48 protein-coding genes and 1 pseudogene (2 of these 49 cut by a window edge) are annotated in these 57,671 nt (G+C 32.9%); 29 read left to right on the forward strand and 20 right to left on the reverse strand.

All coding sequences use genetic code 11. The features are described from left to right. A protein-coding gene (locus ABD715_RS08910; RefSeq protein WP_344787821.1) for a DUF1553 domain-containing protein crosses the window boundary here: on the reverse strand, nucleotides 1-2,504 show its 5' portion. It extends 781 nt beyond the left edge of the window; the window shows 2,504 of its 3,285 coding nt (coding positions 1-2,504); it begins with the start codon at nucleotides 2,502-2,504; the stop codon falls past the left edge of the window. A gap of 132 nt (nucleotides 2,505-2,636) precedes the next feature. Here ABD715_RS08910 and ABD715_RS08915 point away from each other — a divergent pair, with 132 nt between their 5' ends. Continuing rightward, nucleotides 2,637-3,806 carry a hypothetical protein gene (locus tag ABD715_RS08915; RefSeq protein WP_344787822.1) on the forward strand — a complete coding sequence of 390 codons (1,170 nt, stop codon included), beginning with the start codon at nucleotides 2,637-2,639 and terminating at the stop codon, nucleotides 3,804-3,806. 89 nt (nucleotides 3,807-3,895) lie between these two features. Further along, entirely contained in the window at nucleotides 3,896-4,348 is a 453-nt protein-coding gene (locus ABD715_RS08920) for a DUF1569 domain-containing protein (RefSeq protein WP_344787823.1), read from the forward strand. 8 nt (nucleotides 4,349-4,356) lie between these two features. Here ABD715_RS08920 and ABD715_RS08925 read toward each other — a convergent pair whose 3' ends face one another. The 3 genes from ABD715_RS08925 to ABD715_RS08935 form a co-directional block, all read right to left on the reverse strand. Next, nucleotides 4,357-4,509 (reverse strand): hypothetical protein, encoded by a 153-nt coding sequence (locus ABD715_RS08925; RefSeq protein ID WP_344787824.1) that lies wholly within the window; start codon nucleotides 4,507-4,509, stop codon nucleotides 4,357-4,359. A 169-nt stretch (nucleotides 4,510-4,678) separates the two neighbouring features. Then, complete coding sequence (locus ABD715_RS08930) at nucleotides 4,679-5,395, reverse strand: lysoplasmalogenase family protein (protein WP_344787825.1); 717 nt, start codon at nucleotides 5,393-5,395, stop codon at nucleotides 4,679-4,681. Between the two features lie 85 nt (nucleotides 5,396-5,480). Continuing rightward, nucleotides 5,481-6,380 (reverse strand): helix-turn-helix transcriptional regulator, encoded by a 900-nt coding sequence (locus ABD715_RS08935; protein WP_344787826.1) that lies wholly within the window; start codon nucleotides 6,378-6,380, stop codon nucleotides 5,481-5,483. A 189-nt stretch (nucleotides 6,381-6,569) separates the two neighbouring features. Here ABD715_RS08935 and hemA point away from each other — a divergent pair, with 189 nt between their 5' ends. From hemA to ABD715_RS08975, 8 genes and pseudogenes are all read left to right on the forward strand, one after another. Next, on the forward strand, nucleotides 6,570-7,832 hold the full coding sequence (gene hemA, locus ABD715_RS08940; protein ID WP_344787827.1) for a glutamyl-tRNA reductase: 1,263 nt from the start codon (nucleotides 6,570-6,572) through the stop codon (nucleotides 7,830-7,832). Beyond that, nucleotides 7,825-9,402, forward strand: a complete 1,578-nt coding sequence (hemC, locus tag ABD715_RS08945; protein ID WP_344787828.1) for a hydroxymethylbilane synthase — start codon at nucleotides 7,825-7,827, stop codon at nucleotides 9,400-9,402. The genes hemA and hemC overlap by 8 nt, the downstream gene beginning before the upstream one ends. Nucleotides 9,403-9,512: 110 nt before the next feature. Further along, nucleotides 9,513-10,541 carry a uroporphyrinogen decarboxylase gene (gene hemE, locus ABD715_RS08950; RefSeq protein ID WP_344787829.1) on the forward strand — a complete coding sequence of 343 codons (1,029 nt, stop codon included), beginning with the start codon at nucleotides 9,513-9,515 and terminating at the stop codon, nucleotides 10,539-10,541. A 171-nt stretch (nucleotides 10,542-10,712) separates the two neighbouring features. Beyond that, nucleotides 10,713-11,471: an EI24 domain-containing protein gene (locus tag ABD715_RS08955; RefSeq protein ID WP_344787830.1), complete on the forward strand. Its 759-nt coding sequence runs from the start codon at nucleotides 10,713-10,715 to the stop codon at nucleotides 11,469-11,471. After that, on the forward strand, nucleotides 11,461-12,003 hold the full coding sequence (locus tag ABD715_RS08960) for a GNAT family N-acetyltransferase (RefSeq protein WP_344787831.1): 543 nt from the start codon (nucleotides 11,461-11,463) through the stop codon (nucleotides 12,001-12,003). The genes ABD715_RS08955 and ABD715_RS08960 overlap by 11 nt, the downstream gene beginning before the upstream one ends. Before the next feature lie 76 nt (nucleotides 12,004-12,079). Continuing rightward, nucleotides 12,080-12,430 (forward strand): annotated as a pseudogene (locus tag ABD715_RS08965) (transposase); the annotation flags it as partial. A 324-nt stretch (nucleotides 12,431-12,754) separates the two neighbouring features. Then, the gene (hemF, locus tag ABD715_RS08970; RefSeq protein WP_344787902.1) at nucleotides 12,755-13,660 is read left to right on the forward strand and encodes an oxygen-dependent coproporphyrinogen oxidase; all 906 of its coding nucleotides are present in this window, start codon (nucleotides 12,755-12,757) and stop codon (nucleotides 13,658-13,660) included. A gap of 70 nt (nucleotides 13,661-13,730) precedes the next feature. Continuing rightward, nucleotides 13,731-14,117: a YchJ family protein gene (locus tag ABD715_RS08975; protein ID WP_344787833.1), complete on the forward strand. Its 387-nt coding sequence runs from the start codon at nucleotides 13,731-13,733 to the stop codon at nucleotides 14,115-14,117. A gap of 136 nt (nucleotides 14,118-14,253) precedes the next feature. Here the strand turns inward: ABD715_RS08975 and ABD715_RS08980 are convergent, their stop codons facing one another. Next, complete coding sequence (locus ABD715_RS08980; protein WP_344787834.1) at nucleotides 14,254-16,890, reverse strand: DEAD/DEAH box helicase family protein; 2,637 nt, start codon at nucleotides 16,888-16,890, stop codon at nucleotides 14,254-14,256. A gap of 214 nt (nucleotides 16,891-17,104) precedes the next feature. On the opposite strand from ABD715_RS08980, the gene hemB reads away from it, so the two are divergent. The 7 genes from hemB to ABD715_RS09015 are packed head-to-tail and all read left to right on the forward strand — an operon-like array spanning nucleotide 17,105 to nucleotide 23,832. Beyond that, entirely contained in the window at nucleotides 17,105-18,094 is a 990-nt protein-coding gene (gene hemB, locus ABD715_RS08985; RefSeq protein WP_344787903.1) for a porphobilinogen synthase, read from the forward strand. A gap of 26 nt (nucleotides 18,095-18,120) precedes the next feature. Beyond that, nucleotides 18,121-19,242, forward strand: coding sequence for a CNNM domain-containing protein (locus ABD715_RS08990; RefSeq protein ID WP_344787835.1), 1,122 nt, complete (start codon nucleotides 18,121-18,123; stop codon nucleotides 19,240-19,242). Between the two features lie 4 nt (nucleotides 19,243-19,246). After that, nucleotides 19,247-19,720 (forward strand): methylated-DNA--[protein]-cysteine S-methyltransferase, encoded by a 474-nt coding sequence (locus ABD715_RS08995; RefSeq protein WP_344787836.1) that lies wholly within the window; start codon nucleotides 19,247-19,249, stop codon nucleotides 19,718-19,720. 4 nt (nucleotides 19,721-19,724) lie between these two features. Next, nucleotides 19,725-20,243, forward strand: a complete 519-nt coding sequence (locus ABD715_RS09000; RefSeq protein ID WP_344787837.1) for a DUF4442 domain-containing protein — start codon at nucleotides 19,725-19,727, stop codon at nucleotides 20,241-20,243. 47 nt (nucleotides 20,244-20,290) lie between these two features. Then, nucleotides 20,291-21,442 carry a serine hydrolase domain-containing protein gene (locus ABD715_RS09005; RefSeq protein ID WP_344787838.1) on the forward strand — a complete coding sequence of 384 codons (1,152 nt, stop codon included), beginning with the start codon at nucleotides 20,291-20,293 and terminating at the stop codon, nucleotides 21,440-21,442. Next, nucleotides 21,439-22,152 carry a 3'-5' exonuclease gene (locus ABD715_RS09010; protein ID WP_344787839.1) on the forward strand — a complete coding sequence of 238 codons (714 nt, stop codon included), beginning with the start codon at nucleotides 21,439-21,441 and terminating at the stop codon, nucleotides 22,150-22,152. The genes ABD715_RS09005 and ABD715_RS09010 overlap by 4 nt, the downstream gene beginning before the upstream one ends. Continuing rightward, a complete protein-coding gene (locus ABD715_RS09015; protein WP_344787841.1) occupies nucleotides 22,153-23,832 on the forward strand; it encodes an ABC transporter ATP-binding protein in 1,680 nt (559 codons plus the stop codon). Nucleotides 23,833-24,120: 288 nt separating this feature from the next. On the opposite strand, the gene ABD715_RS09020 is transcribed toward ABD715_RS09015, so the two are convergent. The 6 genes from ABD715_RS09020 to trhO all read right to left on the reverse strand — a co-directional run bounded on the left by ABD715_RS09020 (nucleotide 24,121) and on the right by trhO (nucleotide 31,208). Then, a complete protein-coding gene (locus tag ABD715_RS09020; RefSeq protein ID WP_344787842.1) occupies nucleotides 24,121-24,774 on the reverse strand; it encodes a 3-oxoacid CoA-transferase subunit B in 654 nt (217 codons plus the stop codon). Between the two features lie 49 nt (nucleotides 24,775-24,823). Continuing rightward, the gene (locus ABD715_RS09025; protein WP_344787843.1) at nucleotides 24,824-25,525 is read right to left on the reverse strand and encodes a CoA transferase subunit A; all 702 of its coding nucleotides are present in this window, start codon (nucleotides 25,523-25,525) and stop codon (nucleotides 24,824-24,826) included. Nucleotides 25,526-25,647: 122 nt separating this feature from the next. Continuing rightward, nucleotides 25,648-27,999 carry a penicillin-binding protein 1A gene (locus tag ABD715_RS09030; protein WP_344787845.1) on the reverse strand — a complete coding sequence of 784 codons (2,352 nt, stop codon included), beginning with the start codon at nucleotides 27,997-27,999 and terminating at the stop codon, nucleotides 25,648-25,650. Nucleotides 28,000-28,063: 64 nt separating this feature from the next. After that, a complete protein-coding gene (locus ABD715_RS09035; protein ID WP_344787846.1) occupies nucleotides 28,064-28,558 on the reverse strand; it encodes a gliding motility lipoprotein GldH in 495 nt (164 codons plus the stop codon). Next, nucleotides 28,542-29,933 carry a PSP1 domain-containing protein gene (locus ABD715_RS09040; protein ID WP_344787847.1) on the reverse strand — a complete coding sequence of 464 codons (1,392 nt, stop codon included), beginning with the start codon at nucleotides 29,931-29,933 and terminating at the stop codon, nucleotides 28,542-28,544. The genes ABD715_RS09035 and ABD715_RS09040 overlap by 17 nt, the downstream gene beginning before the upstream one ends. 201 nt (nucleotides 29,934-30,134) lie before the next feature. Further along, nucleotides 30,135-31,208, reverse strand: a complete 1,074-nt coding sequence (gene trhO / locus ABD715_RS09045; protein WP_344787848.1) for an oxygen-dependent tRNA uridine(34) hydroxylase TrhO — start codon at nucleotides 31,206-31,208, stop codon at nucleotides 30,135-30,137. Between the two features lie 332 nt (nucleotides 31,209-31,540). On the opposite strand from trhO, the gene recA reads away from it, so the two are divergent. The 4 genes from recA to ABD715_RS09065 all read left to right on the forward strand — a co-directional run bounded on the left by recA (nucleotide 31,541) and on the right by ABD715_RS09065 (nucleotide 35,226). Further along, nucleotides 31,541-32,548: a recombinase RecA gene (recA, locus tag ABD715_RS09050; protein ID WP_344787849.1), complete on the forward strand. Its 1,008-nt coding sequence runs from the start codon at nucleotides 31,541-31,543 to the stop codon at nucleotides 32,546-32,548. Nucleotides 32,549-32,666: 118 nt separating this feature from the next. Beyond that, on the forward strand, nucleotides 32,667-33,086 hold the full coding sequence (locus tag ABD715_RS09055) for a hypothetical protein (protein ID WP_344787850.1): 420 nt from the start codon (nucleotides 32,667-32,669) through the stop codon (nucleotides 33,084-33,086). A 32-nt stretch (nucleotides 33,087-33,118) separates the two neighbouring features. Next, a complete protein-coding gene (locus ABD715_RS09060; RefSeq protein ID WP_344787851.1) occupies nucleotides 33,119-33,664 on the forward strand; it encodes an RNA polymerase sigma factor in 546 nt (181 codons plus the stop codon). Beyond that, the gene (locus ABD715_RS09065) at nucleotides 33,664-35,226 is read left to right on the forward strand and encodes a hypothetical protein (RefSeq protein ID WP_344787853.1); all 1,563 of its coding nucleotides are present in this window, start codon (nucleotides 33,664-33,666) and stop codon (nucleotides 35,224-35,226) included. Before ABD715_RS09060 ends, ABD715_RS09065 begins: the two co-directional genes overlap by 1 nt. A gap of 83 nt (nucleotides 35,227-35,309) precedes the next feature. On the opposite strand, the gene ABD715_RS09070 is transcribed toward ABD715_RS09065, so the two are convergent. Then, nucleotides 35,310-36,047, reverse strand: coding sequence for a lysophospholipid acyltransferase family protein (locus ABD715_RS09070; RefSeq protein ID WP_344787855.1), 738 nt, complete (start codon nucleotides 36,045-36,047; stop codon nucleotides 35,310-35,312). 114 nt (nucleotides 36,048-36,161) lie between these two features. On the opposite strand from ABD715_RS09070, the gene trpS reads away from it, so the two are divergent. Next, on the forward strand, nucleotides 36,162-37,130 hold the full coding sequence (gene trpS, locus ABD715_RS09075) for a tryptophan--tRNA ligase (RefSeq protein WP_344787857.1): 969 nt from the start codon (nucleotides 36,162-36,164) through the stop codon (nucleotides 37,128-37,130). Here trpS and dprA read toward each other — a convergent pair. Then, the gene (gene dprA, locus ABD715_RS09080) at nucleotides 37,127-38,230 is read right to left on the reverse strand and encodes a DNA-processing protein DprA (protein WP_344787858.1); all 1,104 of its coding nucleotides are present in this window, start codon (nucleotides 38,228-38,230) and stop codon (nucleotides 37,127-37,129) included. The genes trpS and dprA overlap by 4 nt on opposite strands. 104 nt (nucleotides 38,231-38,334) lie before the next feature. Here dprA and ABD715_RS09085 point away from each other — a divergent pair, with 104 nt between their 5' ends. Next, a complete protein-coding gene (locus ABD715_RS09085; RefSeq protein ID WP_344787859.1) occupies nucleotides 38,335-39,276 on the forward strand; it encodes an HU domain-containing protein in 942 nt (313 codons plus the stop codon). A 73-nt stretch (nucleotides 39,277-39,349) separates the two neighbouring features. Next, nucleotides 39,350-39,859 (forward strand): acyl-CoA thioesterase, encoded by a 510-nt coding sequence (locus ABD715_RS09090; protein WP_344787904.1) that lies wholly within the window; start codon nucleotides 39,350-39,352, stop codon nucleotides 39,857-39,859. Between the two features lie 51 nt (nucleotides 39,860-39,910). On the opposite strand, the gene ABD715_RS09095 is transcribed toward ABD715_RS09090, so the two are convergent. The 7 genes from ABD715_RS09095 to ABD715_RS09125 form a co-directional block, all read right to left on the reverse strand. Next, entirely contained in the window at nucleotides 39,911-41,146 is a 1,236-nt protein-coding gene (locus tag ABD715_RS09095; protein ID WP_344787861.1) for a murein hydrolase activator EnvC family protein, read from the reverse strand. After that, nucleotides 41,146-41,925 (reverse strand): lipoprotein insertase outer membrane protein LolB1, encoded by a 780-nt coding sequence (gene lolB1 / locus ABD715_RS09100; RefSeq protein WP_344787862.1) that lies wholly within the window; start codon nucleotides 41,923-41,925, stop codon nucleotides 41,146-41,148. The genes ABD715_RS09095 and lolB1 overlap by 1 nt, the downstream gene beginning before the upstream one ends. Nucleotides 41,926-41,941: 16 nt before the next feature. Beyond that, the gene (locus tag ABD715_RS09105; protein WP_344787863.1) at nucleotides 41,942-43,303 is read right to left on the reverse strand and encodes a tetratricopeptide repeat protein; all 1,362 of its coding nucleotides are present in this window, start codon (nucleotides 43,301-43,303) and stop codon (nucleotides 41,942-41,944) included. Between the two features lie 93 nt (nucleotides 43,304-43,396). Continuing rightward, on the reverse strand, nucleotides 43,397-44,416 hold the full coding sequence (locus ABD715_RS09110; protein ID WP_344787864.1) for a sugar phosphate nucleotidyltransferase: 1,020 nt from the start codon (nucleotides 44,414-44,416) through the stop codon (nucleotides 43,397-43,399). Nucleotides 44,417-44,462: 46 nt separating this feature from the next. Beyond that, nucleotides 44,463-44,897 (reverse strand): dUTP diphosphatase, encoded by a 435-nt coding sequence (gene dut, locus ABD715_RS09115; protein WP_344787865.1) that lies wholly within the window; start codon nucleotides 44,895-44,897, stop codon nucleotides 44,463-44,465. 1 nt (nucleotide 44,898) lies between these two features. Further along, nucleotides 44,899-46,356 carry an oligosaccharide flippase family protein gene (locus ABD715_RS09120; protein ID WP_344787866.1) on the reverse strand — a complete coding sequence of 486 codons (1,458 nt, stop codon included), beginning with the start codon at nucleotides 46,354-46,356 and terminating at the stop codon, nucleotides 44,899-44,901. A 106-nt stretch (nucleotides 46,357-46,462) separates the two neighbouring features. Next, on the reverse strand, nucleotides 46,463-47,770 hold the full coding sequence (locus tag ABD715_RS09125) for a sugar MFS transporter (protein WP_344787867.1): 1,308 nt from the start codon (nucleotides 47,768-47,770) through the stop codon (nucleotides 46,463-46,465). A 457-nt stretch (nucleotides 47,771-48,227) separates the two neighbouring features. Between ABD715_RS09125 and ABD715_RS09130 the strand changes: the two genes are divergently transcribed. From ABD715_RS09130 to ABD715_RS09150, 5 genes are all read left to right on the forward strand, one after another. After that, nucleotides 48,228-48,833 (forward strand): RNA polymerase sigma-70 factor, encoded by a 606-nt coding sequence (locus tag ABD715_RS09130; protein ID WP_344787868.1) that lies wholly within the window; start codon nucleotides 48,228-48,230, stop codon nucleotides 48,831-48,833. 43 nt (nucleotides 48,834-48,876) lie between these two features. Next, nucleotides 48,877-50,019 (forward strand): FecR family protein, encoded by a 1,143-nt coding sequence (locus tag ABD715_RS09135; protein WP_344787869.1) that lies wholly within the window; start codon nucleotides 48,877-48,879, stop codon nucleotides 50,017-50,019. A gap of 216 nt (nucleotides 50,020-50,235) precedes the next feature. Continuing rightward, nucleotides 50,236-53,595: a TonB-dependent receptor gene (locus ABD715_RS09140; RefSeq protein WP_344787870.1), complete on the forward strand. Its 3,360-nt coding sequence runs from the start codon at nucleotides 50,236-50,238 to the stop codon at nucleotides 53,593-53,595. A gap of 27 nt (nucleotides 53,596-53,622) precedes the next feature. Further along, nucleotides 53,623-55,473, forward strand: a complete 1,851-nt coding sequence (locus tag ABD715_RS09145) for a RagB/SusD family nutrient uptake outer membrane protein (protein ID WP_344787872.1) — start codon at nucleotides 53,623-53,625, stop codon at nucleotides 55,471-55,473. A 16-nt stretch (nucleotides 55,474-55,489) separates the two neighbouring features. Continuing rightward, a protein-coding gene (locus ABD715_RS09150; RefSeq protein ID WP_344787873.1) for a SusC/RagA family TonB-linked outer membrane protein crosses the window boundary here: on the forward strand, nucleotides 55,490-57,671 show its 5' portion. The gene runs 608 nt beyond the window's last position; 2,182 of the gene's 2,790 nt are visible here — the first part of the coding sequence; the start codon lies at nucleotides 55,490-55,492; its stop codon lies beyond the right edge, outside the window.

The following is a 57,671-nucleotide window of genomic DNA, read 5'->3' on the forward strand; positions in this document are numbered from 1 at the left end:
CAATCTAATAATTCGGGATGTGATGGCAAGCTTCCTTGATTACCAAAATCTTCAGAAGAAGCAACAATTCCTTTTCCAAAATGCATTTGCCAAATACGATTTACAAACACCCGAGCAGTTAATGGGTTATCTTTATCGAATAACCATTGGGTTAACCCTAATCTATTTTTAGGTAAATTATTGTTAAAAGGTAAAACAGCTTCGGGCACACCTGGTTCTACTTGTTCACCATGAGCATCATAAGCTCCTCTATCAAGAACATAAGTTGGCCTAGGTGTTGGCAAATCTCCAAGCACCATAATTTCTGGAATACTGTCTAAATGCCCCGTAAGTATTTTTCTTGTTTTTTGAAGATTTTGATTTATTTGACGAGCAGATAAATTTAATTTATCATGATAATACTCTGCTAGCAATTCTTCATTTTTTCCTGAAATAGATTTTTTAAGAACATCTTTTAATCGCTTTGGATTTTGATGATACAATACTTCAAGACCAGTAAGTTTTTTATTGTATACTTTAATTTCGTCCACACCACTTTTAACTACAGATGGTATTTGAAAAAAGTTTCCAAAACTTAAACCTTGAAATCCATATGTATGTACATTAGGCTTAAATAATATAGATTTATAAAGATTATCTATGTTTGTTTCTAATGGTATTTTTAATCCGTTGGTATAAATATTAATACCACTTGCTTTACCAGAACCATTATACGATATTGTAATATTAGTCCATTCTTTTTCTGGAATGGGTTGGGTAGACACAACCTCAATAGCATTTGTTGGCCATGAAAATGCCATAACAAACTTTAAGCGATTACCTTCTAAATACATAGAATACCCTTTTAGTCCAAGACGAATATTTTCGGAATGATGAAAAACTACAGCGTTATCATAAACCTTATCTGGAAATAATGATAAGGAAATTGAAAAAGCATCTGTATGGTCAAACCATCCTGTTTTCTGTTCTAACTTAATAGAAGTATAATCGTCTAAAAAAGCAGCATTATGTATTGCTCCCTCTTTAATTATCGGATTTTTTAAAGTGGCTTGTTTTTTACTTGATACTTTACTTGGGCTATAAAAAACTCCTTTCCCTACATTCTTAAAATCATCAAAAGGATAATAATCTACTAAGCCTTTTTTAGCTTCTAATGCCACATCATTATATATGGCATTAGCTCTAGATTTCCATAAATTAAAATTTTCTTTTTCGTTGGCTTTAACCTTTATCAGTTTCTTTTCTTGGTTACCAAGACGTTCTTGTAAATAAGCTATAAGTTTTCCTTGTTCATCATCGGTTAAAAGTAGCGAAGGTCCTGGAGTTTGATCTGGCCCATAAATAGCTGTTCCAATTTCGTTTGTACTGTTAAAAAAGCCTGAAAGTTGATAATGCTCTTTTTGGCTAATAGGGTCGTATTTATGATCGTGACATCGGGCACACTCTACACTTAAACCCAAAAAAGCTTTTCCTACTGTTGCGGTTCTATCTGCAACATATTCGGCTCTATATTCTTCATAAACAATGCCTGCTTCAGAGTTTTTTTTGTGCAATCTATTAAACGCAGTAGCCAGAATACTTTCTTTATCAGCATTTGGCAGTAAATCGCCAGCAAGTTGCTTAGTTGCAAATTCATTATAAGGCATATTTTGATTAAAAGCATGTATAACCCAATCTCGCCAAGGACTAAAATCGCGATGTTTATCATCTAAATAACCATCGCTATCTGCATAGCGAGCCACATCTAACCAATTTGCAGCCATACGCTCGCCATAATCGGGAGACTCTAAAAACTTATCGACTAAATTTTCATAGGCAAGTTTAGAAGTATCTTTTACAAAATGCTCAATATCATTTAACGTTGGAGGCAATCCCGTTAAACTAAAACTTAAACGCCTTATTAAGGTTTCTTTTGTTGCGCGTTTAGAAGGCGATAATTCTTTTTGCTCTAATGTATTTGCAACAAAGTAATCGATGTTATTATTGACCCAAGATTCATTTTTAATTTCTGGAACCGCACTCTTTTTTGGCTTAATAAAAGACCAATGTGGTTTGTATTCTGCACCTTGTTCTATCCACTTGACTATGGTAGCCATTTCTTTTTTTGTTAATGGCACATTAAATTCTGGAGGAGGCATTATAACTTCTGGGTCTTCAGAAAAAATACGATGTATAACCTCACTTTTTCCTGTTTTTTTAGAAACTATGGCTTGTTTTCCACTTTTTAAAACCTCGTATGCATTTTCAGGAATGTCTAATCTTAATCCTGCTTTTTGATTATTCGTATCTGGGCCATGACAAGCAAAACATTTATCTGATAAAATAGGTTTTACATGGTAGTTAAAATCTACATAATCAGGAAGTTTATCATAAGCATTTTCTACCGCTTCAGGCATGTTTTTATTACATCCAAAAAACATGATAATGGATGAAAAAACCGCTAAATAAAACTTTAATTTTTCCATTCTAAATAATATTCTTATGTCTTTTCCTGTGTTTAACATAGGATTAATTTATTTGTATTAGATTTACCAACATTTTCAAATATATAGTTTTGACTAACACGAATTTGGGTTTAAAACAGTTTCGTTAACTGTTAATAATTAATCTTTATCTTTGTGTTTTTAGGCATTTACATGAATAAAGAGCACTATTTAAGCATAGTTGATGGTATTATAGCGAGTAAGTCGTTTGGTCGATCGGATACATATGCTAACATGTTAAAATATCTTGTTACCTGCTCCTTAGAAGCTAATATTCCAAAAGAAACAACTATAGCTAGCGAAATTTTTGGAAAAGAAAGATTCGATCCTTCCCAAAGCACTTTAATAAGAGTTTACATTTATAACCTAAGAAAAAAACTCAAGAAGTATTATGAAAATGAAGGAATTAATGATGAGGTTTTTCTTGAAATTCCTAAGGGGAGTTACGAAGTAAAATTCACAAAGAAAGTAAAAGAAAAAAAAGCTATCGGTCTTAAAAAATGGCACATTCTACTGCTTTTATCGTTTGTTATAATTCCCACTATTTTTATTAATTATAAACCCAATAAAATTTCTAATACCGCTTTATGGACAAACATTTTAAAAAACGATAAATCTACCATGTTAGTTTTGGGCGATTTATTTATTTATAATGAAAAAGACTCTATAAAGGGTGGATTAAAAACTATTAGAGAACCAGAAATTAATTCGATTGAAGAATTTGAAACTCTGGTTTTACCAAAACATAATAAGCCTACAGATGTAGAACCTTTAACGTATGCTTTTCTTATAAGAAATAGCGTTACTTGGGTTAAAGATTTAAGCAAAGTGTTTTTTCAAGTAGATAAAGACTTTATTATAAGAACCATGTCTAGGTTTAACCCCAAAGAACTATCTGATAATAATCTTATTGTTGTTGGCATGTTAAAAACCTTAGGTATTTTTAAAGATTATTTAGGTAATGAAGGGTTTACTTTAAATAAAAGCGAGCTAAAATATACAGACGAAAAAACCAATCAAACTTATAAATACACGCCCAAAGGTAATGCAGACGAGTACCACACCGATTATGCTGTAATTTTAAAGGTAAAAGGACCTAACAACAACAATATTATTCTTTTTGGTGGCATTTGGGATACCGGAGCTTCTCAAAGTTTAAAGCATTTTACAGATTTAAAACTAGCAAAAGATTTAGAAAACACCATGTTAGAAAAATTTGGAAAAATACCTGAAAATTACAAAATACTGTTTGAGGTTAGCGGTGTAGATAGAATGGAACTAAATTCGAAAATTCTTCATTTAGAAGAAATTACCAAGCATTAAAAACATTTATTTAACATCTAAAAACCAATCTATTACAAATAAAATAAATAACTTGTAAAAGTTTGTAAACTCTGCTTATTTCTATAAAAATGAAAAACATCTTCGACAAAAAAGAAACAACTAAAATTATTGATAGAATTAATAATTTAGAGACCACTTCGAAACCGCAATGGGGAAAAATGAGTGTAGACCAAATGCTGGCACACTGCAATGTTACTTACGAAATGGCTTTAGACAACATACACACTAAGCCTAACGGTTTTAAAACCGCCATTTTAAAACTACTTATAAAACCTATTGTTGTTAGCGAAAAGCCATACAAGAAAAACAGTAAAACTGCTCCTGAGTTTTTAATTACTAGTTCTAAAAATTTTGAAACAGAGAAAGAAAGGCTAATTAACTATTTAAATAAAACCCAAAGTCTAGGAGCTAATTATTTTGAAGGCAAGGAGTCGCTTTCTTTCGGAAAACTAAGCAAACAAGAATGGAATAACATGTTTTATAAACATTTAGACCATCACTTAAATCAGTTTGGGGTTTAATTTAGCTTCTATTTTTCTATTTTTTGCTGATGATATAACTTAGGACGTGCTTCGTTATAATCGCAATCTTGAAAAATTCCGCAAGATGTTGTAGATCGTGCTAAAGACTTACTTGTATCGTTTTTAGATAATGCTGCTATTTCTGGGGTTAAGTATTTCATTTTCTTAATATTTTAATAGATTAATGGGTAGTACAAAATTACACATTCAACCATCTATTTCTATATAATTAGTGTTAAGAATCTGTTATAACTTACAACACATTAACCGTAATATGCAGTTAGCCCTATTACTATTTTACATTCTATTTACCCTAACTGCTTTAAAACATCACAAAAAACGAGCATCTATTACATCTTCATTTTTGAGTTTTACAGCCTCTGTAACCCCAATAACAATTAAATATTGAGACAAACCATAAAGCAACATTAAAGCACTATTTTCATAAAAAAAATTTGGACTATTAAATGTATCTATAGCTGTAATTGCGTCAGAAAAGAAAGCAATAATAACACCAACAAAAACAAAAATAAAACTCTTTCTATCTACATTTCCTTGCCTTAAAAAAGCAAAAATTAAAACCATTAATTCTACAAAGCAATAAATTAGTACAGGTATATAAAACGTATTTAAATTTGGCAATATAAAATACATTACTAGATAACCATAGACCAAAGAAAGGCTTAATAAAGGCAACAGTTTTCCTAATTTAAAATCTCTTTTATTAGAAAAATTTAAAATGTAAAATACTTTAGCCAAAATAAAACATGCCATAGCCAAACTAAAAAACATCACTTGTTCTTCTTTTATAAAAAAGAAATCTCCTAAAAGAAACAGAGATAATGCAATTAGCATAAAAACACGTTTTAACCGTAGCAACTCGGAGTTATTATATAAATAATATAATATTAACAAAACAGTTATTGGCAATTTGGTAAAATACCTAACAAAACCTAGTTCTAGATATATTTTTACATAAGAATCTATCAAAATCATTAAGAAAAAGACTAGAGTAAAGAGAAATTTGTTCTTAAAAAAAGAAATCATACTTAAATGAAAGAGAGTTTATTATGCAATATACATATTCCTACTTAATACCTTAATTAAATTTACACATACTACTCACATCTTTTTAACTCAAAGACATCACATATTTTTTAGGTGTGGTGCCATATTTCTTTTTAAAAGCAGCAATAAAATGACTAGACGTACTGTAGCCCACTTTATGCCCTACTTCGTTAACATTGTCGTTTCCTGCTTCAAGAAGTTTTCTAGCAACTTCCATTTTATAATCAAGTAAAAAACTAAAAACCGAATCGCCATAAATTTGCTTAAAACCTTCTTTAAGTTTCTTAAGGCTAAGACCTATTTCTTCTGAAAGCTCTTGCAAACTAGGTGGCTCTGCCATTCTTGCTATAATAATATCTTTGGCTTTTCTAATTTTAATAACATTAGTCTCGTCCACCAAAAAAGGACATTGCTCTATATCTGCATCTTCGTTTCTATTAAAATAAAGGCTTAAAAGCTCGTAAGCTTTCCCTTTAAAGTATAAGTTTTTTATAGATTGATTTAAATTATAATTAATAAGTTGATTTAAAACAATAGCCATAGACGGTGAAATAACTCCATCTTTATAATATTTTTTATCCTTATTGTCTTCACTTAAAAAAGTAATATAACCTGCTTCTTGAGAAAATAATCCATGAAATTTTTTAATAGATATTAGTATAGAAATAATCCAAGAATTTGGATCTACATGTAAATTAATAGGTAACTCGCGTTGCGGATTATAAAGCAACAATGAGTTCTCTTCAAGAATATTTAATGTGTATCGTCCTTCGTTAAAAATAAAACAACTAGACCCCTTAACACAAAAATGAAATTGTATATAATCGCTATCTATTTCTTTTGCAACAGATTGCACTTGACTAGAGTCATTTTTTAAGGCTAAAACCAAAACACCTTCATCAACTTTTGTTTCATCAAAAGTACTTTTAGCGACATTTTTTCCAATACTTTTTTCTAGATTCATCACTATTTATTTAGATTCATTCTACATTAAGGCGTCAAAATATGCCAAATGCTCCACTAAAATATGACAATTATCATATTTTTGCTAAAAAACGCCCTAAAAAACCAGAAACGATACTAAAAGTTCTTTTAGCGTTATTTTTTTTCTAGCAATACCATGTAGATTTGCTTCACAATTTCAGGTATAAGCATGCACAAGTATAATATTTCTAAAAGTAATTACTTTTATGCCATTGGTTTGAGTTACAAAAAAGCCGATGCAGATATAAGAGGACGCTTTAGTTTGGATGACGACGCTAAAAATGCGTTACTTAATCAAGCTAAAGAAAACGATATAGAAAGTCTTGTTGTTACCTCTACATGTAATCGTACAGAAATTTACGGTTTTGCACAACACCCTTTTCAACTTATAAAACTACTTTGCGACAATACAAAAGGTACTGTCGAAGAGTTTCAAGACGTTGCTTTTGTTTACAAGAATAAAGAAGCTATTGCCCACATGTTTCGTGTTGGTTCGGGTTTAGACAGTCAGATTTTAGGCGACTTCGAAATTATTAGTCAATTAAAAACAAGTGCTAAATTATCTAGAAAACATGGTTTATTAAACCCTTTTATGGAGCGTTTGGTTAATGCGGTAATACAAGCTAGTAAACGCATAAAAAACGAAACCGAAATTTCTTCTGGAGCGACATCTGTTTCTTTTGCTTCTGTTCAATACATCTTTAAAAATATTGAAGATGTATCTAATAAAAACATTTTACTTTTTGGCACAGGCAAAATAGGCAGAAACACCTGCGAAAACTTAGTAAAACATACCAAAAACGAACACATAACCCTTATTAACAGAACAAAAAATAAGGCAGAACAAATTGCTGGTAAATTTAATTTAGTAGTTAAAGATTATGCTAATTTACAAGAAGAAATTAGCAATTCTAATATTTTAATTGTTGCTACTGGTGCACAACGCCCTACTATTGATAAGCATATTATACAAACAGATAAACCGCTTTTAATTTTAGACTTATCTATTCCTAAAAATGTAGATCAAAACGTTGAAGAATTAGACAACGTCTCTTTAGTTCATTTAGATCATTTATCTCAAATTACAGACGAAACTTTAGAGCGTAGAAAACAACACATACCCTTAGCAGAACAAATTATAGAAGAGGTTAATGCAGAATTTATTAGCTGGTTAGAAACTAGAAAGTTTGCACCCACCATTAAAGCTTTAAAACATAAATTAACCGATTTTGCTACCGCAGAATTAGATACACAACGTAAAAAATTATCAGATTTTAATGAAGCTCAGGCATCGTTAATTAGTAATAATATTATTCAAAAAATAACGAATCATTTTGCACATCATTTAAAAGATGATAATGTTTCTACAGACGATAGTCTAGAACTTATAAAACAAGTGTTTCAGTTAGAATCTTCAACAAAAAATGTCTAAAACAATTAGAATTGGCACACGCGATAGCGAATTAGCGTTATGGCAAGCCAAAATAGTACAAAGTCAATTAGAAAAATTAGGACACCAAACAGAACTTGTTCCTGTAAAATCTACAGGAGACATTGTACTAGACAAACCTCTTTACGAGCTTGGTATAACTGGTATTTTTACCAGAACGCTAGACATAGCAATGCTAAATAACGATATTGATATTGCTGTACATTCTTTAAAAGATGTACCTACAATTTTACCAAATGGTATTGTTCAAGGTGCAGTATTAAAACGCGGTAATGTTAGAGACACCTTAGTGTTTAAAAAAAACGAAGAGTTTTTAGGTTCTAGAGACGCCATTATTGCAACCGGAAGCCTACGCAGACGCGCACAATGGCTTAATAGATATCCAACGCACACCATTGTAGATTTAAGAGGTAATGTAAACTTACGTTTGCAAAAACTAGAAGACAACGACGATTGGAATGGTGCTATTTTTGCTGCAGCTGGCATTGGCAGAATTGGTGTTAGACCAGAAGAAGCAATTAACTTAGAGTGGATGGTTCCTGCTCCCGCTCAAGGTGCTATTATGATAACTGCTCTTGAAGAAGACGAAGAAACCAGAGCAATTATTAGCGAGCTTAACCACGAAGAAACAGAAATTTGCACCACCATAGAACGCCAATTTTTAAATAAATTAGAAGGCGGTTGCACAGCACCTATTGGCGCTATTGCATTTATAAAAGAAGACGAAGTTACTTTTAAAGGTGTACTTTTAAGCGAAGATGGCTCTAAAAAAATAGAAGTCTCTCGCGTACAAAAACTAGGCGAACATCACGATTTAGCTCAGTTCTGTGCAGATTTTGTAATAGAACGTGGCGGTAAACGCTTAATGGACAACATTAAATATTCTAACAGAAAAACAAATGTAGTTTCTACAAAATCGTTAACAGACGACCAACGTTTGTTATTCCACGAAAAGGTAACTGTAAAAAGTAACGATTTTATAAAAATTAGCCTTAATAGAATCCCACCACGCATCTTAAAAAACGAAATAGAAAACGTTGTTATTACAAGTAAAAATGCAGTAGAATCTTTAATTACAAACTACTCTGCAATAGAGCTACAGTTTAAAAACATTTACTGTGTTGGTCGTCGTACCAAACGTTTAATAGAAAATAAAATTGGCAAAGTAACACATTCTGAAAAGAACGCTAAAAAACTTGCCAATTACCTTGTTGAGTTTATGGAAGGAAGCAAGGTTACTTACTTTTGCAGCGATTTAAGACTAGATGATTTACCAAATATTCTTGAAGAAAATAACATTGAGGTTAACGAAATTGAAGCTTATCAAACAAAGTTCGACGCTTTAACCGTAGAAGACACAGTAGAGAGTGTTATGTTTTACAGCCCATCTACAGTACAAAGTTATTTAAAAAAGAACGACGGACAAGCCATTGCTTTTTGCATTGGAGAAACTACCGCTATAGAAGCCAGAAAACGCTTTAAAGACGTACGAGTTGCAAAAGTACCAACTGTGGAGAGTGTAATTGAGTTGGTTAATGAGCATTATGTTTAATTACTCAAACTTACTTAGGTTTTCCTGCGAGGTTTTAAAACCTTGTAGGTATTTAACAAATAAAAAACAGACCTACTAGGTTTTAAAACCTCGCAGGTCAACAGAAAAAGATGAGCATAAAAAACGATTTATTTTTAAGAGCATTAAAAGGAGAAACAGTAGAGCGTCCCCCAGTATGGATGATGCGTCAAGCAGGTCGTTATCTTCCAGAATTTATGGAAATAAAGGCTAAATACGATTTCTTTACACGTTGCCAAACACCAGAATTAGCAAGTGAAATTACAGTACAACCTATCCGTCGTTACGGTATGGATGCTGCAATTCTCTTTAGCGATATTTTGGTTATACCTCAAGCTATGAACATCGAGGTACAAATGAAACCGAATTTCGGACCTTATTTACCAAACCCAATTCGTTCGCAAAAAGATGTCGATAATGTTATTGTTCCCGACGTAAAAGAAGCTTTAAACTACGTTTACCAAGCCATTACAGCAACCAAAGAAAAACTAAACAACGAAATACCATTAATAGGTTTCGCAGGCTCGCCATGGACCATTTTATGCTACTGCGTACAAGGTCAAGGCAGCAAAAATTTCGATAAAGCCAAAGAATTCTGTTTTACAAACCCAATTGCAGCACACCAATTGTTGCAAAAAATTACAGATACAACCATTGCTTACCTTAAAGAAAAAGTAAAAGCAGGATGCAACGCTGTTCAGGTTTTCGATTCTTGGGGCGGTATGTTATCGCCAGTCGATTATCAAGAATTTTCGTGGCAATATATCCAACAAATTATCGATGCTTTAAAAGACGATGCACCAGTAATTGCCTTTGGTAAAGGCTGTTGGTTTGCACTTGGCGAAATGGCAAAATCTGGAGCTAGCGCTTTAGGTGTAGATTGGACGTGTTCTGCACGTAACGCACGTTATTTAACCGGCGGAAACATTACGCTTCAAGGTAATTTTGACCCAACACGCCTATTTTCGCCACCAGCAGAAATAAAGAAAATGGTACACCAAATGATTAACGATTTTGGTAAAGACAAATACATTGTAAACCTTGGCCACGGTATTTTACCAAACATTCCGTTAGACCACGCCAAAGCGTTTATCGATGCTGTAAAAGAATACAGAAATTAAAATATTTTGGGCGTTACCTACTTTTTTATGTAACATTAAGTTTTAAAAATCTACTTATTGTAGTAAAAAAGTAGGTCGGGCTTTCGGCAGTCGCTTTTTTGTGTTGCATATACGCAACAACACAAAAAGAGCTTCAACAAATGCCTCAATCCCTAACGCAAAACCAACGTCATGATTAAAAACATTGTTTCAGGAATAAAAGCATATTTCGGTGCTTTCGGTTTAATATCAAAACTAAAACTCTGGAAATACTTTGCTATTCCAATGCTAATTAGTTTAGTAACTGCAATACTCGTTTTTGGTTCAGCCTATTCACTTTCAGACAATATTGGATCCTTCATTTCCAAAATATGGATTTGGGATTGGGGACACGAAACCTTCGCTACAATTAGCAGTTTTATTGGTGGCTTAATCATTCTCGTTATCGGCCTTATTTTATTTAAACACATCATAATGGCATTTTCTGCGCCATTTATGAGTCCAGTTTCCGAGAAAATAGAAACGCATTTAACTGGTAATACAACACATACGCACAGAAACACATCGTTTTCCGAACAACTTTGGCGAGGTATCCGTATTAATGTTAGAAATTTATTGAGAGAATTACTAATAACCCTTCCTATTCTACTCTTAAAATTTATTCCAATAGTTAATATATTTTCAACCATATTACTATTTATGCTCCAAGCCTATTACGCAGGTTTTGGTAATATGGATTATACTTTAGAGCGTCATTTTAAATACAAAGAAAGCGTACAATTTGTCCGTAAAAACCGTGGATTAGCCATAGGAAACGGTATTATATTTATTTTGTTTTTATTAATTCCGGTAATAGGCGTAATTTTAGTACTTCCGTTATCGGTTACAGCAGCATCAACCAAAACCGTTGAAGCGCTTCAACTTAAAAACAAACCTGTTCATGCAGCTTAATTTTGGTTCATATCACATTATTCCTATTCATCCCAAAGACGGATGGACCATCTGCAATTATTGTGTAGCCAACGAAGATAGATTAAAACGCTATTTCCCAAAAACTCTAGAACAGAATTTAACTCCAGATTTATCAAACATTTTTGCAGCAAAAAAAGCAAAACAATTTGAAGCTAAAAAAGAATTTCTATTCACTATAAAAGAAAACGAAACCAACATATTAGTAGGATTAGTTTACATAAAAGAAATAGATTGGAACAAAAAACAAGGCGAATTTGCTTATAGTATTGATTATAATTTTGAAGGTAAAGGTATTATGACAGAGGCCATCAATAAATTATCAGAATATGCCTTTGAAACACTCGGTTTAGAAACTTTGCAAATCATTGTACATAAAACCAATATAGCAAGCCTAAAAGTAGCAGAAAACAATAATTTTACCTGGATAAAAACACTAAATAATGAGTTTACTCCGCCTGGAGAAAACCCATTACATATGGAATTATACGAATTATATAATGAGATTGAATAAGGAATAGTTAAAACGAATTGCTGATTTGACCTGCAAGGTCTCCAAAAACCTTGTAGGTCTCAACCAAAAACACAAAATGAAACTTGAAACATTAGAACAAGGTAACTATTATCACATATTTAATCGTGGCATTAATAGCGAAACGATTTTTAAAAATGAAGGTAATAAAACCTACTTTTTAGGTCTAATGAAAAAGCATTTAGAGGGCAACACCTCTATTTTAAGTTATTGCTTGATGGATAATCATTTTCATTTTTTGTTAAAAATAAATTCTGAAGGTAAAACAGCTAATCAATCCATTTCTAACTTATTTAACGCTTATGCAAAAGCATTTAATAAACAACAAAACAGAACAGGGAGTTTATTTGAAAAGCACTTCCGAAGAAAAAAAATAGCTGACGAAAATTATCTTAAAAATTTAATTTTATACATACATAAAAACCCAGAAAATCATAATGTTGTAAAGCATTTCAAAGATTATAAATTCTCTTCATATGAAAGTTATTTTTTTAATAATGTAAGTTTGATTTCTAATGAAAAATCTTATGTTTTAGAACTTTTTGATGATTTAGATAATTTTGAATATGTGCATACATTAGACCTACAAGGTTTTGAAAACCTCGCAGGTCCTGAGACAATAACTAGCCAGAAACAAGGTAATAACACCAATAAGAAAACAAGCCCTAATCTGCTAGGTCTCGAAGACCTTGTAGGTTTTAGTAACACCAAAAAAATCCAATTGAAAACATCAATGAAAGACAAATTCTACCAATACATACAAAATTTACAAGACCGCATAACCTCAAAACTGGAAACCATTGATGGTAAAGCCAAATTTCAAGAAGATATCTGGAAACGACCAGAAGGTGGTGGCGGACGCACACGTGTAATAGAAAACGGAAACGTTTTTGAAAAAGGCGGTGTAAACATTTCTGGCGTTCACGGTAAACTACCAGACACCATGCAAAAATATTTTGGTGTTGAAGATGCCGATTTTTTTGCCTGTGGACTAAGTTTAGTATTACATCCTAAAAACCCAATGGCACCAACTGTTCATGCCAATTGGCGCTATTTTGAAATGTATGATAAAGACGGAAAAATTGTAGACCAATGGTTTGGTGGCGGACAAGATTTAACGCCATATTATCTGTTTGACGAAGATGCTAAACATTTCCACCAAACATGTAAAACCGCTTGCGATAAGCACAATCCTGAGTTTTACCCTAAATACAAAGCACGTTGCGACGAATATTTTTATAACGCTCACCGCAACGAAGGTCGTGGTTTAGGTGGTTTGTTTTTCGATTATTGTAAAGCAACAGATGATATGACTATGGAAAACTGGTACAATTTTGTAACCGAAGTTGGCGATAGCTTTCTCGAAGCATACGTTCCTATTATAGAAAAAAGAAAAGATTTACCATTTACTAAAGCGCAACGCGATTGGCAAGAAATTCGTCGTGGACGCTATGTGGAATTCAATTTAGTACACGATAAAGGAACACTATTTGGATTAAAAACCAACGGACGTATAGAAAGTATTTTAATGAGTTTACCGCCACATGTGCAATGGGTTTACAATCATCATCCAGAAGCTGGAAGTGAGGAAGAAAGATTATTAGAGGTTTTAAAAAATCCTGTAGATTGGTTAAAATAATAAAAGACAAGACCTGCTAGGTTCTAAAAACCTGACAGGTCTCCAATATAAATCTAGAAAACCCCAAACCATGAATTGCTACTGCGGAAGCCTAAAACTCTACTCCAACTGCTGTGAAAAAGCACATAAAAACATGGCAGAAGCCAAAACTGCAGAACAATTAATGCGTTCTAGATATTCGGCATTTGTAAAAGCCGATGGCGATTATTTGATGCAAAGTCATCATGCTTCAACCAGACCCATAAAAGAGAAAAAATCGATTGTAAAATGGGCAAAATCTGTTGAATGGATTAAATTGGATGTTATAGAAACATCAAAAGGGACAGAAAACGATACCCAAGGCACCGTTACATTTCAAGCTTATTTTTATGAAAAAGGTAAAGTAGATATTATTCATGAAAAATCTGCTTTTGTAAAAGAAAACAATAATTGGTTTTATGTTGGGTTGAGTAAATAACCTAAACAAAAAAAACACCTTAATCGAACTTCACTCTCCTGCAAGATTTCCAAAACCTTGTAGGAATAAAACCTAAGTAATAATATATTATTCTTAAAAGACCTACAAGGTTGAAAAAACCTCGCAGGTCGGGTTATCACTTCCAAACCGTAACCTCTTTCGAAACTTCTTTAAAAGCATTGTAAACATGAAACAATCTAGCTTTTAGAAGCAACCTTCTACCTTCAACCTGTCGGGTAAAAACGAGTTTATTTCTTCCTAAATATTTTGTCCAATACTTTTTAAAAACCAGGGCATTTTCTTTCTTATTACCAAAAATTTCAGGAACTGGATAAAAGTTTTCTGTCTTCAATCTTTTTCTGAATAAATTAGTCTTAATTATTAAGTATCGTGGCGAATCTATAGCGTCTAAAACCTCTATCAATGCTTTTGAAAACAAAGCGTTCTCATAATTATTAGCACCAACCAAACTACAAACCACATCGCCTTTATTTACACGTTGTGCAACCACTTCAATATTTTGAATATTGGTGTTTAAAAACTTCAATGCATTTAAAGTATCAAGTATAGTTAAACCTATTTTACGAATCCTTTTATGCAAATATCCGTAACGTAAATAGAGCGAAACTGCTTTGTATAATTTGTAACCAAATCTAAAAATAAAAGCACCCAAAAACGCATAAATAAAATACGAAAAACCACGACTAATTATAAGCTGTACACCTTCAAGAATAAATTCGAAATAAAACCATATAATGGTTAGCGATAATTCGGCTACAAAAAAGCGAACTACATCAAAGAAGTAAACCTGCTTTTGAGTTTCAAATGGTTTTTCTCCGAGATGTAATAATTTAACTTGTTTGGTTAATTTGGTTCCGCTGCCAATGGATACTTGCCATTTTTTGGTTATTAATGGCCTCTGACTTGCTTTTTCTAAGGTTTGATTATTAAGTTCCGAAATATCATCAACCAAAATAGTTTCAGGAAAGTTAAGACGGTCGAAACCATTAGAGATAAACGGAATTGTGGTGTTTGTTACGCCAACAAAAGCCTCAAATCGTCGTTTTAGAATATCAACTTCGCGTCCGCCATCGGTTGCTGTCGGGTCAACGCAAGCTAAATGCCACACATTGCCTGTTTTATTTGGTTTATCGGCATCCTTACGAATGGCGCGACCTCGCATTTGGTTAGAAGACACAAAAGAACCCACGAAAGACGCCAAAATTAAACTGTTAATTGATGGCGCATCCCAACCTTCGCCTAACAACGATTTGGTACCAATTAAAACCTTAATAGTTCCGTTTTCGAAAAGCTGAGTTAATATTTCTACTATAGATTTTTCAACTTTACTTTTTGGGCTTACTTCTAAAAATGCTTCATCATGATCTAAAGCAACGAATGAAAAATTATGGAGTGGCTCAATTTCCGCGAAAGCGTTTAAAATTGATTTATGGATAATAACAACGCTACCGGTTAACACAGCTAAATCTTCGTTATGCGTGCAATAGTTTTTTACATATTGAAAAATGGGTAAAACCCCAATTTTATTAATAGTTTCAATATCTGAAAACGGTGTGTTTAAAAACTCTTTCCGGATGTAATCGGTTAAAATAACACAACTTAAATTTGTACCTAAGGATGCGCTTTCTGCCGAAACAATATCAACAATACTTTTTAATTTACTTGGGCTATAAGCCAAGGATTTATAAAGCAACTGCTCGCCAACAAAATTGACTTGGTTTCTTTCAAAAACGTTGAGTTTTCGTAAACGCTTCTCTAAAGTTGATAGATAATGTTCATCTTCAATTAATTGTTCTCTATCGGTAACCAATAGGTTTTGAAGTAAAATTTCTAACCATTCTAAATTCAGCTCCGGGAACTCAATACTTTCATCTTTATAAAACCCTAGAATCTCTAACTTTTCTTGTTCAATGGCTATTCCGCATGCATTTAAAAAAATTAAAACAGACGAGAAATACGATGTGCTTTTATAAATAGCATCTAAATGCGTCTTAGGATTTTTATAGAACCTATGATTTTGAAGGAAAACAATAAACGTTTCATCTTGTAACAAATCGTCTTGGAACTGTGCAATTTTCCTTCGGTAATCCACAATAAAATTAATTTCTAAATCGTTGGGTTTCGAGAAATACACGAAATCTTGATGCGGACTCAAATCGTTTTCCTTAACCAAATCTGGCACCGCAATTTCATCATCTACTTCCCCACAAAGGGTAAAATATTTTGTGAGTTCGGTTCTGCTGCTATCGTATGGTGGTGTTGCGGTAAGCGCAACTGTAAAAAACGAATTTCGGTTTTTTAGAGCCATTAAACAGGTCCACCATGCGCTTTTTAAATGGTGCGCTTCATCTAAAACAACGGTTTCTATTTGGTGTTTTTCAAAGAATTTAAAATAGTCTTCTTTATCTTCAAAAGACTTGTAAAACGCATGCAGCGATTGGTAGGTTGAAAACGTAACATCGCTAGGCGATTTTATATCGAATGAAAAGTTTTTAAAACTCGAATTTTTAGCAAAAAATTCTTGAAGTCTGCTTTCCCATTGATTTCGAATGGTTAAAGTAGGTGCTAAAACCAAAGTTTTTTTACCTAATCGTCTTAAAATCTCGATACCTAAAATGGTTTTTCCTGATCCTGGCGGAGCTATAACATGAAAATGATGATCGGAAATATGACTATCAAAATGTTTTAAAAGCGTATGCTGATAACTTCGCCACGGAAACTTAAATTTTAAAACACTCAGGGATTCTAGCAATACAAAATGGGTTTTATTTTTGAACGCCTTTAAACTTTTTATGTTTCCTAAAAAATGTCTGAAATTCGTCCATACTTCGTTATTTTTTTATGTGTAAAGTCAATATGCATCTCTAAAAATGCCTAATCTGAACAAATTTCAATTCATTTTCGGTTAAAAATAAAAAGTCTAAATGAGTTCATTAACTTTGTATTTGATAAAAGTAACAAAAACTATGTATCCATTACGAAGAAATAGAAGATTAAGAACCAACGAAGCTATTCGTGCTTTAGTTCGAGAAACCGTAATTACGCCAAACGACTTTTTAGTGCCGCTTTTTGTAGTGGAAGGAAAAGGTATAAAAGACGAAATTCCGTCGATGCCAAATTACTTTCGTTACAGTTTAGATTTGCTTGAAGGCGAAGTAAAAGAGCTTTGGAAATTGGGGTTAAAATCAGTTTTACTTTTCGTAAAAGTGCCAGATAATTTAAAAGATAACCAAGGTAAAGAAGCCTTAAACCCTAACGGACTTATGCAACGCGCTATTAAAACCGTTAAAAATGTGTGCCCAGATATGTTGGTAATGACCGATGTAGCTCTAGACCCATATTCGGCTTACGGACATGATGGTATTATTGAAAACGGACAAATTATAAACGATGAAACTGCTGAGTTTTTAGCAGAAATGAGTGTGTCTCATGCTACTGCTGGAGCCGATTTTGTAGCACCAAGCGATATGATGGACGGTCGTATTTTAACCATTCGCGAAGCCCTGGAAGATGAAGGTTTTATTAATACAGGCATCATGAGTTATTCGGCAAAATATGCATCGGCTTTTTATGGTCCTTTTCGTGATGCCTTAGATTCTGCTCCTGTGGATTTAGTAGATATTCCGAAGGATAAAAAAACATATCAAATGGATTTTGGCAACCGTTTTGAAGCCATTAAAGAAACCGAAATGGATATTGATGAAGGCGCCGATATTGTTATGGTAAAACCAGGTATTTCTTATCTTGATATTGTAAGAGATATTAAAGAAGAAGTTGATGTTCCTGTTGCTGTATATCAAGTTTCTGGCGAATATGCCATGATAAAAGCTGCTGCCGAAAAAGGTTGGCTAAACCACGACCAAGTGATGATGGAAACTACAACCGCTTTTAAACGTGCTGGCGCAGATATTATAGCAAGTTACTTTGCTAAAGATGTTGTTAAACTTATTTCTTAACTTAGCATAAAACTTAAACACCTCAAATGGCTTTACTCCTTTTTTACGGAATTATTTCAATATTCTTTTCATTTTTATGCTCCATACTAGAAGCTGTGCTATTAAGCGTTACTCCAACTTTTATTAATGTTAAAAAGAAAGAAAACAAAGCATACGCCGAAGATTTAGAAGCTCTAAAAAAAGATGTAGACAGACCACTAATTGCAATACTTACACTTAACACCATAGCACATACCGTTGGTGCCATTTTAGTTGGTGTACAGGCAAAAGTAGCTTATGTAGAATTATACGGATCAAAAACTATTTCTGTATTTGGCATTGCTTTTACCGAAGAATTAATGGTTGCTGTTGTATCTTCTATAATGACCCTTTTAATATTGGTAGCCTCAGAAATTATACCAAAAACCATTGGAGCAACCTACTGGAAAGGCTTAGCTAATTTTACAACAAAAGCTTTAAAAATATTAATATTTCCATTAAAATGGACGGGTATTTTATGGTTACTGCAATTAACAACAAAACTAATTGGTGGTAAAGGCCACGGTAGTGTTTTAAGTCGCGAAGGTTTTTTGGTTATGGCAGATATGGCACAAGAAGAAGGCTTATTTCAAGAATCGGAAAGTAAGGTTATAAAAAACCTTTTAACTTTTAAAGATGTTAGAGCCAAAGATGTTATGACGCCTCGAACGGTTATGAAAACCGAAAACGAAACGACTACTGTTGAAACTTTTTTTAATAAAAACCTTAACTTACGTTTTTCTAGAATCCCACTTTATACAGACTCTGAAGACAATATAAAAAGTCTTGTTTTAAAAGATGAAATCTATAAAGAAATGGCTTTGGGCAATGGCAATAAAAAATTGTCTGAACTAAAAAGAGATATTATTATAGTAGATAGAAATATTGCTATACCAACGCTTTTTGAAAAACTTATTGAAACCAAAAACCATATGGCTTTGGTTGTGGATGAGTATGGTACTGTAAGTGGTATTGTAACCATGGAAGACGTTATAGAAACACTTCTTGGCCTAGAAATTATGGATGAAAGTGATAATGTATCAGACTTACAAGTACAAGCTAGAAAAAATTGGGAATCTCGCGCTAAAAAATTAGGTATTTTACAAGACGATAATAAAAGCCTAGATTAGTAAAATGGAAACATGCATTATCAACTCGCCTTTAGGTTTCACTAAAATAGTTGGTGATGTTAACGGTATTGCATCGGTAAGCGTATTAAATTCTCAAGAACAGCTAACAGATATTATTCCTGTTGAATTAGAAGATTGCGTTATTCAGCTTAACGAATATTTTGAAGGTTCTCGCAATCAATTCAATTTAAAACTAAATCCGCAAGGCACAAGTTTTCAAAAAAAAGTATGGAAAGCGCTTGAGGCTATTCCGTACAACAAAACCATATCTTACTTAGAGCTATCTAAGCAATTAGGCGATGTAAAAGCTATTAGAGCAGTTGCAAATGCCAATGGAAAAAACCCAATTTGGATTATCGTACCCTGCCATCGTGTAATTGGCAGTAATGGCAGCTTAACAGGGTATGCTGGTGGTTTACACCGTAAAAAATGGCTTTTAGAACACGAAAACCCATACAAACAACAATCTCTTTTTTAAAAATATGTACAGAACTCTTTCTAATATAGCAAAGCGCTTTTTTACAGAAGCCCAAATATACAAACATGGTTTTAACTTATCGCCCATGTATAGGCGTTCTACAGGTAGAGTTATTGAAGTATCTGGAGACTTATTGTATGTAAAAATTAAAATTCCGATAAGTTATAAAAACAGAAATTTTGTTGGTTCTATATTTGGTGGTAGTCTGTTTTCTGCAACCGATCCTATTTACATGATTCAGTTAATTAATATTCTTGGCGATAACTATGTTGTTTGGGATAAGGATGCAACCATAAAATACAAACGTCCTGCACGAGAAGATGTTTTTACCGAGTTTATTTTTACAAACGAAGACATAGAGCACATAAAAAAACAAGTATCAGAACATGGAGAATACAACCTAGTAAAAACTCCAAACATTGTAAATAAAGATGGTATTACCATAGCAGAGCTGCACAAAACAATGTATGTAGCCGATAAAAATTTCTATAAAGAAAAACGCAAACAAAGGGCAAATAAATAGTTCTTCAATAAGAATTTGCTATATTTAGTAGTTATAAACTATTTATAATGAAATTTCTTAAAAAACTATTTAAATTTTTAATTATCCTCTTCGCAATAACAATTGCACTTCTCTATATTACAGATACAGACTATCTTATTAAAGCAGTACGAACCATTTATTTAAAAGGACACACTACAGCATTTTTAGAAGACTATAAAAACTTTGAAAATGGAATTGTGGAAAATGGAACACCACAACCTTGGCCAAATCATAAAGACTACAATTTGGCTGAAGAAACCGAAAATCTTAAAAAAATTAATAAAACCAACGGAACCATTGCCTACGTTATAATTAAAAATGATAGTATTTGGTTCGAGAATTATTACGATGGTTTTAACGCTAATTCTCAGTCTAACTCGTTTTCTATGGCAAAAAGCTATGTATCTGGTTTAATGGGTAAAGCCATTCAAGAAGGGTACATAAAAAGCTTAGACCAGCCCGTAAGCGATTTTATACCAGAGTTTAGCAAAGGCCTAGCTGCAAAAATGACAGTTGGCCACCTATCTAGCATGGCGTCTGGCACAACTTGGGATGAAAAATATTACTCACCGTTATCTATAGTTACACGTGCTTATTTTGATGATGATTTAGAAAAAGTAATGCTAGGCTTAACCATGGAAAAAGAACCCGGTAAAAGCTTTAAATACTCAAGCGGAGATACACAAATGCTTGCTATGGTTATTGAGAAAGCTACCGGTAAAAAATTATACGATTATTTAACCGAAAGCTTCTGGAAGCCTTTACAATCTGAAAACCCAACGCTTTGGCAAGTTGATAGTGAAACCCATGATTTAGTAAAAGCTTACTGCTGTATAGCGAGTAATGCTAAAGATTTTGCGCGCTTTGGCAAACTTTACAAAGACCACGGAAAATGGAATGGTAAACAAATTTTAGACTCTACTTTTATAGCCAAATCGTTAAAACCTGTATATACCGATGGCCAAATGTATGGCTATGGTTGGTGGTTAAAAACCATTGGCACAAAAAACTTTTTTATGATGCGAGGCCATTTAGGTCAATATGTTATTGTAGAACCAACAGACAATGTAATTATAGTTAGACTAGGACATTCTAAAGGAAACAACAATAAAGTTGGCCAATTTACAACCGATATTAATACGTATATTGAAGAGGCTTATAAAATGTTAAATAAATGATATCGAAAATAAATCTTGAAAACATATTATTTTTAGATATTGAAACGGTACCTGAAACTCAATATTTTTCTGATTTAGATGAAGTAAAACAAGAGTTATGGGCATCGAAAACGCAATATCAAAGAAAAGACGAGTACACACCTGAAACTTTTTACGATCGTGCTGGTATTTGGGCAGAATTTGGAAAAATTGTTTGTATTTCGGTTGGTTATTTTAGTTTTTCTAGAAACGAAAGGCATTTTAGAGTAACCTCTTTTTACGGAGACGAAATTAAAATATTAAACGATTTTAAAGCACTTTTAAATTCTCATTTTAATGAAGCCAAACATTTACTCTGCGCTCACAACGGTAAAGAATTTGATTTTCCATACATTGCTAGGCGCATGATTATTAAAGGCATAGAAATACCATACAAACTTAATTTATTTGGTAAAAAACCATGGGAAGTTCCGCACCTAGATACTTTAGAGCTATGGAAATTTGGAGATTATAAAAACTACACTTCGCTTAAACTACTAACCAATGTTTTAGGTATTCCGTCTCCAAAAGACGATATAGATGGCAGCGAAGTTGCCCGAGTTTATTACGAAGAAAATGAGGTAGAAAGAATTATTGTATACTGTGAAAAAGACACTATTGCTGTAGCTCAAATATTTTTAAGACTACGTGGTGATGAGTTATTAGACAACGAAGAAATTATTCATATTTAAATGAAAGAACATCCAATATTAAATATAAAAAACCTTTCTATTTCTTTTGGAAAAAATAAGGTAATTCATAATATTTCTTATTATTTAAATAAAAATGAAATACTTGGTATTGTAGGAGAATCGGGTTCTGGTAAATCTGTGTCATCATTAGCTATACTTGGGCTTTTACCTTCAAAAATATCAAAAATAAATTCTGGTAGCATCACTTACAATAACCAAGATTTAACACAGCTCTCACCAAAATTATTTAGACAAATTCGAGGTAAAAAAATAGCCATGATTTTTCAAGAGCCTATGAGTTCTTTAAATCCATCGATGGTTTGTGGAAAACAAGTTGCAGAAATTTTAAAACAACACACAAGTCTTAATAAATCTGAAATTAAAAAAAACGTTTTATCGCTTTTTAGTCAAGTAAAATTACCAGATCCTAATCGCGTTTTTAAATCTTACCCACACGAAATATCTGGCGGACAAAAACAACGGGTAATGATTGCTATGGCTATCGCTTGCAAACCCGACATATTAATTGCAGACGAACCCACAACTGCCCTAGATGTAACCGTACAAAAAGATATAATTGCCTTACTTAAAGAGTTACAAAGCAATACCAAAATGAGTATTATTTTTATAACTCACGATTTGGCATTAATATCAGAAATTGCAAATCGTGTTTTAGTTATGTACAAAGGTAATATTGTTGAAGAGGGCGAGGTTTCTAAAATATTTAAAACACCTCAACACAACTACACAAAAGCTCTTATTAATTCTAGACCCTCTTTAAATGTTAGGCTAAAAATTTTACCAACTATTCAAGACTTTTTAAACAATACTATTTCTGAAGACATTATTACTAGAGAAGAACGCAAAGCAAAACACGACATTTTATATAGCAAACCACCATTACTAGAAGTAATAAATATAGAGAAGGCATACATTTCTAATTCGGGGTGGTTTAAAAAGCCAGAATGTTTTAAGGCTGTAAATAATGTTAGTTTTAAACTTTACGAAGGCGAAACATTAGGTTTAGTAGGCGAATCTGGCTGTGGAAAATCGACCTTAGGAAATGCCATTCTTCAATTAGACAAAGCAACTGCAGGACACATTTTATATAAAGGTGAAGACATTACAAAACTTTCTAAATATGATATTAGAAAACTAAGAAAAGACATTCAAATTATTTTTCAAGACCCTTATTCGTCACTAAATCCAAGAATTCCTGTGGGGCAAGCTATTATGGAGCCTATGATGGTTCACAATCTTTATAATTCTGATAAAGAAAGAAAAGAAAAAGTAATAGAAATTTTAAATAGAGTTGGACTATCTGAAGGTTATTTTAATCGCTATCCGCATGAGTTTTCTGGCGGACAAAGACAACGCATTGGTATTGCTAGAACTATAGCTTTAAAACCTAAACTTATAGTTTGCGACGAATCGGTCTCTGCACTAGACATTTCTGTACAAGCACAAGTATTAAACTTGCTTAACGAATTAAAGGAAGCCTTTGGTTTTACATACATTTTTATATCGCACGATTTGGCGGTAGTAAAATATATGTCTGATCAATTATTGGTGATGAATGCAGGTAAAATTGAAGAATTAGATGATGCCGATATTATTTACAACACTCCTAAAAAAGAATACACTAAAAAATTAATTCATGCTATACCCAAAGGGTTATAGCATGAATATTTTTTTGGTTAGATAAACTAGACTTTTTACAAAGTTTGCATTATTACGAATTGTTTCGCGAAATTTACTCACTTCAAAAGAGGCTTGTTCAGGTAGATTTGGTTCCATAGTCGTAGGTTAAGATTTATGGTAGATTTGGGAAAATCTATATTATTAATTGGTTTCTTTGGGCATTGTAAATATATAACTCTTTTTAATAAAATCAGCTTAAAAACAAAATTAATCGATAAAATGCAGGTTATTTTAACATTTATGTATTTTTTGAAGGTTTTAACCTACTTAAAGTGTCATTTCTGGAATATCACCTTCAACAATTAACGTTCCTTCTGTTGCTTTTTTAATATCGTCTACCAATACATTTGGAGCACGCTCTAAAAGTTTAAAGCCTTGCGGTGTAACTTCTAAAACAGCAAGGTTAGTTACAATCTTTTTAACACAACCAACGCCAGTTAAAGGCAGAGAACATTTTTTTAAAAGTTTAGATTCGCCACGTTTATTAGTATGCATCATAGCTACAATAATATTTTCTGCACTCGCAACTAAATCCATAGCACCACCCATACCTTTTACCATACGACCAGGAATTTTCCAATTGGCAATATCTCCGTTTTCTGCTACCTCCATAGCGCCTAAAATAGTAAGGTCTACATGTTGCCCACGAATCATAGAAAAACTTAAAGCAGAGTCGAAAAAACTAGCTCCTGGTAGTGTTGTTATGGTTTGTTTTCCTGCATTAATAATATCGGCATCCTCTTCTCCTTCAAAAGGAAAAGGCCCCATGCCTAAAACTCCATTTTCACTTTGAAACTCGACTTCTATATCGTTACGAACATAATTTGCTACTAAAGTTGGAATTCCTATACCTAGATTAACATAGTAACCATCTTTAACCTCTTTTGCTATACGTTTTGCTATACCTATTTTGTCTAACATAAATACTTTTCTTATTTGTTATTCCTGCGAAAGCAAGAAAGAGAAATTATTAATTTTTAGTTCTTACCGTTCGTTGTTCTATACGTTTTTCGTAAGTTTCACCTTTAAAAATACGTTGTACAAATATGCCTGGAATATGAATTTGGTTAGGATCTAACTCTCCCAAAGGCACTAACTCTTCAACCTCGGCAACAGTAATTTTTGCTGCACCACACATGTTTGGATTAAAGTTTCGTGCTGTACCTTTAAAAATTAAATTACCAGCTTCGTCACCTTTCCATGCTTTTACAAAAGCAAAATCTGCTTTAAAAGCATGTTCTAAAACATACATTTTACCATCAAACTCTCTTGTCTCTTTTCCCTCGGCAACCTCTGTACCATAACCAGCAGGCGTAAAAATAGCTGGAAAACCAGCTTGTGCAGCACGACAGCGCTCGGCTAATGTACCTTGCGGAATTAACTCGACATCTAACTCGCCAGAAAGCATTTGACGCTCAAACTCATCGTTTTCGCCAACATAAGAAGATATCATTTTTTTTATTTGACGTTGCTGCAGCAGTAAACCCAAACCAAAATCGTCTACACCTGCATTATTAGAAATACATGTTAAACCAGACACTTTTAATTTAACTAGCTCTGCTATGGCATTTTCTGGAATGCCACTTAGCCCAAAACCACCAAGCATTAATGTCATATTATCTAAAACTCCTTTTAAAGCTTCTTTTACACCAGACACCTTTTTATTAATCATAGTATTTTCGTTTATTCTACCATAAAATTACGAATAACTTAATAAAAAGTCGAAAATATTAACAATAAAAAAACCATTCTTTTCAGAATGGCTTAAATATTAGAATATGTTAAAACGAATTATTAAATAAATCCTTCTAAATCATCAGGAGATTCGTTTTGTTTATCTTCTTTATCTTCTTCTTCCTTATTAACCTTTGTACAATCTACATTAATAGATAAGTCTACAGGTTGTTGAAAATCGGCTTTAGAAATATTTAAATGTTTATCTTGGTAACAACTTTTCATATAAACACCCCAAATTGGTAGCGCCATAGATGCTCCTTGACCATAAGTAATACTTTTAAAGTGCGCTGCTCTATCTTCTGCACCAACCCAAACACCTGTTACAAGATTTGGCACCATACCCATAAACCAACCATCACTTTGGTTTTGCGTGGTTCCTGTTTTACCCGCAATAGCATTTGTAAACCCGTAAGGGTAACCGGTAATAATTTCTTTATAAATACCAGAAGAGGGCATCCAAGTTCGCCTAAGCCTAGCTCCAGATCCTTCTGTGGTAACACCTTCCATTAATTTAACTGTTACATAAGCAGTTTCCTCACTTAAAACATCTCGCGTTTCTGGAGAAAATTGATATAAAATAGTTCCGTTTTTATCTTCAATAGTAGTAACCATTACAGGTTTAGTATAGACACCTTTATTAGCAAATGTAGAATACGCACCAACCATTTCGTAAACACTTAAATCTGGCGTACCTAATGCTATAGATGGTACCGGAGGAATATCTGATTCAATTCCTAATTTTCTAGCCAACTCTACAACAGGTTCTGGCCCCACTTTATCCATTAACCTTGCGGTAATGGTGTTAACCGAATTTGCCAATGCATTTTTTAAAGTTCTAGAACCACCATAATCTGTATCTCCATTTGAGTTACTAGGACACCATGCTTTCGGGTTTCCAAACTTATTAGCTTCTATACAAAATGGTGTGTCTGGTAGCTCGTCGCAAGGCGATAAATGCAATTGATCTATAGCTGCAGAATATACTAGTGGCTTAAAAGTAGATCCCACTTGACGCTTTCCTTGTTTTACCATATCGTACTGAAAATGACGATAATTAACACCACCAACCCATGCTTTAACATGACCTGTTTGCGGATTCATAGACATCATACCTGTACGCAAAAACGACTTGTAGTAACGCATAGAGTCTATAGGTTTCATTATAGTATCTATCTCTGAAGGTTTACCATCTTTCCATGCAAAAACCGACATTTCAATTGGCTTATAAAACGATTTCTTTATGGTTTCGTCATCAATTTTTAAATCGTATTTCATGTGTCTCCAACGCTCTGATTGCTTTATAGAACGTTGCATTAAAGTATCTATAGCACCTTTAGTTAAATCTAAAAAAGGAGCAGTAGGATTACGTTTTGGTGTATTTTGCACAAAAAATTCGGCCTGTAACCTAGGCATATGCTGTTGTACTGCATCTTCTGCGTATTTTTGCATACGAGAATCTATAGTGGTGTATACCTTAAGACCGTCGCTATTAATATTATATTTTGTACCATCTGGTTTAGGATTCTTTTTAATCCAATCTTTCATAAACGAACGTAAGTATTCTCTAAAATAAGTTGCCATACCTTCGCGATGCGATTCTGGTGTATAGCGTAAATCTAGTTCTGTTTTTTGAAGCGAATCTTTAAGCTGAGTAGTTATGTACTCATACTTTTCCATCTGAGCTAGAACAACATTTCTTCTCTTTTTAACTAACTCGGGACGTCTTCTAGGGTTATATAAAGAAGAGTTTTTAAACATACCAACCAACATTGCCGATTCTTTAATATCTAAATCGCTAGGTTCTTTTCCAAAGTAAATACGAGCAGCACTACGAATACCATCGGCATTATTTAAAAAATCGTAAATATTAAAATATTGGGCTATAATTTCTTCTTTGGTGTATTGACGCTCTAAACGCGTAGCGATAATCCATTCTCTAAGTTTTTGAGACAGCTTCTTAATTATGTTAGCCTTTTCTCTTTTATGAAATAATTGCTTTGCTAATTGCTGCGAAATAGTACTTGCTCCTCCATTTTTACCCATAAAAGCAATAGCCCTTAAAGTTCCTCTAGCATCTATACCAGCGTGATCATGAAAACGTGCGTCTTCAGTAGCAATTAAAGCGTTAACCAAATGCTTTGGTAACTTACTATAATCTACAGGTGTTCTATTATCGTTAAAGTAAAATTTACCCAACGTAACACCATCTGCAGAAATAATTTCTGTTGCTAAATTTGTTTCAGGATTTTCTAGCTGCGTATGGTCTGGCATTTCGCCAAGCCAACCCCAACCTGCCATTAAAAATATTAGTATTACACTAAAAAGACCTCCTAAAAATAATATCCAAAACCAACGAACGTATTTTGAAAAGGTGTTAACTACTGGTGCTTCTTTTTTTGTTTTTGCCATGTACTTTGGGTTAATACGTCTCGATTATTTTATCGCGAAAGCGTTATTAAATCGATTTGACATTTTAATTATTATTAATGTTTTCTATTCTAAATCCTATATCTGTAATACCTTCAAGCTCTACTACACCATTTACTTTCCCGTTTTCTCGCATAGCATGTTGTATATTAACTTTGTAATTACCAGATTCTTTAAAAATTACCTGTTCTTTATACCAAAGTTTATTTTCTTTAATATCGGTTAAACCCGAACCTAATAGTTTACCCGTTGGGTCTGCCATTTTATACTCTAAAGTATCTTTTATGGTTTTACCATGCGGAAATTCCATTTCTACAATTAAAAACAAATTACTGTACTTGTAATTATTTGTGTTTCTAATGTTAACAAACAAATTGTAAGGTTTTATAGAGTCTGGAGGGACAACGTTAAAACTTATAACGTTGTCTTTATGCCATTTATTAGGAACCGACTTATAAATATCGAAAACTTGATTAGAGTCGCAAGACGATAGCACTACAGTAAAAATTAAAAAAAATAATATGCTATTCTTTAGTGGCATTTTTATTGTTTTGAGGTTTTGGCTTTCTTCGGTTATTATTTTTCTTCCTGTTATTAAGGTTGTTTTGATTAGGATTCTTTTTAGCTGGAGCATTTTTGTTAGCTTGCCCAGGTTTTTGATTTGGATTTCCATTTGCTTTTTGTCCACCTTTTTGACTTGGAGTTCCTTTTTGATTTGGAGTTCTCTTTTGATTAGGCTTGTTTTTTTGATTTGGATTTCCTTTTGCTTTCTGTCCTCCCTTTTGATTACCCTTACGTCTATTATTTCTACGTTTATTATTAGGTTTTGGACTATCGAAACGTGTTAAACTATCTTGGCCAACAACATTTTCGAACTCTACCTTGGTCTCTTCTAGTAGATCTGAAGCGTATTCTTCAAGGCTTGCAACTTTTTCGTTTTTTTTATTTAAACTAATAATTTCGTTGGCTTGTACCGTTGTTATTTTATGCCAATTCATCCATTCGCCTTCGTAAGCATACCACATATGCCCTTTAAAAATGTCTGTTTTTTGGCAAACCGCTGTTCCTTTTTCAGTTCTTAACTTAACATCTGTTTTTGGAAAACTTTTTAGCGCATCTAAATAAGTGTCTAACTCGTAGTTTAAACAACATTTTAATTTTCCACATTGACCCGCTAATTTTTGTGGGTTTAATGATAATTGTTGGTAACGTGCTGCCGATGTGCTTACCGATCTAAAATCTGTTAACCACGTAGAACAACATAGTTCGCGACCACAAGAGCCAATACCTCCTAGTCTTGAAGCTTCTTGACGAAAACCAACTTGTTTCATTTCTATTCGCGTTCTAAACTCGCGAGCAAACACTTTAATTAATTCACGAAAATCTACACGCTCTTCTGCGGTATAATAAAAGGTAGCTTTACTGGCGTCTCCTTGAAATTCGATATCAGAAATTTTCATTTGCAATTTTAAATCTATTGCAAATTGACGTGCACGCACCTTCATCGGTTCTTCTTTATCTCGTGCTGTTTGCCAAATATCTATATCCTTTTGACTTGCTTTTCTATAAACTTTTAAAATATCTTCTTCTTTTTGAGAAATATTTTTACGTTTCATTTGCACACGCACCAATTCTCCTGTAAGGGTAACCATGCCTATATCGTGCCCAGCTTGAGCTTGGGTAGCTACAATATCTCCTATACTTAAGGTTAAATTTTCTGCGTTATGATAATATAGCTTTCTTCCGTTTTTAAAACGCACTTCTACCCAGTTAAAAGGTTTTTCGCCATTAGGCAACGACATGTTAGATAACCAATCGAATACCGTTAATTTATTGCAACTATCTGTACCACAAGTACCATTATTTTTGCAGCCTTTTGGTGAGCCGTCTTTAGTTGAGCAACTTTGGCAAGCCATATGTTTTTATATATTGATTTCGATTAAAACTAAGGTTTTATCGAAAGAAGGTTCATAATTAATTTAGATTTTTGCAATAGCAAAAACGCCAATAAAAGTAGGTTTTGAAATCGAGTTTCAAAATAATTTATCGACGTAAAGATAAGATTATTATAAAGACTAAAAAACAAAGAATTTTTTGAAGCCTAATTAATTTAGCTTTTAAGTATCTTTTGGCTTCATGGTTTCGAAAATATTTCTCAAATCCTTTTTATAAGGCAAGTGATCTGCTCTCCCTTTTTTAAAAATATCGTTGCTATTTCCCTGCCCTTTTCTAAGCTCTTTTTGTTCTTCAAAAGGTAAGGCATGTATTTCTTTACAGTTATTAGAACAGCAATTATTCATTTCTTCTTTACAAGCGTCGCACTGTATAAAAAGTAAATGGCAAGCATCGTTTGCACAATTGGTATGCACATCTGCTGGCGCTCCACATTGGTGGCAACATGCAATAACGTCGTCGCTAATTTTTTCTGCTCTACGCTCATCAAAAACAAAATTCTTTCCTATAAACTTGTTCTCAAGTTCTTGCTCTTTAATTTGCCTAGTATATTCAATAATACCACCTTCTAACTGGTATACATTTTTAAACCCTTTATGTTTAAAGTATGCACTTGCTTTTTCGCAACGAATACCTCCTGTACAATACATTACTAGATTCTTATCTTCTTTATGAGCTTTTAAATCTTCTTCTATAATATCTAAAGATTCTCTAAAAGTATCTACATCTGGTGTTATGGCATTTTTAAAGTGACCTATTTCACTTTCGTAATGGTTTCTCATGTCTACCAAAACAGTTTTTTCGTCTTCTATAAGCTCATTAAACTTATCTGCACCAACATGTACACCTTTGTTTGTAACATCGAACGTGTCATCATTTAATCCATCTGCCACAATTTTTTTACGCACTTTTACTTTCAATTTTAAAAACGACATATTATCCTGCTCTACAGCAACATTTAATCGTATTCCTTTTAAAAAACTGATAGTATCTAAATGCGTTTTAAAAGCATTAAAATTATCGGCTGGAAGCGATAATTGACCATTAATGCCCTCTGTAGCTACGTAGGTACGCCCTAAAACATCTAAGGCATCCCAGGTAAGAAATAAGTGATCTCTAAATTCTTGAGGGTTTTCTATTTTGGCATATTGATAAAAAGAAAGTGTTAATCGATCTTTACCTGCTTCTTCGATTAACTCTGCTCTTTCTTTTGCGCTTAACTTATTGTACAGTTGCATGCTATACTTATTTTTTAAGGTTAAAGAATATTTTAAGATGCAAAAGTACTAATTTTTATAAAAACAAAATTGAAGCAAAAGCAAGAAAGCACTTAAACCAAGGCTTAAGTGCTTAATAAATAGTTTGAGTTAGTAGTTAATTTAGTAAAATTAACCGTTTTCATAGCAAAAAATTCCCACTCACTATTTTAAAGATGCGCAGTAAACAAAAAGGTTGCGTTAAAATATTTAAATTCTTTTTTTTGCTGAAGCTATTTATGTTGAAAAGTATTATTGTATCATCACAAAAGTTATAGTATTTTAGCATACAAAACTTCAGAAAAAAAAATTAAATGAGCAGCGAAAAAGAAGCTAAATTAAAAGCACTAAAACTTACATTAGACAAATTAGACAAAGCCTACGGTAAGGGGACTGTAATGAAAATGAGTGATGCCGCAATACAAGATGTAGAGGCTATTTCTTCTGGTTCGTTAGGTCTAGACATTGCATTAGGCGTTGGTGGTTATCCACGAGGCCGTGTTATTGAAATATATGGTCCGGAATCTTCTGGTAAAACAACATTAACTTTACACGCTATTGCCGAAGCACAAAAAGCTGGAGGTATTGCCGCATTTATTGATGCAGAGCATGCTTTTGATCGTTTTTATGCAGAAAAATTAGGTGTAGATATTGACAACTTAATTATCTCGCAACCAGATAATGGAGAGCAAGCACTAGAAATTGCTGATAATTTAATTCGTTCTGGCGCTATCGATATTGTTGTAGTCGACTCTGTCGCTGCCTTAACACCAAAAAGCGAGATTGAAGGCGAAATGGGAGATTCTAAAATGGGGCTTCATGCGCGTTTAATGTCTCAAGCCTTAAGAAAACTTACAGGGTCTATAAGTAAAACCAATTGTACCGTAATATTTATTAACCAATTACGTGAAAAAATTGGTGTTATGTTTGGCAACCCAGAAACAACAACTGGTGGTAATGCCTTAAAATTTTACGCTTCTGTACGTTTGGATATTAGACGTTCCACTCAAATTAAAGATAGCAATGGTAATGTTTTAGGTAACAAAACCAGAGTTAAAGTTGTTAAAAACAAAGTAGCTCCGCCATTTAAAATGGCAGAATTCGACATTATGTATGGTGAAGGCGTGTCTAAAGTAGGCGAAGTTTTAGATGTAGCTGTAGAGCATGAAGTTGTTAAAAAAGCTGGATCTTGGTTTAGTTACGAAGACACCAAACTTGGACAAGGTAGAGATGCTGTTAAGGCCATTATAAAAGATAATCCGGAATTACTTGAAGAACTCGAAGGAAAAATTAAAATTGCATTAAAAGGCAATGAAGAATAAATAAATATAAAAACAAAAAAATCCCGATTCGATCGGGATTTTTTGTTTTTATACGCAACCTTTCAAGCAAATACGCATCTTAAAATACAAAGCTTTAATCTCAAACAAAGTTGTTTTTATGAAAAGATTATTTATTTTAAGTTTTATACTTGTTTTATTTAGCGCATGTAGTACCGATGATAACTACCCTAATTATGATTTAGAAATTTTACCTGTTGAAAGTGTTGACATTCCTGATGAATTTGAATTAGGAGAAGCATACCCCATTACAATAAGCTACCTAAAACCGACTTCTTGCCACCAATTTAGCGAATTATACTATGTAAAAAGCACTAACGAGCGCACCGTAGCCATTATAGATTATGTTTTTGATGGAAACGATTGCGAAACATTAGAAAACGAGTTGGTAGAAACCACTTTTAATTTTATTGTAAATAGTAACGGTTCTTATATCTTTAAATTTTGGCAAGGCAAAAACGACCAAGACGAAGACCAATATTTAATTATAGAAGTACCAGTAGTAGAGCCAAACAACTAAACTAATTAAGTGCTAATTAATATCTGTATAATTTGAGTTTAAATCAACTCATAGAAAACTGTAAAAACAATAATACCAAGGCCCAAGGCGAATTGTACAAACTCTTTTCGAGCAAACTATTCTCTACGTGCCTAAAGTATTCGCGTAATTACGCAGAAGCAGAAGATAATTTGCAAGATGCCTTTTTAACTATATTTAACAAAATAGGACAATATAAAAACAAAGGTTCTTTTGAAGGTTGGCTAAAGCGAGTTACGGTAAATACCGTTTTACAACGCTATAGAAAAGAAAAGGTTTTTGATATTATAAATGAAAATACTATTGAAGATATTGTAGAGGTTGATATTGAAGAAGACAGCTTATCGATAGACTACCTTTTAAACATAATACAAGAATTGCCAGATAGATACCGTCTTGTTTTTAACCTGTACGTACTTGACGACTATTCGCACAAAGATATAGCAGAAATGTTAAACATAAATATAGGCACTTCAAAATCTAATTTAGCAAGAGCTAGACAGATTTTAAAGCAAACTATAGAAAATTATAAAGTGGCCCAAAGCGCCCAATCATTATAATGAGTGACAAGAAACACATAGACCGCTTGTTTCAAGAAAAGTTTAAAGACTTTGAAAAAACACCAAACGATGCTGTTTGGGCTAATATTGAAGCAAAATTAAACGAAAAGAAAAAACGTCGCGTTATACCTATATGGTGGCGTTACGCTAGCGTAGCTGCGCTTTTACTGCTTTTATTAACTGTTTCCAATTCTTTTTTTAATTACAACTCTAACTCCAGTGAGCCAACAAATACCATTGTAAACTCCACTAAAAAACCTCAGCCTGTTTTAAAAACTAAAACACCTAAAAACATAACAAAACCAACAATAAATAATACAGAAAATAAAACAACCGCTGTTGTTAGTAGCAATTTAAACACGTCTAAATTAAACAACACTCCTTCATCAGCTAAAAGTACTAGTAAAAAAGCTATAAATGGCAACTCTAAAACAACACAAACTGTTGCTAATGCTTCTGTTAAAATTAATTCAAAATCACAAAAAACGAACCGGTTAATTGCTCATCCCTATAAAGTTTCAGCTAAAATAAACCAATCTAAAAAAGAGAATAGCAATGGTATTGCAAACAATAATTTACAAAAAAAAGACCTTAAGGCTACTTTGCCTTCAAAAACTTCATATAATAAATTTAGCACTATAAATAATACAATTACAACGCCTAGCGCAACACTAGCAAAAACTAATGACACTCAAAATGTAAAAACAAAAGAGAGCTCTTTAGACCAAAACAGCTTAGAAAAAGAAAAAACAAATACTATTGAAGAGGCTATTGCAGAAAATAAAGAAAGAGCAAACAAAAAAGACGAAAGTAAATTTAACAGATGGAGCGTAACTCCAAATGCAGCGCCTGTATATTTTAATACTTTAGGAGAAGGATCATCTATTGCTAGCCAGTTTAACAATAATGGCAAATCTGGAGAGGTTAATATGAGCTATGGTATTAATGCCAGTTATGCCATTAATAAAAAACTAATTGTACGGTCTGGTATTAACCGAGTAAACCTTGGCTATAACACAAATAATGTTGCTGTTTTTGATAAAGCAAATGCTACAACCATTAACTCTTTTTCTTCTATAAAGGGAATTAGCGGAGAGGAAACTATAAATAACGATGCTACAAAGAGCAACATAGCAACATCGGTTTCTTTAGTTAGCGAAGTAAGCTTAAATGAAGCACCAGAAACTATTGCTTCTGGATCTAGCGCCAATATTAATCAATCTTTAGGTTTTATAGAAATTCCTATAGAGTTTCAATATATTGTTTTAGATAAAAAATTAGGATTAAATGTTATTGGAGGTTTTAGCTCTTTCTTTTTAAATAACAACGAGTTGTTTTCTGAAACAAACAACTCTCGAACTTTAATAGGCGAAGCTATTAACGTTAATAAAGTAAGCTATAGTGCTAATTTTGGTTTAGGATTTAATTATAAAATGACTGAAAAGTTTAATTTAAATTTTGAGCCTATGTTTAAATATCAAATTAACACTTTCGAAAATACATCTGGTAATTTTAAGCCTTATTTTATAGGTATTTATACTGGAGTTGGTTTTAAGTTTTAGGTTTTTTGGTTATAATCTAGATATTGCTTTTTGAATTTGCCGAAAAGCAATATCGAAAAAACTGCTCTTCCCCAGAGCAGTTTTTATTTTTTGTAAACCTTTAACTGATTTAAAATAACATTTCTAGACTCTGCATTTAAACTTTTTGTATCGGTTACAGTTAAACCTTTTGTTTCTATAAATTTATGCATTTTAGCTCGCATACGCCCAGGGCTTCCGCTAAAAAAAGTATACGAAAAACGTGTTTTATTATCGGCAAAAGTTAGTGGCACAATTGGTATTTGGTGGTTTATAGCAAGCCTAAAAGCGCCATCTTTAAAAGCATCTAACTCAATATGTTCTTCTGGCACACCACCTTCAGGAAAAATGCAAATACTAAGCCCCGATTTTAATCTTTTTTGCGCTCTTAAAAACACTGCTTGCCTACTTTTAGGAGAACTTCTGTCTACCAAAATACAAGTGCGTTTGTAGAAAAAACCAAAAAGCGGAATTTTTGCTAACTCTGCTTTACCAACAAATACAAACGGATTTTTAACCGCTACCAACATTAACATAATATCTGTCATAGAGGTATGGTTGGCTATAAACATATAACTCTTTCCTTTTACAGGAATTTCTTCTCTTTCGAAACGATATCTAAAGCCCATGCCTATTAAGATAATTTTAGACCAAAACCGAGCTAACCTAAAAAAATAAGGATACCAAGACTCTTTTAATATCGAAACAAAAAGAATAGGAAACATAATAATTATAGGTAAACCCATAACAATGTAAAACCATATACGATATAACAACCAAAAAAGGTATTTAAATACAATCATAACCGTAAAAATACATAATTGTATTGAGCTATTTTGTTAAAACAATTACCTTTGCTCGAAGTAAAAAACTTTAGTTTAATTTTAACGAGATTTCCACTTTCGTGGAACATGTATATGGCAAGAATACTTACAGGCATACAAAGCACAGGAACACCTCATTTAGGAAACATTTTAGGAGCAATACTTCCAGCTATAAAAATGGCAGAAGACCCTAAAAACGATTCGTATTTATTTATAGCAAACCTGCATACTTTAACTCAAATTAAAGACGCCGATTTGTTACGCCACAACACCTATTCTGTTGCAGCAACTTGGTTAGCTTTTGGTTTAGACATAGACAAAACCGTGTTTTATAGACAAAGTGATATTCCTCAAGTAACTGAATTATCTTGGTATTTAAGCTGTTTTTTTCCATATCAACGCTTAACCTTAGCGCATGGTTTTAAAGATAAAGCAGACAGGTTAGAAGATGTAAATTCTGGTTTATTTACCTACCCAATGCTTATGGCTGCCGATATTTTATTATACGACGCCAATATTATTCCTGTTGGAAAAGACCAACTACAGCACATAGAAATGACACGAGATGTAGCTTCTCGATTTCATGCTAAAATGGGAGAAACTTTTGTTTTACCTGAAGGAAAAATTCAAGAAAACATTATGCTTATTCCTGGAACTGATGGTAATAAAATGAGCAAAAGCAGAAACAATACCATTAATTTATTTTTAACAGATAAAAAGCTTAGAAAGCAAATTATGGGTATTCAAACAGATAGCACCCCGCTTGAAGAACCTAAAGATTGGAGTACTTGTAACTGTTTTGCTATTTATAGCTTGTTAGCAAATGATACGCAAATAAAAACCATGAAAGCCAATTACGAAAATGGAAATTATGGTTACGGACATGCCAAACAAGCCTTATTTGAATTAATTATAGAAAAATTTGCAACACAACGCGAACGCTATAATTATTACATGAATAACCTTGACGAATTAGATAAAGCTTTAAACCTTGGTGCAGAAAAAGCAAAACAGGTTGCTAACGATGTTTTAAAACGTGTAAGAGAAAAGGTTGGGTATTAAATTACCTCAAACAGCTTACCAGGAAGAGGCCTAACTACACCTTTAAGCTCCATTGACAATAATATACTTGCAACCTTAAAAATTGGCATACTACAATGTATGGCAATGGTATCTAAAATTTGTTTATCATTTCCTTTAAGGTAATTATAAATTACTTTTTCGGTATCGGTTAACTCTACAAACAACTGTTTTTGTACAACAGGCTTGCTTGTGCTTTCTATTTCCCAACCTAAAATATAAGGCACATCTAACGGACTAGTAAGCATATGTGCTTTTTGGAATTTTATTAAATTATTACAGCCCATACTTTGTGTATCTGTAGTTCTTCCTGGAACAGCAAAGACATCGCGATTGTAAGAGTGCGCTATATCTGCAGTTACTAAACTACCTCCTTTCTCAGCCGATTCTATAACAATAGTAGCTTCGCTTACACCTGCAATAATTCTATTTCGTCTTAAAAAGTGTTTTCTATCAAAGCCAGCAGAACTCCAAAACTCAGAAAAGAAACCTCCATTCTCATCTACTTTGCTTACATATTTTTTATGCACTTCGGGGTAAATTCTATTAAAACCATGCGCTAAACACGCCACAGTTTGTAACTTATGTTTTAATGCAGCTTTATGCGCTGTTATATCTGTGCCATAAGCAAAACCAGAAACAATTACAGGGTTATAAGGCGCCAAAGTTTCTACCAAAGCTTCACAAAAAGCAATACCCTGTGTGGTTATTTTTCTTGCACCTACAATACTTACTACATGGCTTTGCTTTAAGTTAATAGAGCCTGTTTCAAACAAAACAATAGGCCCATCAATACAATGTTTTAATTTATCTGGATAATTAGCATCTTCAAAATAGGACACCTTAATAGCATTCTTCTTTATAAACTCAAATTCTTTTTCTGCTCTTTTTAATTGATCGTCTCTTTTTAAACCACTTAAAATTACAGAACCAATACCATCTATTTTTAGTAAATTTTCGCGTTTTTCGTTTAACACAGCTTCCGGGCTTCCGCAATGAGCAATCAGTTTTTTAGCAATAGTATCGCCAATTTTGGGTGTGTTTTGTAGTGCTAGAGCGTAAATTAACTCATTTTCTGTCATGCTATCGTTTTGGTTTTGAATCTACAAGAAAAGAATTTTTAAACTGTTAATAAATACTTGAGCCTAAATTTTATAAAAAAGTATTATTTTATAACTTTGTATTTATGCAATTAGAAACCTACATAAGCGATTTATTATACAGATATGAATGTGTTACCGTTCCTGAATTTGGAGCTTTTTTAACACAAAAAACGTCAGCGACTATAAACGAAGCTACGCATGCATTCTATCCTCCTAAAAAAACAATTTCGTTTAACGAGCAAATTCGTCAAAACGATGGTTTATTAGCTCATTATATTGCCGATGTAGAGAAAATACCTTTCGAGGAGGCTGCCAACCAAGTTATAAACCGTGTTAAAAGTTTAAAATCTATTTTAACGCAAGGCGAAACTATTTCTTTTGATAATATAGGCGCATTAAAACTAAATGAAGAAGGTAACATGTTGTTTGAGCCTTCGTACCATTTAAATTACTTAACAGATGCTTTTGGGCTATCTCAATTTGTATCTCCAGAAGTAACTCGCGAAATATACAAGGAAGAAGTAGAACAAATAGAAAAAGTAATACCACTTACTGTAACGCCAGAAAAACGTAAATCTAGACCATATTTTAAATATGCAGCTGTAGCATTATTAGCATTAACAATTGGCGGTTTTGCAGCATCAAATTATTATGTAAATCAAGTTGAAACACATAATCAATTAGCACAAGAAGAAGCCACACAACAACTTGAAACAAAAATTCAAGAAGCTACTTTTGTTATAGAAAACCCGTTGCCAGCAATTACCTTTAACGTTACCAAACAAACAGGAAACTACCACATTGTTGCAGGAGCTTTTAGAGTTGAAGAAAATTGTGATAAAAAAATATCTCAATTAAAAGCCGAAGGTTTTAAGGCTAGAAAAATTGGCGCTAACAAATATGGTTTACACCAAGTAGCCTACTCTAGCCACAACGATAGACTTGAAGCTCTTAAAGCATTACGAGACATTAAAAAATCTCACAATAAAGATGCTTGGTTGTTGGTAAAGAATTTAAACAATTAAGAATTAATTCCCGTTTTTTTTACATTTTAAATCGTAAAATCATCATATCTTTGCGCCATCAATAAAAAAAGTGATGCAAGCAAAAACACCCGAACAATCTAGAACGGTTCTTACAGATATGGTTTTACCAGGTGAAACCAACCCTTTAAATAATTTATTTGGTGGCGAATTACTAGCCAGAATGGATCGCGCAGCAAGTATTGCAGCCAGACGCCATTCGCGTCGTATTGTAGTTACAGCCTCTGTAAACCATGTTGCCTTTAGTCGTGCTGTGCCTTTAGGCAGTGTTGTAACTGTAGAGGCAAAAGTATCTCGAGCTTTTAAAACTTCTATGGAGGTATTTATTGATGTTTGGATTGAAGATCGCGAATCTGGCGATAAAGCAAAAGCAAACGAAGGTATTTACACTTTTGTTGCTGTAGACGAAACAGGCAGACCTATAGCTGTGCCAGAAATACAACCAGAAACCAAACTAGAAAAAGAACGCTATGATGCTGCTTTAAGACGCAAACAATTAACCTTATTGTTGTCTGGCAAAATGAAACCAAATGAAGCAACAGAGCTTAAAGCTTTTTTTGAGTAGACAGAATAATAAGTAAATATAAAAATTAAGATTCCTGCAAATGCAGGAATTTTACATTTTATAGATCCATGATGCTGGATTTTGAGGTTGAGAATCTTTATAAACTGTAAACCTTAAAATGGTATCGCCATTTAAATGACTAGTGTACACCTCGCCAAGAGCTTGCTTTGTACTTACCTTATCTCCTTTTTTAACAAAGACCTTGGCTAAGTTAGCATAAGCGGTAATGTAATTACCGTGGCGCACCATAACAATAATATTGGCATTTTTAATTCTAACTATTTCGCTTACCTCGCCATTAAAAACAGCTCTAGCCTCCGCTCCCTTTTCGGTGGCAATACGTACACCTTTACTATTAATAATTATAGACCTGTCTATTGGAGAAGGCTGATCGCCAAAACGTACCTTTACCAAACCTTTTTCTACAGGCCAAGGTAATTTACCTTTATTAGATATAAAATTAGAAGCTAATACTTTCTCTTCGGCTGTTAAAGAAAAGCTAGATTTACTTACTGTTTTTGGTGTTCCTGCTTTTTTTCTTGAAGCTGCAATAGCTGCCTTAATAATAGCATCTATTTGCCTATCAATTTTAGCTGCTTCGCGCTGCTTCTGTTTTATTTGCGTTGCATATAAATTTAAATTTTTCTGTATAGATTTCATCAAATCGTTATGCTGTGCGCGCTCTTTTTCTAGCGATTTTTGTACCTCTTTATTTTCTGCTATAAGTTTTTCTTTATTCTCTTTTTGTTTTAAAAGGTTTGTATTAACAGCTTGTAATTCTACTGTTTTAGCCTTTATAGTTTCGCCTTGTTCCTTTTGATGGTCTGAGTATTGTTTTAAATACTGCAAGCGCTTATAAGCCTGTTTAAAACCATCAGACGATAGCAAAAACATAATTCGGCTTTGTTCGTTTTTACTTTTATAAGACTTTACAATCATAGCTGCATAATCTTCTTTTAACTGTTTTAGCTCGTCTCGTAAAACTGTAATTTGTTTTTGGTTAGCATTAATCTCTCTAGTTAACAAGTTTGCTTGTTGGTTAGTTACCTTAACCAAATTACTTAACACACCTATTTTATAATTAAAATCTTCTATTAAAGATAACTCCGATCGCTCTTTGCTTTTTCCTTGGGAGCGTAATTCTGTAATTTTCTGAATTTCTCGGCGTAGCTCTTGTCGTCTGGTTTCTAAAGCCTTTTGTTTTTGATTTTGAGATATAGCAATACCACTAAATAATAAAAATATAATTAGTGCAGATAACTGGAGTATGTTATTGTTTTTAATCACTAAAGTTTAATTTTATCAAAGCCCGAAGGTATGTTAAATGGAAATCTTAACTCGTTATTTAATGTTACCGATTTAAATTGTAAACCTATTGTGGTTTCATCGTTTCCCTCTACTGCTAAAACCTTTATTAACTCTGGTATTTTTTGCCCGCTAACTTCTTGATAAGCTTTATAATCTATTTGCAAATGTCTTAATTCTTTAATTTGAGATAATTGCTGCGAACTTATTTTATAATGTGCAGGATTTAAAAGAAAAAATATTTCGAATAATTCTCGTTGCTTTTTAGGCTGCAAAACATAATCGTTTTCGTGCATTGACAATTTATAATTCTCATCTTTTAAATTAAATAAAGCCTCGCCTAACAATAAATTCTGAACTTTTTGAAAATCTAATTCAGTTCCTAACAAATCACTTAAATACTTATAATCACCTTCAAAGTAAGTGTTATCTAATTTATTATAAAATGCCACGTTATCTGGTGTTATTTTTGCTCTAATTACCGAAAACGGAGCGCTCATCCAAAGCACCTCATCTTTTTTCATTCTGAAGGACACAGTATGTGTTTGCTCTTTTTTACCTTCGGAATATGTAATTCTTAATTTTGCTTGTAACGTTTTAAATTTTGGTGATAGCTTACTATTTTCTTTAATTAACTGCTTTGCAGATAAACCTAAATTTGCTTCGCCTTCATTTATTGTTTTTGATGATTTACAGCCAGAAACAAATAAAAAAGTAATTAAAATAAGTGCATATAAATAGTGATTATTTTTCGAAAACATATAGGGTTTTATTTTATTAATTTAGAGACTCTAGCTTTTTTGCTTTTTCACTAAACGTTTTTGCTTTTGCTGTATTGTTTAAAAGAGCATAAGCTTTACTTAGCTGCTTGTAAAAATCTATTTCCATTTTGGTATCGTCTAAAATCCAATCTAAGCCAGACTCTAAAACACTTACAGCTTCTTTTGCTTTATTTAATTGATTTAAGGCTACGCCATTTACCAAATAACACAAGGGTTGCGATGGATATTTACCAAGTGCCTCGTTACTCTTTTTCTCTGCTATAGCATAATGCTCTAAATCGATATGAAGCAGTAAAATGTATTTAATAATAGTGTAGTTTTCGCTTTCTAGTTTTGCTGCATCTTCAAAATACTTTAATGCTTTCTCTTTTTTATCTTTTTTATAGTAATACTGCCCAAGCTCTAACAGTGTTTTACCGTTATTAACATTGCTAACCATAGTTGTGGCTTCAACTAAATCTGGCTCATATTTAGGGTTGTCTTTTACAAATTGTACAAAATCTGTTAAAACCTTTTGTTTAGCTTCAGGTTTTATTTTGCTGCTTTTAACAACAATTTTCATAGACTCGATAGCTTTTTCGGCATTATTATCATCTAAATAAAATTTATACAAAGCCAGATGTACAATTTGCGAATTTGGATTAACATCTAGCAACTTCTTAGCAGTTTCGAAAGCTTCCTTTTTTTGATTATTCTCGCTATATCGAAATATTAGCGCTAAATAATTAGACTCTTTTTCTGGATTATTATCCAATCGATCTTCAAGATTTTTTATTTGATCTTTTTTTCGTCCGGTAACATTGTAAATTCTATTTCGAGTAGCATCTCTAGCATAAGACACGCCTAACTCTGCATCTAACTCGTCTAAAAGTTTTAAGGCATCGTTATATTTTTTTGTTTTAAAATATAACATGGCTAAATCTTCTTTATAGTCTGGATGAAATTCTACTAATTTCTTAACCGTTTTAATTGCTTTGTCTTGATCCTTTTGTTGTACATAAAACTCGTAAAGCGCATCTAAAAACCACTCGTTATCAGAATCTTTACTAACAGCCTCTTTAAAAGCGTCTTCTGCTGCCCCGAAATTTTTAAGCTTACTATAATTTTTACCTAATTCGAAATATAGAACAGGTACAGATTTATCTAATTCGATACATTTTAAAAGCGCTTCGACAGATCTGCCATAATTCTCTATTCCCTTTTGTTTTAAGGCTTCGTAAAACAACTCTTGAAATTCGTCTTCAAAATTACCTAAATCGTCTGTTGGTAATTTATTAAAATCTACTTGTCCATAATTTACCTGCGGAATGCATAACATTGCGAAAACAAAAATGAATAAGTAGATTTTATTTTTCATAATTAATCTTATGTTTTAAGTTTTATGCATTATTTTAAATAACCAATAGGTTTCAAATAGCATTCCAAACTTAACTTGATTAGTTAATATATTTTACTCAAGTATAGAATAATCGCCTATACTAACGCTTGTAAATTCGCCATTATATTTAGCATGATTGCCAATCATGGCATTATCTAAATTAGCATTTTTAATTGATACGTTGGTTTGTATTAAACTATTTTTAATAGTAGAATTTTCTACAACAGAATCTTTACCAATTGACACAAAAGGACCTACTGTTGTATTTTTAAGCACCACATGCTCTCCAATAAAGCAAGGCTCTATAATTGTTGAGTTTTCTAATTTTACAGTTGATGCTACAAGTTGTTCTTCGCCATCGGCCTTTAAAAAGCCTAACATACGCTGGTTGGTTTCTATGGTAATGGTTTTGTTACCACAATCCATCCACTCGTCAACAGTACCGGTTTTAAACACTTTTCCGTCTGCCATCATACGTTTAATACCATCGTTAATTTGGTATTCGCCACCATTCATAACGTTTTCGTCAAGAATTTCTTGTAGTTTTCCTTTTAAAACCGCAACATCTTTAAAGTAGTATATACCAATTACAGCTTGATCGCTAACAAAAGTTTCTGGCTTTTCAACAAGTTCTACAATCTCTTGGTTATCGTTCAATTTAACTACACCATAAGCTTCAGGGTTTTCAACTTGTTTAGTCCAAATTACGCTATCTGCAGTAGGATCTAAATCAAATTCTGCTCTAATTAAAGTATCTGCGTAAGCTATAACCGCAGGTCCAGATAAAGAAGGTTCTGCGCACATAATAGCATGACCGGTACCTAAGGGTTTATCTTGGCGGTATATAGATGCTTTGGCTCCAAGCTCTGTAGCTAAATCTTTTAAACTATTGACTACATCGTCTCCAAACCAAGCCGGATCGCCTAAAACAAAAGCAATTTCTTCTATAGGCTGTTTTAAAACTTTAGCAATATCTTTTACTAAACGGTGCACAATTGGTTGTCCTGCTACAGGAATTAAAGGTTTTGGCACTGTTAAACTGTGTGGGCGTAAGCGAGAACCACGCCCTGCCATTGGTACAATAATTTTCATTTTTTAATTGATTTTTTTATTATTTAATAGCTATTTACTTCTAATTTTATTTAGTTCCTGTACTACCAAAACCACCTTCGCCTCGGTCTGTACTAGATAACACTTCTACTTCTTCCCACTCTGCACGTTCGTGTTTTGCAATTACTAATTGCGCTACACGCTCTCCATTTTCTATAATAAAATCTTGGTTAGATAGGTTTACTAAAATAACACCTATTTCTCCTCTATAATCTGCATCTACAGTGCCTGGAGCATTTAATACGGTAATTCCCTTTTTTGCTGCCAAACCACTACGCGGACGTACTTGAGCCTCTGTTCCTATTGGTAATTCTATAAACAAACCTGTTTTTACTATAGTACGCTCTAATGGTTTTAAAGTGATTGATTCTGAGATATTTGCTCGTAAATCCATTCCTGCCGAAGCTATGGTTTCGTAGCTTGGTAAATTGTGATTGGATTTATTTATTATTTTGATATTCATTTTATTTTTTTAAAATCTGTTTAATTTGTTTTTTTTCAAACATATATACAACTCCCAAAAATACAATTAACATAGAAATTCCAACAATATAATTTTCTCTAAATTTATAAAATGATAATGCTGATAATATTATTGATAACACGAAGTATGTTCCTATTTTTTTTAAATTATAAGGTATAGGATAATATTTTCTTCCAAAATAGTACGATAATAACATCATGGTTGCATATGCCAAAAGTGTTGCAATAGCAGAACCTTTATAACCAATAACAGGAATTAACGCAAAGTTTACAACTAATGTTATTAGAGCTCCAAATATTGAAATATAAGCTCCAAACTTTGTTCTATCTGTAATTTTATACCAAACAGAAAGGTTGTGATAAATACCTAAACAAAAATTAGCCATAAGTATAAAAGGAACAATCCACATAGCTTCATAATACGCTTCACTCCTAATAATAAATGGTTTTAAAATATCTGCAAAAACAACAACCGTTAAAAGAATTATAGAACCAAAGGCAATAAAAAATTCTAAAATTAAGGCATAGTTTTTTTGAGGATTCTTTGTTTTAGAGTGACTAAAAAAATAAGGCTCTATACCTAAACGAAATGCTGTAGCAAAAAGCGTCATAAACAACGCTAACTTATAACATGCAGAATACATTCCTATTTGATTATCTGCAATATTAGCAGGCAACAATTCTTTTAAAAGAATTCTATCAAAAGTTTCGTTTATAGAAAAAGCAATACCTGCAATTAATACAGGCATGGCATATTTCATCATTTTTCTCCATAAAACAACATCTAACTGAAATTTAATTTTTGTGTAAAATGGTAATAATAAAAGTAATGTAAATCCACTTGCTATTACATTAGAAATTAAAATATAACTTATATTAAAATCTAATTTATAAATACCCTCAAAAAAAGAATTATTTGCTGCAAAATCTTTTAAATACAGCAAGAAAAAAACATTTAAGCTTAAGTTAATAGCTACATTTAAAATTTTTAGAACAGCATATTTCATTGGTTTAGACACCGCTCTTAACCATGCAAAAGGAATAATAACCAAAGCATCTAATAAGAGAATAATAAAAACGAAGTTTAAATAATTTAATTCTACATTTATTAATTCTGATATTTGGTTTCGGAAAAGAAAAGCAACTCCTAATAAAGCTAAAGAACTTATTATTAAAGATAATGAAGAGGTGCTTATAACACTCGCTTGATTTTCTTCTTTATTAAAAAATCTAAAAAATGCTGTTTCCATTCCATAAGCTAAAACAACATTAAACAGAACAAAATAGGCAAAAACAAAAGATACAACACCATATTCTGCAACTGTAAGCACCTCTGGACTTGTATATAAAGGTACTAGAATAAAGCTTAACATTCTAGGCAGAACGGTAGCTAATCCATAAATAAATGTTTGCTTAAATAATGTTTTGAATCCGCCCAATTATAGGATATTTATATGGGTAAAAATACGTTTTTAGCTAACGCAAACCAAAGATATATTATTGCAAACTATACTACAACCATGTAGCAAAATAGCTACTTAACTTTTAGCTTTGTTTTAATCCAATTTTATGGCCCCAAAAGGCATAATATAAAATAATAATGTAGCAAGGTAACAGAATCCAATATCCAAAAGAAGCAGCTTCGGCCATTGCAGTAACCTCATTTATACCATCGGCTGTTAATTGTTCTTTTTTGTTATCTACTATAGCGCCATACAAAGGCGGAATGATAGCACCACCAGAAATAGCCATAATTAATAATGCCGATGCTGTTTTAGTAAACTCACCTAAACCTGTTAAGGCTAAAGGCCAAACCGCAGGCCAAACCAAAGCATTAGCTATACCTAATGCAGCTACAAATAATACAGATGTAAATCCGTTAGTAAAAACTATACAAAACGACAATACCACACCTAATATAGCGCTTGCTTTTAAAGCAAATGCCTGACTAATGTACTTAGGAATTAAAAATACACCTAGAGCGTAAGTAACTACCATAGCCATTAAGGTAAATAATGTAAAAAACTTAGCCTGATCTGCTGGAATATCTAAAGAAATACCATAAGCTATAATGGTATCTCCAGCAACAACCTCTACACCCACATAAACAAACAACGCTAATACACCTAGCCACAAATGTGGAAATTGAAAAACACTAGACTTTGCCTTGCCTCCAGAAACCGAGGCCTCAATAGGTTGTGCTTCTACATTTGGCAAAGGTGCTTTTCTAATTAAAATACCTAAAGTAAACAAAACTATGGCCATAATAATATATGGAGACACCACACTATCTGCCATTGTGTTTAATAAACTTGATTTTTCTGCAGCATCTATCACCGCTAGTTTTTCTTTAATTTCGTCTATTCCTGTTAATAAAAGTGCACCAAATATTACAGACCCTAAGGCTCCCGCAATTTTATTTGCAATTCCCATAATTGCAATACGTTTTGCTGCACTTTCTATTGGACCTAAAATAGTAATATAAGGATTTGATGCTGTTTGTAACAAAGTCATGCCCGCACCTTGAATAAAAATAGCGGTTAAAAACATCCAATAAGTTCTTGCATTTGCAGCAGGAATAAAAACCAAAGCACCTATTCCCATTATAATTAACCCTAAAGACATTCCTTTTTTATAACCAATTTTATTAATTATTGAAGATGCTGGCAAAGCCATAACAACAAACGAAATATAGGATGCAGATGCTACTAAGTAAGACTGCGTTTCGGTTAATTCGTTAATGGTTTTCATAAATGGAATTAATGCTCCGTTAATCCAAGTTACAAATCCGAAAATGAAAAATAAACCAGCTATAATTAATATTGGAATAAATGTTTTATTTTTTGAAGCCATTATTTAAGTTTTAGATGTGTTTATTTAAAGCATTTTTAAAAAAGTAAAATAACTTGCTTTATAAAAAAACTTGTTAAGATTTAACAATTTTAATGATATAAACATTAACTATCAATAAAATCGATTATTATTTGCTTCTTTAAAAAGACCTAAAAGATACTTTATTCTTCACCAACCATGTAACCCGCCCACATAAAAAGAATCAAATTATTAATAATCAGCAAATTACAAGCAACATAACTTCATTAAAAATCATTTGTTGCTGTTATTTAGACATTTGTTTTTGCTTTTTATATTTAAAAAACAGAAGTTTGTTATCCAACTAACTAAATAAATGACAAATAAATCTTTCACTTCTACTCTAGAAGCACGCACCTATTTTATTATTTTCTTAAAAAATCTCTGAAAAAAATTATTGATTAACGAAACCGACGTCTAATAAATAATTTTTTAAGATTTGAAGATTTTTAATAAAAACATAGAACCAAACTCACTAATTCCTCTTTTAAGGAAGGGCGATACTGTGGCCTACGAAACTCTTTTTCGTTTGTATTATGATAAGTTGTACCATATTGCAAAGGGTTATTTAGATAGCACACAAGACGCAGAAGGCATTGTTCAAAATGTATTCTTAAAGGTTTGGGAGCAAAAAAGGAACTTAGAAAAAATAAATAACATTAACAATTATTTATATACCATGACCAAGCATGCATGCCTGGATCATTTAAAACATTTAAAAATAAAAAACTCTTTCTCTAAAAACTACTACGAAGAAAAAATAGCCATTCAATATCAGTTTATAAAAGACGAAACCTCATCGTCTCTATTAGAAAAGGAATTAGAGCAAAAAATACTTGAAGCTATTGAAAGGCTACCTAAAAAATGCCAAAATATTTTTATAAAAAGTAGATTTGAAGGCATGAAGCATGCTGAAATTGCAGAAAATTTAAAAATCTCTAAAAAAACCGTTGACAACCACATTTACAACGCGTTACAACACATGAAGCTACATTTAAAAGAGTATATTACACCTACAATTACATTTTTTTTAACTTTTTTTTAGGTACAAACATATTTTGAGTCGTCTATATAGTATAACAGATACTATGGAGACTTACAAAATCCTTAAATATTTAAACAGCACAGCATCCTTAAAAGAAATTAAGGAGGTGGAAACATGGATTATTGCCTCTCCAGAAAACACCAAAACATTCAACTTTTTAAAAACACAACACATTCTTTCTTCTTTTAACAAAACAAGTGAGTTAAAAAATAATGAAGCTCCCTTAAAATGGTATAAGAAAAAAATATCTGACAGCTTTAAAAAAGAAAAAAAAACTAAATGGATTTTACCTCTTAAATCTGCTGCTATAATTACTATTCTTTTAGGTAGTGCTTATTTCTATAAAACAAATGTTAGTACAAAAAAGGAAGTTATCATTCCTAAAAATGTAATTACACTACAACTAGAAAATGGTAACACTAAAATAATTAAAGAGAACGGAGAAACAGAGGTAGTAGACTTAAACGGAAACACTATTGGTTTACAAAAAGGAAACACTCTAAAATACCAAAACAGCACAAGCTCAGATAAACTAGCATTCAACACATTAACAGTACCAAACGGTAAACGTTTTGATGTTGTACTGTCTGACAATACACATGTATACCTAAACGCAGGAACAACACTTAAATATCCTGTAAAATTTATTAAAGGAGACAACAGAGAAGTCTTTTTAACAGGAGAAGCTCTTTTTGAAGTTGCAAAAGATACAAACCATCCATTTATTGTTAACACAAACGATATTAATGTTAGAGTTTTAGGTACCACATTTAATGTATCATCTTACCCAGAAGAACTAACCACAAAAACCGTTCTAGTAGAAGGCTCTGTAAGGCTTCATAAAGAAGACGATTATAATAAAGACAATTCAACTTTATTAAAACCTGGCCAACTTGCTTTAGCAAACAGAAAAGCCAATAATTTAATTATAGAAAACGTAGATGTATCTCTTTATACTTCATGGATAAACGGAACATTAAGCTTTAAGCATGAACCCTTTAAAAACATAATTAAGAAATTAGAAAGGCAATTTAATGTTGTTATAACCAATAACAATTTAGAATTAAACAATGTATTATTTACTGCCAGTTTTGATAATGTTCCGTTAGAACAAATACTTAAAACCTTTCACGAAAATTACGGTATTCAATATACCATAGACAAGACTAACATAACTTTAAACTAACCTTTTAAATAAAAATATGACATAAAAAAACGATCCAAACTAAACTAAATCTCGTCATTTTGTATTCAAAAAACAAAAAAACCGGAAAATGCTGGAACATTTCCCGATTTAAGGCGTGATTAAATTATTTAATCAACGTAAAGAACTATAAAAGTAATGAAAAACCATGTTATTCGAAGGGAAAAGATTCCCTTTCTGTTACACTACGATTTAAAAATGAAACTAACCACACTCTTTTTAATTGTTTCCCTGTTTCAAATTCATGCAAACCCAACTTACAGTCAAGACGTAAAGGTTACTATCAACCTACAAAACGTAAGTCTAGAAAAAGTGTTTAATAAAATTGAAACTTTAACTGATTACAAATTTGTTTACAAAGACAATGATGTAAACTACAAAAAACAAGTTAGTGTACAAGCTAATAAAAAGCCACTTTCTGAGGTGCTAAATCAATTATTTAAAGATGCCAACTTAAAGTACAAAGTATCTAAAAATCAAATTGTTTTAAAACCTAATTTAAAAACTAAACCAAAAACAACTAAAAAACCACAAGTAGTTTCACAAACAAAACTTATAGTGTCTGGAACAATTGTAGACGAAACAGGCATGCCTTTACCGGGAGCAAATATTATAGAGAAAGGTTCTGTAAATGGTGCTACTGCCGATTTTGATGGTAATTACTCCATTAAAGTAGCTAGTAAAAATGCCATACTAGAAATATCTTACTTAGGCTATGTAACGCAAAACATCCCTGTTAACGGACAAGCTAAATTAAACGCTACTTTAAAAGAAGATTTAGCACAACTAGACGAAGTTGTTGTTGTTGGATTTGGTAGTCAAAAGAAAGAATCTGTAGTAGGTTCTATTACTCAAGCAAAAGGAGAAGAACTACTACGCACAGGTAATGTTGCTACAGTATCTGAAGCACTTACTGGTATTATGCCAGGTGTTTCTACCATGCAAGCTGCAGGTCAACCTGGATCTACAGCTTCTTCAATATTAATTAGAGGTCAATCTACCTGGACAGGAAACAACCCATTATATGTTGTTGATGGTGTAGAAAGAAGTTTTGATGATTTAGATCCAAACGAAATTGAATCTATCTCTGTATTAAAAGATGCTTCTGCCACTGCAGTATTTGGGGTAAAAGCAGCAAATGGTGTTGTAGTTGTTACAACTAAACGTGGTAAAAAAGGAGAAACAAGAGTAAACTTTACATCAAGCTGGGGATTAAAAGAACCAACTATGAATACAGATTACTATAAAGATTACGCAACAACATTAGAATATAATAATGTTGCATTGATGAATGACAGACTTTACAACGATTTAACCCCACAAAGTGTTATTGACACGTGGAGAGATCCAAATAGAGATAGAAATTATTACTCTTATACAACTTGGATTAACGAATTATTAAAAACAGGAACCGCATCTCAATACAACCTAAATGTATCTGGAGGAAATAATTTTGTAACTTATTTTACATCATTAGGTTACCAACACGATGGCGATATTTTTGATTTAGAAGAACAAAAAGATTTCGATCCGCGTACATATCAAAAAAAATATACTTGGAGAACAAATTTAGACTTTAATTTTAGTAAAACAACAAAAGTTAAACTAGGACTTTCTGGAAACTTTAAAAACTGGAATGGAAACGTAATTACTCAAGGTACTAAATCTGGTATAGCTTCTGGTGGAGGAGATAGTTTTACTCGTATATGGCAAACCCCTTTAATAGGAACTGCGCCATATGTAAATGTAGATGGCGTAACTTACTTAGGTACAGAACAAGGTGCAGTAGTAAATCCAAATTTTTACAGAATGGAGCAAGAAGGCCAATGGAAAAGAAGAACAAGTACTATGTACACCGATTTTCAAATTATACAAGATTTAACCAAAAACTTAAAAATTAGCGGTAAACTGTCTTATAATTACAGCCAGGGCTACAACAGCAATATTAGAAGAAACTTATTATACTACTACCCAAATCCTGAAAAAACAGGGTTTATTCAAGAAGGCGATCCAGATGCTGTAGCAGAACCATTAAGAGTTAGCGCAGAAAACATTTCTGGTTCTAGCAGTAGCTTATACTACGAAGGGCGATTAAATTACAATAAAACTTTTGCAGAAAATCACGATGTTGGTTTAATGGCACTTGTAAGTAGAAGAAAAGCGCAAAGTGGCACTAATTTCCCTCGTTTTGAAGAAAGTTGGGTTGGTAGAGCAACATATGCCTACAAATCTAAATACCTAGCAGAGTTTAATGGCGCTTATAACGGAAACGAAAACTGGGCTCCTGGCCTGCGCTATGGTTTTTTTCCTGCTGGGGCTATAGGTTGGGTAGTGTCTAAAGAAAACTTTTTTAATACCGATGGTGTTTTAAACTTCTTAAAATTTAGATACTCATATGGAGAAGTTGGGTCTGACGGGGGTATTGGAAATGATCGTTTTCTTTATCAATCTACTTACGAATCAAGAAGTAATGCTTTTTATTACGGAGACCCATTAATTAATTATGGCGGTGGTAATTATGGTATTTATAGAGAAGGAACTCCTGCTGTACCAAATAACACATGGGAAACAGCCATAAAACAAGATTTAGGTATTGAGTTTGGTTTATTTGACAGCCATCTTAGAGGAACTATTGAGTTCTTTGATGAGCAAAGAAAAGATATCATTATGCAACGTCTTACTGTAGCTCCTTGGTATGGTAACCAATCGCCTCGTGCCAATATAGGAGAAACTAAAAATCATGGTGTAGATATAGAACTTAAATGGAACGACAAAATTGGAAAAAACATCGATTATTTTGTTAGAGCCAATATCTCTTTAAGCGAAAGTCGAGTAATAGAAAGAGACGACCCGCCATCTACAGAGCCATACAGACAAAATGCAGGCAAACCTATTGGCTGGCAAAACGGATTAATAGCACATGGTTTACACCAATCTTGGGACGAAGTATACAATAGTACTGTATCTGCCTGGGATGGCAACCTTATACCTGGAACCATGGATTTTGTAGATTATAATGGTGACGGTATTTTAAACGATTTTGATAAAGTACCAATCAAAAACCCAACATATGCCTCTAAAACATACGCTTTTAGCACTGGTTTTTCTTATAAAAACTTTTCTATGCACGCTATGTTTAATGGTATGTTTGACATGTCTAAATTCCTTGCAGACAACTACCTATGGGAATACACCTCTGCAGGAACAACACAATGGCAGCTATTAAACAACGAACAGCTTGATGCTTGGACACCAGAAAACACAGACGCTGTACACCCCGCATTAAGAGCGGTATCTAACAACCACGACAAACAACGTAGTACTTACTCTGTTAGGTCTAGTAGCTTCTTAAGATTAAGAACCATGGAAGTAAAGTATAAATTTGGCAAGAAGCTTAATGAAGCTATTGGCTTATTTGACTCTTTTGAAGTATATGCCAACGGAAACAACCTGTTTACTTGGTCTGATTTACCAGATGAATTTGATCCAGAACAAAGAAACCTACAAGTATATCCAATTACAAAAAGATATAATTTAGGAGTGAGAGCCTCATTTTAAAGGTTTAATAATTAAAATATAAATAACATGAAAACATATATTAACAAAGTACTACTATTATTTATAGCAGCTACTACAACTATAGTCTCTTGTGAAGAGTATTTAGATGTTAGCCCAGAATTAGGGATTAGCGAAGAAGAAGTTTTTACAGATTATTTCTCTACTCGTGGGGTGGTTGATAGAGCCAATTATTTAATTCAAAACTACGTATACTCTGATACAGATTGGTCTAGCGAAATAGGTGTTATGTCTGACGAAGGTCAAGTATCCCACTCAAAATTCCCTCAACACTACGTATACAACTCTGGAGTTTGGATGAATTCTGGAGCAAGAGAATTAGGAGGTATGCAATTTGAAAGCGCTGGAGCCGAATATCATGGTAACGACCACCAAACAGAACCAGTATCAAAAGCTTTTTTAGCCATTAGGTCTGTAAATACAGTACTAGAAAACATTGAAAACCTAAAAGAGTACCCAACAGAGTTAGGTTATACTGAACAAGAATTAAAAGACCAATTAATAGGACAAAGTTATTTCTTAAAAGGGTTTCATTATTTTCAAATCATTAGAAGATATGGCGGTTTTCCAATTATGAGTAAAACCTATTCTACAACTCAAGATTTTGACGAAGTTAGACCAACTTATTTACAATCTACAGACTCTTTGGTAGCCGATTTAGACAAAGCTATACAGCTTTTACCAGAACAATGGAACGATCAAAACAAAGGAAGATCTACCAAAACATCTGCAAGAGCATTAAAAGCCATGGTTTTATTATACGCAGCAAGCCCACTAATGAATCCAGATTTAAACCCATACGGATCTAATTCAAGAACATACAACAAAACCTACGCCGAAAAAGCTGCAAAAGCAGGAGCAGAAGCTATAAATGGCTTACCAGCAAGCGGGCACGAAATGTTTTCTATGGAAAACTACACAGACAATTGGTATAGTAGAGATTCTGGATTCCCAAAAGAAGCTATAATCCAAGCTCCTCAATCTAGACACACAGACCCTAATGGAAGTGGAAGAGCTGGACAGGGTTGGTTTTTACCACAATATGCTGGTGGTTGGTTAGCAGAATCGCAACCTACTCAAAATGCAGTAGATTGGTTTGAAACTGCAGACGGTTATGATGTTAACGATCCAGAAGCTATATCAAGCGGAAGTTTCGACCCTGCAAACCCCTATGAAAATAGAGATCCACGTTTTAGAACTCTAATTTCTGTACAAGGTGACGATATGTACGAAGGCTTACCAAATCCGGGCAACAAAAACATTAGAATACTTAATGCAAAACCTAACGGATGGCATTATAAATTTGAAACAAATAAAAAGAAAATTTTTACAGGATATTACCATAAAGGCAAATACAATTGGCCAGGTTGCGATAAATGGAACCGATCTAAGGGTTGGTACCGTTCTTTTCCACACATTAGAGTCCCACAATTATATCTAGATTATGCTGAAGCTGTAAATGAAGCTTACGGGCCAAATGGCGTAGCTCCAGGAAGCTCTTTAACTGCTGTACAAGCCATAAACATAGTTAGAAACAGAGCCAACATGCCTAATGTTTTAGCAAAATATACCACAGATAAAGACACCTTTAGAAAACGTATTTATAACGAAAGAGCTGTAGAACTTTATTTCGAGTTTCACCGTTGGCACGATTTAAGACGCTGGAAATTATCTAAAGAAGTTTTAGGCGAAGGCACCATTTATGGAGCAGACATTAAAGATGTAGGAGGCCAAACTGTTTACGACAAAAAACCAATGTTAGGCGCTATTCGTGTTTTCGAAGACAAGCACTATTGGTATCCATTCCCTTCTAAAGTAATGGACATTATGTCGAAGTTTGAACAAAACCCAGGATGGTAAACAAAATTTAAAAAACATGAAATACTATATATTATTTTTTTTAACAGCCATAGTGGGTGTTGTTTCTGCACAGCAGAAAAAAGATACAATAAAAGTGCAATTAGAAGATAAAATACCGCTTCCCTTTGGAGAAATAAGCAAAAATAAGCTTGTTGGCGCTGTAGATGTTATTAAAGGAGAAGATTTAATGCACACGTCAGACTATAATGTAGAATCTGTACTTGCTGGTCAAGCTGCTGGTTTAATTGTTGGAGAAGGAAATGGATCTCCGGGGCTAGACAATACTTGGCTAAAAATTAGAGGTCTTTCTAGAGGTGGTAGTAGCGACCAACCATTAATTGTTATTGATGGTATAGCAAATAGAGCTTTATCAAGTATATCTTTAGACGAGGTAGAAAGCATTCAAATACTTAAAGATGTAACTGCAAAAATGCTTTATGGTAGTAAAGCAGCTAACGGAGTTATTATGCTTACAACTAAAAGAGGAACTAATTCTAAAAGCAAGTTTACATTCTTTCAAGAATACGGTATTAAAACCGCTACTAGATTACCAGAGTATTTAAACTCTTCACAATATGCCAATTTATACAATCAAGCAAGAATAAATGATGGTTTAGATCCTGTTTACACCAACGAGGATATAAATAATTATGCAAACAATCCCTCTGTATTATATCCAGATGTCGACTTTTATGATGAATTCTTAAAAAAGAGCACATCATTTCAAAGAATTAATGCACAGCTTATTGGAGGCGATGATAAAACTCAATACTTTTTAAATCTTGGGTATATTGGTGAAAACGGACTAGAAAATTTAGGAAAAAATCAAAAATTTAACCGTTTTAATATTAGAGCCAACTTAGACTATAAAGTAAACAATACCGTATCTATGTTCTTAGATATTGCGGGTAGAATGGATGTTTGGGACCGAGCAGATATTACAAATGCAGAGTTTTTTAACTCATTATCTTCTCACCGACCAAACGATTACCCTTTATGGGCTGGAGAAGTTGGAGATACAGACAATTTAGGATACGGAGCAAGAGTAGGCACAAACCTTGTTGGAGAATTAGCTAGGTCGGGGTATGTTAACAATAAGGTTTATTATGGCCAAACCAACCTAGGTTTAAATTTCGATTTAAACAAACATGTAAAAGGCTTAACTGCTGGCGCATATGTTACTTTCGATGTATATAACGCCATTGGCTTAGGAAAATCTCTAGACTATTCTAGAATACGTTTTGACGACCCTACAGATTTAACACAAACTACAAGAGTTGGCACAGATGTACTAGACGATAAAGAAAGTAGAAAAGGCGACAATGTATACCAAAACCTAGGTGTAGTAGCTAATATTGATTACGAAAAATCTTGGGGTAAAAACGATTTACTAATTAATTTAGTTGGGGTAAACCAAACTTTAACAAGAAAATCTTCTCTTGCAGGACCTAGCACACAACAAGATGATAAAAATATAAACATTGGCTTACGAGCAAATTATACTTTTAACAATAAGTACACAATAGAAGGAACTTCTTCTTACATGGGATCTGATAAATTTACCAAAGATAACCGTTGGGGGCTTTACGGTGCTGGTGGTTTTGGTTGGATTATTTCTAACGAAGATTTCTTAAAAGACAGCAAGACCGTTAATTATTTAAAACTAAAAGGCTCTTACGGAGTTATGGGGTACGATAGGTCTTTTGACTACCTACTTTATAGAGATTTTTATGTAGCAAATGGAAACCTAAGAACCGGACCTAAAAATTCAAGTATTGAGTATGGATGGAGAGCGGGACAAATAGGAAACCCAAACCTAACCTTCGAAGAATCGGAAGAATACAACATAGGTCTAGAAGCCAGTTTATTTAATAATAAAGTAGACTTAGAAGTTAATTACTTTAACGAATTAAGAACTAATATTCCTGTAGTACTTAATAATGCTTTACCAGACTATACCGGAAATTTAAAACCTGTAGGAAACTTTAATGAAATATCTAACAAAGGTGTCGATTTATCTATAAGATACTCAGACAAAATTGGAGATTTCAAATACTCGGTAGGAACCAATGTTATTTACTCTAAAGCTGTTCATGAAGTATTCGACGAAATTAACGAGTATGCACACTTAAACAGAACAGGCCAAGTAACAGATGCTATTTGGGGTTGGCAAGCAAATGGTTTATATCAAGATGATG

This window comes from Postechiella marina, assembly GCF_039538365.1.
GTDB lineage: Bacteria > Bacteroidota > Bacteroidia > Flavobacteriales > Flavobacteriaceae > Postechiella > Postechiella marina.

What these genes read in the sequence shown, in the direction of transcription:
- ABD715_RS08915 (WP_344787822.1), top strand. Translation starts at nt 2,637, where the DNA reads ATGAATAAAGAGCACTATTTAAGCATAGTTGATGGTATTATAGCGAGT.
- ABD715_RS08920 (WP_344787823.1), top strand. Translation starts at nt 3,896, where the DNA reads ATGAAAAACATCTTCGACAAAAAAGAAACAACTAAAATTATTGATAGA.
- ABD715_RS08925 (WP_344787824.1), bottom strand. Translation starts at nt 4,509, where the DNA reads ATGAAATACTTAACCCCAGAAATAGCAGCATTATCTAAAAACGATACA.
- ABD715_RS08930 (WP_344787825.1), bottom strand. Translation starts at nt 5,395, where the DNA reads ATGATTTCTTTTTTTAAGAACAAATTTCTCTTTACTCTAGTCTTTTTC.
- ABD715_RS08935 (WP_344787826.1), bottom strand. Translation starts at nt 6,380, where the DNA reads ATGAATCTAGAAAAAAGTATTGGAAAAAATGTCGCTAAAAGTACTTTT.
- hemA (WP_344787827.1), top strand. Translation starts at nt 6,570, where the DNA reads ATGCACAAGTATAATATTTCTAAAAGTAATTACTTTTATGCCATTGGT.
- hemC (WP_344787828.1), top strand. Translation starts at nt 7,825, where the DNA reads ATGTCTAAAACAATTAGAATTGGCACACGCGATAGCGAATTAGCGTTA.
- hemE (WP_344787829.1), top strand. Translation starts at nt 9,513, where the DNA reads ATGAGCATAAAAAACGATTTATTTTTAAGAGCATTAAAAGGAGAAACA.
- ABD715_RS08955 (WP_344787830.1), top strand. Translation starts at nt 10,713, where the DNA reads ATGATTAAAAACATTGTTTCAGGAATAAAAGCATATTTCGGTGCTTTC.
- ABD715_RS08960 (WP_344787831.1), top strand. Translation starts at nt 11,461, where the DNA reads ATGCAGCTTAATTTTGGTTCATATCACATTATTCCTATTCATCCCAAA.
- hemF (WP_344787902.1), top strand. Translation starts at nt 12,755, where the DNA reads ATGAAAGACAAATTCTACCAATACATACAAAATTTACAAGACCGCATA.
- ABD715_RS08975 (WP_344787833.1), top strand. Translation starts at nt 13,731, where the DNA reads ATGAATTGCTACTGCGGAAGCCTAAAACTCTACTCCAACTGCTGTGAA.
- hemB (WP_344787903.1), top strand. Translation starts at nt 17,105, where the DNA reads ATGTATCCATTACGAAGAAATAGAAGATTAAGAACCAACGAAGCTATT.
- ABD715_RS08990 (WP_344787835.1), top strand. Translation starts at nt 18,121, where the DNA reads ATGGCTTTACTCCTTTTTTACGGAATTATTTCAATATTCTTTTCATTT.
- ABD715_RS08995 (WP_344787836.1), top strand. Translation starts at nt 19,247, where the DNA reads ATGGAAACATGCATTATCAACTCGCCTTTAGGTTTCACTAAAATAGTT.
- ABD715_RS09000 (WP_344787837.1), top strand. Translation starts at nt 19,725, where the DNA reads ATGTACAGAACTCTTTCTAATATAGCAAAGCGCTTTTTTACAGAAGCC.
- ABD715_RS09005 (WP_344787838.1), top strand. Translation starts at nt 20,291, where the DNA reads ATGAAATTTCTTAAAAAACTATTTAAATTTTTAATTATCCTCTTCGCA.
- ABD715_RS09010 (WP_344787839.1), top strand. Translation starts at nt 21,439, where the DNA reads ATGATATCGAAAATAAATCTTGAAAACATATTATTTTTAGATATTGAA.
- ABD715_RS09015 (WP_344787841.1), top strand. Translation starts at nt 22,153, where the DNA reads ATGAAAGAACATCCAATATTAAATATAAAAAACCTTTCTATTTCTTTT.
- ABD715_RS09020 (WP_344787842.1), bottom strand. Translation starts at nt 24,774, where the DNA reads ATGTTAGACAAAATAGGTATAGCAAAACGTATAGCAAAAGAGGTTAAA.
- ABD715_RS09025 (WP_344787843.1), bottom strand. Translation starts at nt 25,525, where the DNA reads ATGATTAATAAAAAGGTGTCTGGTGTAAAAGAAGCTTTAAAAGGAGTT.
- ABD715_RS09030 (WP_344787845.1), bottom strand. Translation starts at nt 27,999, where the DNA reads ATGGCAAAAACAAAAAAAGAAGCACCAGTAGTTAACACCTTTTCAAAA.
- ABD715_RS09035 (WP_344787846.1), bottom strand. Translation starts at nt 28,558, where the DNA reads ATGCCACTAAAGAATAGCATATTATTTTTTTTAATTTTTACTGTAGTG.
- ABD715_RS09040 (WP_344787847.1), bottom strand. Translation starts at nt 29,933, where the DNA reads ATGGCTTGCCAAAGTTGCTCAACTAAAGACGGCTCACCAAAAGGCTGC.
- trhO (WP_344787848.1), bottom strand. Translation starts at nt 31,208, where the DNA reads ATGCAACTGTACAATAAGTTAAGCGCAAAAGAAAGAGCAGAGTTAATC.
- recA (WP_344787849.1), top strand. Translation starts at nt 31,541, where the DNA reads ATGAGCAGCGAAAAAGAAGCTAAATTAAAAGCACTAAAACTTACATTA.
- ABD715_RS09055 (WP_344787850.1), top strand. Translation starts at nt 32,667, where the DNA reads ATGAAAAGATTATTTATTTTAAGTTTTATACTTGTTTTATTTAGCGCA.
- ABD715_RS09065 (WP_344787853.1), top strand. Translation starts at nt 33,664, where the DNA reads ATGAGTGACAAGAAACACATAGACCGCTTGTTTCAAGAAAAGTTTAAA.
- ABD715_RS09070 (WP_344787855.1), bottom strand. Translation starts at nt 36,047, where the DNA reads ATGATTGTATTTAAATACCTTTTTTGGTTGTTATATCGTATATGGTTT.
- trpS (WP_344787857.1), top strand. Translation starts at nt 36,162, where the DNA reads ATGGCAAGAATACTTACAGGCATACAAAGCACAGGAACACCTCATTTA.
- dprA (WP_344787858.1), bottom strand. Translation starts at nt 38,230, where the DNA reads ATGACAGAAAATGAGTTAATTTACGCTCTAGCACTACAAAACACACCC.
- ABD715_RS09085 (WP_344787859.1), top strand. Translation starts at nt 38,335, where the DNA reads ATGCAATTAGAAACCTACATAAGCGATTTATTATACAGATATGAATGT.
- ABD715_RS09090 (WP_344787904.1), top strand. Translation starts at nt 39,350, where the DNA reads ATGCAAGCAAAAACACCCGAACAATCTAGAACGGTTCTTACAGATATG.
- lolB1 (WP_344787862.1), bottom strand. Translation starts at nt 41,925, where the DNA reads ATGTTTTCGAAAAATAATCACTATTTATATGCACTTATTTTAATTACT.
- ABD715_RS09105 (WP_344787863.1), bottom strand. Translation starts at nt 43,303, where the DNA reads ATGAAAAATAAAATCTACTTATTCATTTTTGTTTTCGCAATGTTATGC.
- ABD715_RS09110 (WP_344787864.1), bottom strand. Translation starts at nt 44,416, where the DNA reads ATGAAAATTATTGTACCAATGGCAGGGCGTGGTTCTCGCTTACGCCCA.
- dut (WP_344787865.1), bottom strand. Translation starts at nt 44,897, where the DNA reads ATGAATATCAAAATAATAAATAAATCCAATCACAATTTACCAAGCTAC.
- ABD715_RS09125 (WP_344787867.1), bottom strand. Translation starts at nt 47,770, where the DNA reads ATGGCTTCAAAAAATAAAACATTTATTCCAATATTAATTATAGCTGGT.
- ABD715_RS09135 (WP_344787869.1), top strand. Translation starts at nt 48,877, where the DNA reads ATGGAGACTTACAAAATCCTTAAATATTTAAACAGCACAGCATCCTTA.
- ABD715_RS09140 (WP_344787870.1), top strand. Translation starts at nt 50,236, where the DNA reads ATGAAACTAACCACACTCTTTTTAATTGTTTCCCTGTTTCAAATTCAT.
- ABD715_RS09145 (WP_344787872.1), top strand. Translation starts at nt 53,623, where the DNA reads ATGAAAACATATATTAACAAAGTACTACTATTATTTATAGCAGCTACT.